The sequence below is a fragment of the Candidatus Streptomyces philanthi genome (assembly GCF_059553635.1).
On record NZ_JCANQV010000003.1, the window covers coordinates 1 to 56611 of the forward strand.

Here is a 56611-nt window from a genome sequence, read left to right on the forward strand (position 1 = left end):
ACCGGCTCCCGGACACCCGCGATCGGGTTGCCCGCCCACCGGGTGCCCGCCGGGACGCTCTCCCCGCGCATCACCAGCGACGACGCCCCGATGGACGCGTGCTCGGCGATATCGGTGCCGGGCAGCGCGATGCCGTGCGGGCCCAGCGAGGAACCCGCTGCCAGCCGGACGGTGTCCAGCCGCATGATGCGGTCGTGGAACAGATGGGTCTGCAGGACGCACCCGCGGTTGACGCTCACGCCGTCCCCGAGGATGACCAGGTCCGTCTCCGGCAGCCAGTACGTCTCGCACCACACCCCGCGCCCGACCCGCGCGCCCAGGCTGCGCAGCCACCAGTTCAGGACCGGCGTGCCCAGGAAGTGCCGGGCCATCCAGGGGACGGCGAGCGATTCGACGAAGGTGTCGTACAGCTCGTTGCGCCACACGAACGAGGACCACAACGGATGCTCGCCCCGCCGGAAGCGGCCCACCAGCAGCCACTTCGCCGCCGTCGCGATCAGCCCCGCGGCCACCGCGGTCAGCAGCACCAGCGGCACCGTCACCAGCACCGCGAACCCCAGCCCGCCCCAGGTCAGCGCCGTCTCCTGACCGACCAGCAGGATCTGGAGCAACGCCGTCGCACACATCAGCGGCAGCACCCGGCACAGCTCCACCGCGCCGCGCGCCGCCACCAGCCGGCGCGGCGGCTCGAACGTACGGGACGGGTCCCCGGACGCCGCCACCCGCGGCAGCGGCATCGCCGGCCGCCCCAGCCACGACGTCCCCGGCGCGCTGTGCTCGGGCGCGTCCGACAGCACCCCGATCAGCCCGCCCTCGGGGACCGCGCGGTCCGGGCCCACGATCCCGGAGTTGCCGACGAAGGACCGCCGGCCGATCCGCGCCGTCCCCAGCCGCATCCAGCCGCCGCGCAGCTCGTACGGGGCGACGAGGGTGTCGTCCGCGAGGAACGCGTAGTCGTCGGCGGCCAGCAGGGACGGCAGCGGCAGCACCGTCGAGATCTCCGCGCGCCGCCCGACGCGGGCGCCCAGCAGCCGCAGCCACCACGGCGTCACCAGGCTCGCGTACAGCGGGAAGAGGCTGCGCCGGGCCCCGTCGGCGAGCCGGGTCACCAGCCAGGCGCGCCAGGCGACCGGGCCCCACTGGGGGTGGAGGCCGGGCCGGACACCGCGCCCCAGCAGCCGGATCAGGCAGGCCGTCAGCGCCGACCAGGACAGCATCGCCACGATCGCGATCAGCGGCGCGGCACCGAACAGCCGCAGCGCGGACCCGGCGAGGCTGGTACTGCCCCGCAGCACCAGCCAGACGACCGCCAGCGCGGGCACCGCCGCGAGCGCCGGGAGCGCCGGGAGACCGGCGAGGGAGAGGCCGTAGACGAGGGTCCTTCGGCGGGTGCGGCGCGGGTGCCGGTCCGGCCAGGCGGTGTCCGCCGCCCGGCGCTCGGCGGGGCGGGCCGGCGAGCCGGTCCACCGTTCCCCGGCGGGCACCGTGCCGTCCAGGCACGCGCCGGGACCCAGTTCGGCGCCCGGGCCCACCTCCGCGCCCGGCATCAGCATGGCGCGGTGCCCGACGCGGGCCCCGGCCCCGACGCGTACGGCACCGACCCGCAGGGTCTCCCCGTCCAGCCACCAGCCGGCCAGATCGGCCTCCGCCTCCACGCTCGCGCCGTCACCGAACTCCGCGAGGCCGGTCACCGGGGGCATGGTGTGCAGGGCCACGTCCTCGCCGACGCGGCAGCCCAGGGCCCGCGCGTACCGGCTCGCCCAGGGGGTCCCCAGCAGGGCGGGGACGCCGAAGACCTGGACGACCCGGCCCGCGGCCCACAGCCGCAGATGGGCCCGGCCGCCCCGCGGGTAGTCGCCGGGCACCAGGCCGCGGGTCAGCAGCCGGGCGGAGCCCGTGCCGACCAGGAACCGGACCGGGGCGCTCATCAGGAGCAGCCACCCCGCCAGCAGCGCCCACCAGGAGGTGTGCGGCTCCCACACCCGGGGGTTCAGCAGGGCCATGACGTTGTCGGCGGCCATCAGGCCGAGCAGGGCGCGCAGCCCCGTCACCCCGGACAGCGCGGCCTGGACGCACAGCTGGACCGCGCCGGTCCGCCGCCGTACCGGGCGCACCGGGCGGGTGGTGCCGCCGGAGGGCTCCAGGGCGTCGAGGACGGCGGCCATGTCCCGCAGCACGGGCCTCCGGTAGAGGTCGGCGACGGAGACGCCCGGGTGGTCCGGGCGGAGGGCGGAGGCCAGGTGCGCGGCGGTCAGGCTGGTGCCGCCCAGGGCGAAGAAGTCGTCGTCGGGGCCGGGCCGGACGCCGAGCAGCCCCTCCCACAGCCGGGCCAGCCGCGCCTCGGTGCCCTGCGGCAGCGCGTCCGCCGTGTCGTCGTCCTCGGCGGAGGGCGGCGGCCAGGGCAGGGCGTCGCGGTCCACCTTGCCGGAGGTGCGGACGGGCAGTGCGGCGATCTCGGTGAGGACGGGGACGAGGGCGGCCGGCAGCCGGTTCGCCAGGGCGCCGCGGGCGTGGTCGGGCCGGAAGGGCGTCCCGTCCCGGGGGACGACGTAGCCGACCAGGACCTCGGTGCCCGCGGGCGTCGTCCGTACGGCGGCGGCCGCGGCGTGGACGCCGTCGAGGGCGCCGAGCGCCGCGTCGATCTCGCCCAGCTCGATCCGCCGGCCGCCGAGTTTGACCTGGTCGTCGGCGCGGCCGAGGTGGACGAGGCCGGAGCGTTCGGCGCGGACGAGGTCGCCGGTGCGGTAGGCGCGGGCCGTGCCCAGGACGGTGCTGGGCCGGAAGCGGTCGGCGTCCTTGGCGGGGTCGAGGTAGCGGGCCACTCCCGCGCCCGCCACGATCAGTTCCCCCTCGCCGCCGTACGGCACCGGCTGCCCGTCGGCGTCGATCACCGCGAGGTCCCAGCCGTCCAGCGGCAGCCCGATACGGACCGGTGCGCCGGGCGTCAGCAGGGCCGCGCACGCCACGACGGTGGTCTCGGTCGGGCCGTAGGTGTTCCACAGTTCCCGGCCGGGGGCGGCGAACCGTTCCACGAGGGCGGACGGGCAGGTCTCCCCGCCGAATATCAGCAGCCGTACCCGGGCCAGTGCCTCGTCCGGCCACAGCGCGGCCAGGGTCGGCACGGTCGACACCACGGTGATCCCGCGCTCGACCAGCCATCCGCCCAGCTCGTGCCCGGCCCGCACCAGGGAGCGCGGCGCCGGGACCAGGCAGGCGCCGTGCCGCCAGGCCAGCCACATCTCCTCGCAGGAGGCGTCGAAGGCCACCGAGAGCCCGGCCAGTACCCGGTCCCCGGGGCCGAGCGGCGGCCCGCCGTCCCGGAGGAACAGCCGGGCCTCGGCGTCGACGAAGGCCGCGGCGGAACGGTGGGTGACGGCGACGCCCTTGGGGGTGCCGGTCGACCCGGAGGTGAAGATGACCCAGGCGTCGTCGTCCGGCGCCGGGGCGCGCCCGTCGGGCCTTCCGCCCCCCTCGCCCCGGCGTTCGGCCCGGCCGTCTGCGCCCACCACGGCGCGGACCCCGGCCTCCGCGAAGACGGTGGCGGCCCGTTCGTCGGGGTCGTCGGCGTCCACGGGGACATAGGCGGCGCCGCTGTGCAGGACGGCCAGGACGGTGAGGTAGAGCTCGGCGGTGCCGGAGGGGACGCGGACGCCGACCCGGTCGCCGGGGCCGATGCCCAGCTCCGTGAGCCGGGCGGCCCGGCGGGCGGCCTCGTCGCGCAGGGTGCGGTAGTCGAGGACGTCCGTGCCGGTGTCGAGGGCGGCGGCCGTGGGATGGGCGGCGGCGGTGGCCTCCAGCACGTCGACGAGGGTGCGGGGCGGGGGAGGGGGCGCTGCGCGGTACACGGCCGCCGCGGGGCCGGGCTCCGGCAGGTCTCGGGGGGCAAGCAGGGAAGACATCGGCAAGCCTCGGTTTTCGACGCCGGTGGTGCGGATGCCCTGCGGACATCCGCCCGGACAGATGGCCCGTCCCGGTCAAGGGTTCGCCATCCGTGACCATGTCTCCGTAAATCGAACATGCCCTGGGGTGCACGCGGGTGCCGCCCGCCCTGGTCCGTCCCGGACCGTGCGACCGGGCCCCTGACCACCCCATGGGGAGGACTTGACGGAGCCCGTGCCTGGTGTTCGTCACGCCGGGTGGAGGGAGCGCGGTGTCCCGGTGAACACTGGGCGTTCCGTGGAGAGGTACGCGTAGGACAAGGGTACGCGTTCGTCCCGTATCGATGCTTTGCCGTGCTTGAGGTGCTTCGCCGTCAGTGTCCCCGCGGGGGCGTCACCGCCCCCGCGCGCCGTACTGGATCAGTTCGTCCGCCGGGTCGTTGACCGGCTGCGGGGTGCCGGTGAGGTCCATGACGAACAGCGGCAGGAACAGCTCGTCGGCGCGGGCACGGGCGTCGCGGGCGTATCCGGCGAGGGAGAAGAAGACCGCGACGGCCGAGGCCTGGAGGCCGTTGAGCCAGACGCACTCGATCTCCCGTACCGCGGTGGACCGCGTCGTCGGGTCGACCTGGGCGACGACCCCGGTGCCGCGCAGGTCCACGCCGGAGGCGGTGCGCTCATGAGTGCGGGCCACGTCCGTGAAACCCAGCCACTTCAGATACTGCGCGGCGGCGGTGACACAGTCACGGGCGGTACGGATGGTGACCGGCCGGAACACCGGCCGTACCACCGCGCCCGGGGCGGGGACCGTCTCCTGCCGCTCCGGCGCGCGGACACCGGGCGGCGGTGCGGGCACCGGGGCGACGGGCACCCGGACGACCGTGCCGCAGGGGCAGCCGCTCTCCGGTGCCGGCCATTCGTCCAGCCGTCCGCAGACCTCGCAGCGCACCTCCACCCAGGAGGACTGCCAGGTGCGGTGCACGATCTCGACGGGGACGCCGCCGCGCAGCACGGGCACCGTGAGCGGGGCGCCGCAGGCGCAGGGGAAGGTGGGCGGGGTGAAGGCGTTCTCGCGGCGGCACGTGGGGCACCGCACCGGCACGCTGTCGGCCATGCTGGCTCCTGGCAGGTCGGTCCGAGCGGGGCTCCTCTGCCGCCGCTGCCCTCCATGGTCCCTCCGAAACCCTCTGCCCGGGGCCCTTTCACGCCGATCTCCGCAGGTCGGTGACGGCCCACCGGCACCGGCCGCCCCCCTGGAAGCGGGGGCCGGGGGCGGTGACCGTCCGGCGGCCGGCCGGTACCCGCCGTCGCGGCGTACCGGCCGTTCACCTGCGGCGTTCCGCCGTCGCGGGAGGCCGAACGCCCCTCAGTCCTCGCGCAGTTCGCGGACCCGGGCCTCGACGCGCGCGCCGTACTCCGGGTCGGCGGCGCGGAAGTGGGCGGTGTTCGCGTCGACCACGTCGTCGCGGGTCACCTGGGACAGGCCCCCGGCGATGGTGTCCACCAGCCGCCCCTTCTCGTCCTCGGACATCAGCCGGAACAGTTCGCCCGCCTGGAAGAAGTCGTCGTCCTTGGTGTGCGCCGGGGCCTCGTGGGTGCCGGTGTGGCCGGAGACGGGTGTCGGGGCGGACAGCGGCGTCCCGGTCTGGACGGGCCCGCCGTACGAGTTCGGTTCGTAGTTCTTGGCGTGCCGGTCGGGGACGGTGGTGGCCATGAGGCCGTCGCGGCCGTAGTTGTCCGCCGTGGTGGCCCGGGGCGCGTTGACCGGGAGCCGGGTGTGGTTGACGCCGAGGCGGTAGCGCTGGGCGTCGGCGTAGGCGAACAGCCGGCCCTGGAGCATCTTGTCCGGGGACGGTCCGATGCCGGGGACGAAGTTGTTCGGGGAGAAGGCGGCCTGCTCGACCTCGGCGAAGACGTTCTCCGGGTTGCGGTTGAGCACCAGACGCCCCACGCGCCGCAGCGGATGGTCCGCGTGCGGCCAGACCTTGGTGAGGTCGAACGGGTTGAAGCGGTAGTGCGCCGCCTCGGCCGCGGGCATGACCTGCACATACAGCGTCCAGGACGGGTGCACACCGCGCTCGATGGCCTGGAGCAGATCGGTCTGGTGGCTGTTGGGGTCCCTGCCCGCGAGTTCGGCGGCCTGCTCGCTGCTCAGACAGCGGATGCCCTGGTTCGTCTTGAAGTGGTACTTGACCCAGAAGACCTCGCCCCCGGCGTTGGTCCACTGGTACGTGTGCGACCCGTAGCCGTTCATGTGGCGGTAGGAGGCGGGGATGCCCCGGTCGCCCATCAGCCAGGTGACCTGGTGGGTCGCCTCGGGGGAGTGGGCCCAGAAGTCCCAGACGTTGTCCGGCTCCTGCCTGCCGGTGAACGGATCGCGCTTCTGGGAGTGGATGAAGTCGGGGAACTTCAGCGGGTCCTTGACGAAGAAGACGGGCGTGTTGTTGCCGACGAGATCGTAGTTGCCCTCTTCGGTGTAGAACTTGACCGCGAAACCCCGGGGGTCGCGTGCCGCGTCCGGTCCGCCGAGGCTGTCGGCCACCGTCGAGAAGCGGACGAACAGCTCGGTGCGCCTGCCGACGGCGCCCAGGAACCCGGCCCGGGTCCAGGCGGTGACGTCGTCGGTCACCTCGAAGTGGCCGTACGCGCCCGAGCCCCGGGCGTGCACGACGCGCTCCGGGACGCGCTCGCGGTTGAAGCGGGCGAGCTTCTCCAGAAGGTGCTGGTCCTGGAGGAGGAGAGGGCCACCGATGCCGGCGGTGGCGGCGTTCTGGTTGTCGGCGACGGGGGCGCCGGATTCGGTGGTCAGAGTGCGTGCCGTGGGCGTGGGCTTCGACATGGTGACCTTCCGTCGAGGGTGCGGAAGCGGGATTCCGCGTGCCGGGAGCGTAGGAACCGCCCCGACCAGTCGTCAACACTTTGTTGAAACAAAGGGGTTCCGGGCGGCGGCCGCGCCGGGGCGCGACCGGACAGGTGCCGTCGCGGCCGCCGACCGGGGCTCAAGGGGCCGCGTCAGGCGTCCGCCGGGTACCCGGAGAGGCGTTCGACGCCGCGCAGCAGGGCGGAGTGGTCCAGCCCGCCGTCGCCCTGGGCGCGCAGCGACGCCACCAGCCCGGCGGTGACGGTGCCCACGGGCAGCGCGGCGCCCACGGCGCGCGCGGCCTCGGTGACGATGCCCATGTCCTTGTGGTGGAGATCGACACGGAAGCCCGGACGGAAGTCACGGTGGCGGAAATTGTCCTTCTTGCGGGTCAGCACGGCGGAGCCCGCGAGCCCGCCGCCCAGGACGTCGAGGGCCGCCGCCAGATCGACCCCGGACTTCTCCAGGAAGACGACGGCCTCGGCGCAGACCTGGAGGGTGGCGGCCACGATCAGCTGGTTGGCGGCCTTGACCGTCTGGCCCGAGCCGTGCGGACCGCACCGTACGACGGTGGTGCCCAGCGTCTCCAGCAGCGGCCGGGCGGCGTCGAAGTCGGCCTGCTCCCCGCCGACCATGACGGACAGTGACGCCTCGACGGCCCCGGCCTCCCCGCCGGAGACCGGCGCGTCCAGGACGCGGATGCCCTTGGGGGCCGCGGCCGCGGCCAGTTCGACGGAGGTCCGCGGGGTGATCGAGGACATGTCGATCAGCAGAGTGCCGGGCCGGGCGTTCTCCAGGATGCCGTCCGGCCCGTGGGCGACGGCCTCCACCTGCGGCGAGGCGGGCACCATCGTGATCACCACATCGGCGTCCCGCACCGCTTCGGCCACTCCCGACGCGGGGGTCCCTCCGGCCGCGGCCAGACGGTCGAGCTTGGTCCGTTCCAGGGTGTAACCGGTCACCGGGTAACCGGCCTTGAGCAGGTTCTCGGACATGGGCGATCCCATGATCCCCAGTCCGATCCACGCGACCTTGGGCAGTTCGCTCATCGCACAGCCTCTCTCACATCGTCTCGGACGGCGGCCGGCGGGCGGGTCGCAGCGGGGCGGGCAGCCAGGAGAACGCCCCGGCGCTCGGCCCGCCGCCCGGCGTGTACTCCAGTCCGACCCAGCCGTCGTATCCGGCACCGCGCAGCCGCTCCAGCAGGGCGGCGAGGTCCAGCGACCCGGTGCCGGGGGCGCCCCGCCCGGGGTTGTCCGCGATCTGGACGTGACCGGTCCGGGCGGCGTACCGGTCGATGACCTCGTCCAGGTCCTCGCCGCCCATGGACAGGTGGTACAGGTCCATCAGGAAACGGGCGTTGCCGAGCCCGGTCGCCGCGTCGACCGCGTCGGCGACCTCCACGGCCCGCGAGGCGCGGGTGATCGGGCAGGCGGGCGACTCGCGGGCGTTGAGCGCCTCGACCAGCACGGTGCCGCCGGCCGTGGCCGCCGTACGGGCCGCGAACGCCAGGTTCTCCAGCGCCAGGGCGTCCTGCGCGGCGGCGGACACGCCCTCGACGCGGTTGCCGTAGAGCGCGTTGAAGGACGTGCAGCCCAGCGACCGGCCGAACTCCACCGCCACCGGCACATTGGCCCGGAAACGCGCGGACTCCTCGCCCGGCACGGACAGCGCGCCCCGGTCAGGTCCCGGCAGCCGCCCGGCGTAGAAGTTGAGCCCGGTCAGCCGGGTTCCCGCATCCGTCAGGGCGGTGCGCAGCGCGTCCAGTTCCGCCTGCTCGGGCACCGGTGCCCCGGGCCACGGCCACCACAGCTCGACCGCCGTGAACCCCGCGGCCCGCGCGGCGGCCGGCCGCTCCAGCAGGGGGAGTTCGGTGAACAGGATCGACAGGTTGACGGTGAAGCGCGTGTCCGCGAAACCCATACACACCTTCCGAATAATGAAACAGAACTTTTGCTTCCCGGAAAAGAGTGAGCGGGTGTCGGAAAGGTGTCAAGAGGCGGCCTGCGCCTTTCCTGGTGACGGCGGCGTCCCCCGCGTAGGTTGAACGGCGTGCGATTGAGAGTGGAGTTCACCACGGAACCGTTCGATCTGGACGAGGCGCCGCCCCATGCGGTGGTGGCGCGGGAGGTCGTCACCGGCGCCGCTCTGGACGCCGTCGACGTCGGCCCGTTCGGCAACACCGCCGAGGGCGAGGCGGACCGTGTCCTCGACGCGGTGGCGGCGCTGCTGCGCGACACCCTGGCGGCGGGCGCCACCCGGGTCTCGCTCCAGGTCAATGTGGTCGACGGTGCCGTGGCCCCCGAGGGGGCCGCCCGGTGAGCGGACCCGCCGACGACCCCTTCGTCCAGGCCGTCAAACCGCTGGTCGACGCGATGGGCGGCACCATGGTCGCGCCCGAACACGCCCGGGGCGACGATGTCGTCCTGGCCTGGGAGGGCGAGGACCGGGTGGCGGTGCGGCTGCCGCATCTGTCGGACTCGCTCGGCCATCTCCTCGCCGAGCTGGAGCGCCGGCACGGCGTGCCCCTCGCCGACCTCGACCGCAGGACCAAGCAGTCGGTGGTACGGGTCCTGGAGGCCCGCGGAGCCTTCTCCGTGCGCCACGGGGTGGAGACGGTGGCGAGGGCCCTCGGGGTCAGCAGATTCACTATCTACAACTACCTGAACAGGGAGAACGCGGCCGGGCGCGAGAGCTGAGGCGCCACGGCCGAGGTGTCGGGGGCCGCCGTCCGGGGAGCATCCGGACGGCGGCTTCCGCGTCCCTCGTACGACGCCGAATTTTCAACAAAGTGTTGACGCGATGTTGCCGGAGGTCTTAGCTGATTCCCGTCAGCAGAGCCGGACCGCACCCTGCCACGGAGGCTCGCGTGTCTTCGAGTTCGCCCCCGGGCCTCGCCCGCCTCAACACCGCCGACGACGCCACGGTCCGGGCCGCACTGCTCACCGTGTGCACCAGCCGGGCCTGGGCCGAGGCCCTGCTCGCCCGGCGCCCGTTCGCCACCACCGACGCCCTGTGCGCGGCGGGCGACGCCGCCACCGCCGCGCTCAGCGCGCGGGACCTGGCACAGGCCATGGCCGGGCACCCGCCCATCGGCCGCCCGGCGCCCGGCGACGCCACCTCCGCCCGCGAACAGCGCGGCATGGCCGGAGCACCGGCCCGGGTCCAGGAGGACATGCTCCGGGGGAACCTCGCCTACCAGGAGAAGTTCGGGCACGTCTTCCTGATCTGCGCCACCGGCCGCACCGGGGAGCAGATGCGCGACGCCCTGCGCGACCGCCTCGGCAACACGCCGGAGGAGGAACGCCGCATCGTCCTGGAGGAGTTGGGAAAGATCAACCGCATCCGTCTGACCCGCCTCGCACAAGGAGAAACGGAATGAGTGAGCGCACCGCCGCAGGACGCGCCCCGCACGGACGGGGCACGGCGGCGTGAGCGCCGGCCGCACCACGGTGTCCACGCACATCCTCGACACCAGCGCCGGCCACCCCGCGCGGGGCGTCGCCCTCACCCTCGCCGTGCGCGCGGGACGCGACGCGGACTGGCGTCCCCACTGTGCCGCCACGACCGACGCGGACGGACGCTGCGCCGGCCTCCCCCCGCTGCCCGACGGCACCACCCATGTACGGCTCGACTTCGCCGTCGAGGACTACTTCGTCCCCCGCCGGCACCGCACCGACCCGCAAGCCGAGGAACAGCAGGACGCCCCCCGCACCAGGGACAGCGGCACGTTCTTCCCGGAAGTGGCCGTCACCTTCGCCGTCACACCGGGCGAGCACCACCACGTACCGCTGCTGCTCAACCCGTTCGGCTACTCCGTATACCGAGGGAGCTAGCACCGACATGACCGCTCATTCCCGCACGGTGACGCTCGGCCAGAACCAGTACGGCAAGTCGGAGAACCGCGTCGTCAAGATCACCCGCGACGGCGGTACCCACCACATCAAGGACCTCAACGTCTCGGTGGCCCTCTCCGGCGACATGGAGGACGTCCACCTCTCCGGCTCCAACGCCAACATCCTGACCACCGACACCACCAAGAACACCGTCTTCGCCTTCGCCAAGGAACACGGCATCGAGTCCGCCGAACAGTTCGGCATCCACCTCGCGCGCTGGTTCGTCACCAGCCAGGAAGCGATCACCACCGCCCGCATCCGTATCGAGGAATACGCCTGGGAGCGCATCGAGACCTCCGACGCGGGCTCCCGCTTCGTCGGCGCCGACGACATCCAGCACTCCTTCGCCCGCAAGGGACAGGAGACCCGGGTCGCCCAGATCACCTACGACGGGCAGCAGTGGCAGATCATCTCCGGCCTGAAGGACCTCGTCGTGATGAACTCCACCCACTCGGAGTTCTGGGGCTTCGCCAAGGACCGGTACACCACCCTCAAGGAGGACCGCGACCGCATCCTCGCCACCGAGGTCTCCGGCCGCTGGCGCCACAACTGGACCGACGACGACACCCCGATGCCCGACTGGGAACGCTCCTACGCCCAGGCCAGGAAGCACCTGCTGCACGCCTTCGCCGAGACCTACAGCCTCTCCCTCCAGCAGACCCTGTACCAGATGGGCTCACGGATCATCAACAACCGCCCCGAGATCGACGAAGTGCGGTTCTCCCTGCCGAACAAGCACCACTTCCTCGTGGACCTCGAACCGTTCGGCCTGACGAACGAGGCCGCCGACGGCGGCGTCTACTACGCGGCGGACCGCCCGTACGGCCTCATCGAGGCCACCGTCCTGCGCGACGGCGCCGAAGCCGAGATCCCCGTGGACCTCACCCACGTCTGACGGCCCGAAGCGGCACCGTGCCACACGCCCTCTCCCCGTCCCGCAGCGGGGGGAGGGCGCCTTCCGAGGGGACCCCCATGGCACAGCACCCCCACCCCCCTGCCCGCCCCGCCCCACCGGTCCACCCGGTGGACGACAGACCGGCGCCGAGACAACTCGTTCCCGCGGCCCTCCAGCACATCGCCGCCATGTACGCCGGCGTCGTCACCCCGCCACTCGTCATCGGCCAGGCCGTCGGCCTCGACCCCGCCGGCCGCACCCGCCTCATCGCCGCCGGACTGCTCATCGCCGGCCTTGCGACCCTGCTCCAGACCCTCGGCATCCGGCGCTTCGCCGGCAACCGCCTGCCGTTCGTCAACGCCGCCAGCTCCGCCGGCATCACCCCGATGCTCGCCATCGCCGAGACCAGCACCAAGGGACACCAACTCCCCGCGATCTACGGCGCGGTGATGGTCGCGGGCGCCTTCTGCCTGCTGGCGGGACCGTTCTTCGGACGGCTGCTGCGCTACTTCCCGCCCCTGGTCACCGGCGTCGTCATCACCCTCATCGGCGTCACCCTGATGCCCGTACCCGTCGGCTGGGCCCAGGGCGGCGACCGCCACGCCCCCGACTTCGGCGCCCCGCACCAGCTCGCGCTGGCCGGCTTCACCCTTGTGGTGATCCTCCTCGTCCAGCGCTTCGGCCGGGGATTCGTCCGCCGGACGGCCCTGCTCATCGGCCTCGCCGCCGGAACCCTCGCGGCCGTCCCGTTCGGCATGGCCAGCCTCGACGAACTGCGCGCCGCGCCACTGGCCGCCCTGCCCGCCCCCTTCGCGTACGGGCCGCCCGAGTTCCACCCCGCAGCCATCCTGTCCCTGTGCATCGTGATGCTCGTCCTGATGACGGAGTCCGCGGCCGGGATGCTCGCCCTCGGCGAGATCTGCGACCGCCCCTGCGACGGACGCACCCTCACCCGCGGGTTGCGCACCGACGGTCTCGCCACCTTCCTCGGCCCCGTCTTCGGCGGCTTCCCGACCAGCGCCTTCGCGCAGAACGTCGGCGTCGTCTCGCTCACCCGCGTCCGCAGCCGCTATGTCGTCGCGCTGGCCGGTGCCGTCCTGATCGTCCTCGGCGCGTTCCCCGTGCTCGGCGCGGTCGTCGCGCTGGTGCCGATGCCGGTGCTCGGCGGCGCCGGGATCGTCCTGTTCGGCTCCATCGCCGTCAGCGGCATCCGTACCCTCGCCGAGGCGGGGCTCGACGAGAGTTCCCACATCGTGCTGGTGGCCGTCTCCCTCGGCGCCGGCATCATCCCGCTCGCCGCACCCGCCTTCTACGCGGAGTTCCCCCAGTGGGCGCAGACCGTGCTCGGCTCCGGCATCAGCGCGGGCGCCCTGGTCGCGGTGGTCCTCAACCTGTTCTTCCACCACCTCGGCAACCGCGGCGCATCCCGCACCACGGCCGTCCCGGCCGCCTCGTCCGGCCCTCCTCTCCCATAGGGCCGGCCGTATCCGAACCGTCCGCCACGAAAGCAGGAAGCACCATGGCCTCCCCCCGCAGCGCGGTCGAACGCCTCGTCATCGAGAACTGCGCGATCGCGACCGTCGACGCCGACGACACCGAGTACGCCACGGGACATCTCGTCGTCGCGGGCGACCTCATCGAGTCGGTGGGGGCGGGCCGGGCCCCCGACGGCCTGACCGGTGTCGTCCGCCGTATCGACGCGACCGGCCACCTCGCCACCCCGGGCCTGGTCAACACCCACCACCACTTCTACCAGTGGCTCACCCGCGGCCTGGCCACCGACCACCACCTCTTCGACTGGCTCGTCGCCCTCTACCCGGTATGGGCCCGTATCGACGCCCCCATGCTCGCCGCCGCCACCCGCGCCTCCCTCGGCATGATGGTCAAGGGCGGCGTCACCACCGCCTGCGACCACCACTACGTCTTCCCCCGCGGCAGCGGTGACCTCGTCGCCGCCGAACTCGCCGCCGCCGCGGACGTCGGCGCCCGGATCACCCTCGCCCGCGGCTCCATGGACCGCGGGGAGAAGGACGGCGGACTGCCCCCGGACTTCGCCGTCGAGACCACCGAGGGCGCCCTGCGCGCGACGGAGGAGGCGGTCGACGCCCATCACGACGCGTCGTTCGGCTCGATGACGCACATCGCCGTCGCCCCCTGCTCCCCGTTCTCCGTCTCCACCGCGCTGCTGCGGGAATCCGCCGCACTCGCCCGCCGCAAGGGCGTACGGCTGCACACCCACGGTTCGGAGACGGCGGAGGAGGAGCGGTTCTGCCACGAACTGTTCGGCACCGGACCGACCGACTACCTCGCGTCGACGGGCTGGCTCGGCGAGGACGTGTGGATGGCGCACTGCGTCCACATGACCGACGCCGACATCGCCGCCTTCGCCCGCACCGGCACCGGCGTCGCGCACTGCCCCTCCTCCAACGCCCGCCTCGCCGCCGGGATCGCCCGCGTCCCCGACATGCTCGCCGCCGGCATCCCGGTCGGCCTCGGCGTGGACGGCACCGCCTCCAACGAGTCCGGCGAACTCCACACCGAACTGCGCAACGCCCTGCTCATCAACCGCCTGGGCCCCCGCAAGGAGTCCGCCCTCACCGCCCGTTCCGCCCTGCGGCTGGGCACCCACGGCGGTGCCCGCGTCCTCGGCCGCGCCGCCGAGACCGGCTCACTGGAGGCCGGGAAGCTCGCCGACCTGGTGCTGTGGAAGCTCGACGGCCTGGGACACTCCACCATCGCCGACCCGGTCGCCGCCCTGGTCCTCGGGCCCGCGGCGCCCGTCACCCTCTCCCTGGCCGGCGGCCGGCCCGTCGTCGAGAACGGCCGGCTGACCCGCGTCGACGAGGACGCCGTCGCCCGCGCCGCACGGGACGAGGCGCGGCGACTGGCCCGGCTCGCGGCCGGGGGCTGACCGGGCATCGGCCATGGTCCGCGAGCGCAACCGGCGCGGCCCGTGCGGGACGGGGAGAACCGTCCGGCACGGGCCGCCGGAGCGGACGGCGGGGCGCGCCGCCCGCCGTGCGCCTCAGCCGATGTGGTACGAGTCGCCGTAGACCTTCCAGTCCAGCGGCGGGTCCAGGTTGAGGTTCTTCTTCTTGAGGAAGACGCGCTGCGCGGTGTCCACGCGGCTGGTGTCCTCGTGCGCCTCCTCCTGCTTCATCGCCCACACCCGGGCGTCGAGGAACGCGTTGAGGTACTTCACCTCGTCGCCGCCCTGGGCCGGCGGCTTCGCCTTGGACAGCGCCCGCTTGCGGATGCCGGAGAAGTCGGTCTTGCTGTCGCCGTCACCGTGCATCACGAGTGCGTCGTAGTACGCGAACTGGCCCAGCGCGCCGAGCCCGTCCTCCTTGCCGCGCTTGACCGCGGGGTTGAAGTAGAGGCGGTCGCGCTCGTCGTTCTGCACCTGCTGGAAGACCGTGTCCTTGGCGGCCTTCTCCCAGTCCTTCTTGTACGTGGGGTCCAGGCCCTTGTGCGAGTCGCTGCCGTTGACCTTGCGCAGCGCCGGGAGGTACTTGGCGAGGATGTTGTCGGGCTTGCGCTTGGTGTAGAGCTCGACGACGTCGAGCATGTCGCCCGTGCCGGACGTGAAGCCGACGATGCCCGCGGTGTAGCCGCGGCCGTCGTCGATGTCGTCGATGTACTTGTACTGGTCCTTCCAGTCCAGCGAGGAGTTCTCCGCGCTGGACACCAGCTTCATCGCGATTTCCTTCTTCGCCGGGTCGTCGAGCCCGACGGCCTTCGCGGACCTGGCCCCGGTGTGGGCCGCGGCCTTCCCGCCGCCCGCGGGGGCGGTGGCGGCGACGGCCGTCGCCGGTACGGCGAGCAGGGCGAGACCGAGGGCGACGCGGACGGCGGCCTTGGGCAGGCGGTTTCCTGCCGATCGGGAGCGCATGGTGTCCTCCGTTCAGGAGTGTGCCGTTGGGGCTACTCCAATCGTTAGGAAGCTTTCCTACCAGAAACCGGAGGGGGCGGATACCCGTCGGACGCGATCATGCGGCACGCGCTTCCCGCGCGGCGGGCGCGAGGGTGGAATCCTCGTCAACGTGCATGGTTTCAGGGCGAGTTGATGTCTCGCGGAGAAGTGTGGGTGTTTCCCTAAAGACGGCCACCCCGGCCCGCTTCTCACGCGGGACGGGGTGGCCGTCGGGGCTGGGTGCGGCCCGTCGCGGGACGCGCTCCGGCCGCTCAGTCGGTCAGCCGCTCGTACGCGGGCAGGGTGAGGAAGTCCGCGTAGTCGGCGTCCAGGGAGACCTGGAGAAGCAGGTCATGGGCCTCCTGCCAGGCGCCGGCGGCGAAGGCGTCCTCCCCGGTCTCGGCCCGGATGGCGGCGAGTTCGTCGGCGGCGATGGTACGGACGAGGTCGGCGGTGACCCGTGTGCCCTCGTGGCCGGGCTCGGAGAAGACCACTCCGGCGTCGACCCACTGCCAGATCTGGGAGCGGGAGATCTCCGCGGTGGCCGCGTCCTCCATCAGTCCGAAGATCGCGACGGCGCCGAGGCCGCGCAGCCATGCCTCGATGTAGCGGATGCCGACCCGGACGGCGTCGACCAGGCCCTGGTACGTGGGCCGGGCGTCCAGCGAGTCGACGGCGATGAGGTCGGCGGCGGAGACCGAGACGTCCTCGCGCAGCCGCTCCTTCTGGTGCGGCCGGTCCCCGAGAACGGCGTCGAAGGAGGCGCGGGCGATCGGGACCAGGTCGGGATGGGCGACCCAGGAACCGTCGAAACCGTCGCCGGCCTCCCGGTCCTTGTCGTTCTTGACCTTGGCGAGGGCCTTCTCGTTGGCCTCCGGGTCGCGGCGGTTGGGAATGAAGGCGGCCATGCCGCCGATGGCGTGCGCACCGCGCTTGTGGCAGGTGCGGACGAGCAGTTCGGTGTAGGCGCGCATGAACGGGGCGGTCATGGTGACCGCGTTGCGGTCCGGGAGGACGAACCGGTCGCCCCCGTCACGGAAGTTCTTGACGAGGGAGAAGAGATAGTCCCAGCGCCCCGCGTTCAGCCCCGAGGCGTGGTCGCGCAGCTCGTAGAGGATCTCCTCCATCTCGTACGCCGCCGTGATCGTCTCGATGAGGACGGTGGCGCGGACCGTGCCCCGCGGGATGCCGAGATGATCCTGCGCGAAGACGAAGACGTCGTTCCAGAGGCGGGCCTCCAGGTGCGACTCGGTCTTCGGGAGGTAGAAGTACGGGCCCTTGCCGAGGGCGATCAGCCGCGCGGCGTTGTGGAAGAAGTACAGGCCGAAGTCGACCAGCGCGCCCGGGACCGCGCGGCCCTCGTACCGCAGATGACGCTCGTCGAGGTGCCAACCGCGCGGCCGCACCACGACGGTGGCCAGCTCCTCCGCCGGACGCAGGGCGTACGACTTGCCCTCCGGGGAGGTGAAGTCGATGCGACGCTCATAGGCGTCGATCAGATTGATCTGACCGCCGATGACGTTTCCCCAGGTGGGCGCGGTGGCGTCCTCGAAGTCGGCGAGCCAGACCTTGGCGCCGGAGTTGAGCGCGTTCACGGTCATCTTGCGGTCGGTGGGGCCGGTGATCTCCACCCGCCGGTCGTCGAGCGCCGCGGGCGCCTCGGCGACCCGCCAGCTGTCGTCGGCCCGGATGTGCGCGGTCTCCGGGAGGAAGTCGAGCGTGGCGGTACGGGCGATCTCCGCCCGGCGCTCGGCGCGCCGCGCGAGCAGCTCGTCACGGCGCGGGGTGAACCGGCGGTGCAACTCGGCGACGAACGCGAGGGCGGCGTCGGTGAGGACCTCGTCCTGCCGCGCGGGGACGTGCTCGGGATCGACGGCGATGGCCAGCGGGGACGGCGCTGGTGCGGACATGAGCGGTCACTCCATTCGGCGGCGGTGCCCGCTGCCGGGGCGCCCACGGCACGGGGTGCCACGAACAGCCGCGGGCGCCGTCTGGGTTCAGGGCGCTTCTGACCAGTGGAGACTAGTTTTCTTATCGCGGAACTTCAATGCTTCGTGGGGGCCGGGATTCCTCGCGTCGGCGGAAAGGCCGAAGAGATGGCCCGGGGTGCCGTCCGGCGGGGCGTCCGGGCGCGCCGCGCGGGCCGTCCGGCGGCGCGGCGCCCTACGGGCTCCCGGGTGAGGGGCCGTCACGGCCCTCCAGTCGGAACAAGTCCCCAGGAGTGTCGATGTCATAGGGCTCGGCGATGTCGTCGCAGGCGACGAGGGTGAGGGTGCTCGCGTGGCGCTCCAGGTAGGCGCGGGCGCCCCGGTCGCCCTCGGCGGTTGCCGCGATGGCGGGCCAGTGGGTGGCGCCGAGCAGGACCGGGTGTCCGCGTCTGCCCCGGTAGGTGGCGGCGGCCAGGGAGGCGGGGCCCGTGCAGGCGTGGCGCAGGCGGGCGACGGCCGCCGCGCCGATGCCCGGCTGGTCGACGAGGGTCACCACCACCGCGTCCGCGCCCGAGCCGGCCAGAGCCGTGAGGCCCGTGCGCAGGGAGGTGCCCATGCCGAGGGGCCAGTCCGGGTTCTCGTGGACCCGCAGGCCCGTGAGGGCGGCGCGGGCGCGTACGGTCGCGGCGGCCGCGCCCAGTACGACATGTACCGGGTCGCAGCCGCCGTCCCGCAGCGCCCGCGCCGCATGGTCGACCAGGGGGTGTCCCCGGTGCTCCAGCAGGGCCTTGGGGCGGCCGCCCAGCCGGCGGCCGCCCCCCGCCGCCAGCAGCAGTCCCGCCACCCGGCCGCCGGACCCGGGTGCCGTCTGCTGCCGGTCGGATGTCTGTGCCATGAGGACTGCTTACCTCATCGCGGCCTTTCGCCGTGCGGCGGCGGCGCGCCGCACGCCCGGAATCAGGCTGCGTCGTCGGCGGTCCGCTGACGGGGGATCAGCGGGTGCGGTGTCTTCCGGGAGCGGTGGTTCCGCTCCTCCGCGAGCCGACGCTCGATGACATAGCGGTATATGTGCGCCATGGTGATCTGGGATACGTCCGAGAGGCCGTACGCGCGGCAGATGAGGTGCACCACGCCGGTGTGCTGGTGGTCCGGGCCGGTGTCGGGGTCGCTGTTGTGCTCCATGGCGCTCTCCGCTCCACTGATATGCCGGATATCTCCCGGAAGTGAGAATGCTCCACCCGGCCCGCTCCTACGCGTCGGTTGTCGTATGGCCATGCCAACGGGTGGTCCGGAGAACGCACGTTCTGACCAGGTGTCATGTGACACCGGAGGGGCCGGGGGCGGAGGTCACCCGGCCCCGGCGCTCCCTCAGCTGTCGCGCGGCCCGAGGCGGTGACGGACCCAGACGTTCGGCTCGGTGTAGACCGCGTGGTCGTGCGCGGTGTCGCAGCGCACCGGAACCAGCGCGCCGGGCACCTCGATGCCGCCGTCGCGGTCGAAGGGCAGACCGGTCCACTCCCGCCACTGCGCGAGCGAGCCGCCGATCGTCATCGAGGCGGGGGCGATCTTCTCGATGGTGCCGCCCGCCCTGACGTGGACGCGCAGCCACGGGTCCGACGGCAGCCCGTCGGCACGCTGCTGACGCGCATATTCGGCCATCGGGACGTGCGGACGCAGATGCTTCGCCGTCGGGCGGACCGGCGCCAGCAGCGTGTCGTGCCCCTGCCGCCCGACGGCGTCCTTCAGGGCGGCCACCATCCGGTGCGAGAGCCCGCGACCGAGGTACGCCGTATCGATCGTGATCTCCAGCGCGCTGGCCACCGTCGGCGCGATCCCGTCGTACTGATCGGCGAACGCCCAGGCCAGGACGCGGTCCCAGCCCTGGTCCGGGGTCTCCTCGCGGCCTTCGAGCGCCGCGTTGAACGGCACCGCGAGGCCGCGCGCCACCACCCGGTCGCCGTCGGTCGCCACCACGCAGTGGTGCGGGAAGTCCTCGGGCACCCGGTACAGCAGGGCGCCGGCCACCGGGTCCTCGGGTATGAACGCCGGCCAGTTCTCGTCGATCTCGTAGAGCCGGGCGGTCAGCGAAGGCCGCTCGGCACACGAGGTGATCTTGATGTCCACGGTGCGGACCCTGCCACAGCTTCCGCGCGCCCGCACGGGAATTGACGCCTGCCCGCACCATCCGTGCGCCCCGCGCCCGATAGCACCCGACCGATTCCGTCCCGCGTATGGCGTCCGCGGCACCCCCTGGCGTTAACTTGCCCGCACCGCAGAACCGGTCAACGGGCTTGGGTGAAGCCATGGTTGGGGAAGACGCGCAGACGGACAAGGGACGGCAGGGCGGCGGAAGGGCGTCCGGTGAGGACGATGGCAGGGTGCGGGCGCTGCGTACGGCGGTGGCCCGCCTGCGCCGCCAGCTGGCCCGCCTCCCCGGCGAGCTGCCCGACAGGGCGGCCGCCGACGAGGAACTGGCCGCCCTGGACGCGATGATGCGCCTCGGGCGGCCCGATGTGCCCCGGCTGCGCCGCTCGCTGCTGCTGATCGCCGGGGCCGTCGGCTCGGTCAGCGCGCTGTGGCCGGCGCTGGCCGAGGTGCGTGAGGGTATCGAGCGGTTCGGGGTGCTGCCCGGCGGCTGACCGCCATGGCGGTCAGCCCTACTGCGCGGGCGCCTGGTTGGCCAGCGCCTCCGACAGCTGTGCCGCCACGTCCTGGAGCACCGGAACGACCTTCCCGGTCGACGCCTCGGTCACCCGGCCCGTCGGGCCCGAGATCGAGATCGCCGCCGAGGTGGGGGAGTTCGGCACCGGCACCGCGAAGCAGCGCACGCCGATCTCCTGCTCGTTGTCGTCCACCGCGTAGCCGAGCCGGCGGACCTCGGTGAGGGCGTCGAGGAAGACGTCCGGGTCGGTGATGGTCTTCTCGGTCGCGGCCGGCATCCCCGTACGGACGAGCAGCGCGCGGACCTCCTCCGGGGGCAGACCGGCCAGCAGCGCCTTGCCCACACCCGTGGTGTGCGGCAGGACGCGGCGGCCGACCTCGGTGAACATCCGCACCGCGTGCCGGGACGGCACCTGGGCGACGTACACGATCTCGTCGCCGTCGAGCAGTGCCATGTTGGCGGTCTCGCCGGTCTCCTCAACCAGGCGGGCCAGGAACGGGCGGGCCCAGGTGCCCAGCAGCCGGGACGCGCTCTCGCCGAGCCGGATCAGCCGGGGCCCGAGGGCGTACCGGCGGTTGGCCTGCTGGCGGACGTAGCCGCAGGCGACCAGGGTGCGCATCAGCCGGTGGATGGTCGGCAGCGGCAGTCCGCTGCTGGTGGAGAGCTCGCTGAGGCCGACCTCGCCGCCGGCGTCGGCCATGCGCTCCAGGAGGTCGAAGGCGCGTTCGAGGGACTGGACCCCGCCGGTCGCGCCCGCGGGCTTGTTCTCGGCGGCGGGGGTGCTGGCGCTGGACGGCGGCACGTCGCGTTTCCTTTCGGACGGGCGGTGACTCTGGTCGGTACGGGCCCGGGTGCCCGGTGGACCTGCTCCGCCCTGCTCCCCGGTCGTGCCCCGGCCCGACCGCAGCAGCCTACCGGTCCTTGCCCCGGCGGCACGCGGGGTGCCGCGGACTCGTTCCCGCCGGTCAGGCCCCTCGTGTCCGGGCGCCGCCGGGGAGGGCGGGGTGTTTCCCGGGGGAGCCCTCCTTCTGGCGGGCGGAATCCTCCGATCGCTTCGCGGAAGGAGTCGAACAGGGAGTGGCGGTGCGGACGCGCCTCCCGGTGCCTCGTCAGGATGCCTTGACGGGGTGCCGTCGGCGGTGAAGACTCCGCTCAACAGTCTGTTGAATCCCCCCGTCGGGGCCGCCCGTCCGCCCGTCCGGCACACGCGCCGCGGCCCGCCCGGCGGCGCACACGGCGACCCCGCGGAACGCGTACGACGGAACGAGAAGGGGACCAGGTGTCCGAGGCCGAGCTGATGCTGCGCTCCACCCGTGTCGTCACCCCGCGCGGGACCCGCCCCGCGTCCGTCGCCGTGAGCGGCGGCACCATCACCGCGGTACTCCCGTACGACACACCCGCCCCGGCGGGCACGGACGTCGAGGACCTCGGCGACCAGGTGCTGCTCCCCGGCCTGGTGGACACCCATGTGCACATCAACGACCCCGGGCGCACCACCTGGGAGGGCTTCGAGAGCGCCACCCGCGCGGCCGCGGCGGGCGGCATCACCACCCTCGTCGACATGCCCCTCAACAGCCTGCCGCCCACCACCACCGCCGCCCACCTCGCCACCAAACGCGGCGTGGCGCACGGCTCCGTACACGTCGACGTCGGCTTCTGGGGCGGCGCCGTACCGGACAACACCGCCGAGCTGCGCCCCCTCCACGACGCCGGGGTCCTCGGCTTCAAGTGCTTCCTCTCGCCCTCCGGCGTCGACGAGTTCCCCCCGCTCGACGAGGAACGGCTGACCACGGCCCTGGAGGAGATCGCCGGCTTCGACGGCCTGCTGATCGTCCACGCCGAGGATCCCGGCCACCTGGAGGCGGCACCCGAGCCGCACGGCCCCCGCTACGCCGACTTCCTCGCCTCCCGCCCCCCGGCCTGCGAGCGCGACGCCGTCGCCCGGCTGATCGCGCTCGCCCGGCGGCTCGACGCGCGGGTGCACGTCCTGCACCTGTCCTCCGCCGCCGCGCTGCCGCTCATCGCCGCCGCCAGGGCCGACGGCGTCCGGATCACCGCCGAGACCTGCCCCCACTTCCTGACCCTGACGGCCGAGGAGATCCCCGACGGCGCCACGGAGTTCAAGTGCTGCCCGCCGATCCGCGAGGCCGCCAACCAGGACGCCCTGTGGCAGGGCCTCGCCGACGGCACCATCGACTGCGTCGTCTCCGACCACTCGCCCTCCACCGCCGACCTCAAGACCGCCGACTTCGGTACGGCCTGGGGAGGCATCTCCTCCCTCCAGATCGGCCTGTCCGCCGTCTGGACCGCCGCCCGCCGCCGGGGCCGCACCCTGGACGACGTGGCCCGCTGGATGTCCACCGCCCCCGCGGCCCTGGCCGGCCTCGGTGCCAAGGGCGCCATCGCCCCCGGCCGCGACGCCGACCTCACGGTCTTCGACCCCGACGCCACCTTCACCGTCGACCCGGAGGCCCTCCACCACCGCAACAGGATCACCGCCTATGCCGGCCGGACCCTGCACGGCGTGGTCCGCTCGACCTGGCTGCGCGGCCGCAGGATTCACGACCACGGCACCCTCACCGGGCCCACGGGGCGCCTTCTCGCCCGCCCGCACCAGGGATGACGCGGGTACGGGGTGCACCCGCCGGGTCCGCTCCGTAGGCTCGTGGCGGGCCGTCCGGCCCGTACGCCGTCCCCGACGCGGAGGCGTCCATGACCACAGCCCGGGACCTGATGATCACCGCCCTCGACGCGGAGCCCGCGCACCCCGTGGAGCGGGGCGTGCTGTCGCTCGCGCTGGCCGGGGCCGAACTGATCGATCTGCTGGCCGCCGAGGTCGTCACGCTGGACGGGGATCTGATCGTCCCCGGCCTGCGGATCACCCTGGACGACCGCCTGCTGGACCAGGCCGCCGGGGCGCTCGTCCAGGAGGCCCCGTACGAGCCGGCCGAGGACTGGCTGTGGCGCCGGGGCCGCGATCTGGCCGCCGCCCATCTCGCGGACCTGGAGGCGGACGGGCTGGTCACCCGGCGGTTCCGCGGCGGGGTGCCGCTCGGCGCGGGGCGGATCGTCCTCGCCGACTCGCCCGCTCTGCGCCGGGCGCGGGACCGCCGGGCGGCACGCGAACCCGTCCTCGACGCCCTCGCGACGGCCGTCGGCCTCCCCGCCGCGGACACCGGCGAAGCACCGGGCGCCACCGGCGAGGCGGTGGAGACCGTCCTCGGCACGGTGCAGGACGCCCTGACGGAACTGGAGGCCGTACGCCAGCGGCGGAACATCGAGAAGGCGGCCTTCGACAACGTGTGGCGGGGGTACTGACGGGGGGCTCGGGCTCGCCATGACACGGACCCGCGGCTTCCTCGCACCAGGGCCGTGGGACCGGCGTCCGCGCCGGAGCGGGCGGACGGCCCGGGGAGAGGGCGCGGACGGACTCCGTGTGCCGGGCCCGCGCCCGGGGTCAGCGGGACTTGGCGATGATCACCAGCAGGCTCATGAAGGCCAGCAGCACATGGGTGGCGACGACATAGATGAAGACCCGGACGTAGACCCCGCGGGGTGCCTTGTTCTCGACGTAGACGCGGGCGGGCGCCGGTTCGGGGGCGGGGTCGGGTGCGGCGGGCGGGGGAGTGGTCTGGTCGGTCACGGCGTACGGTCCTTCCCTTGCGGTACGGGGTGTGTCCGCGGGGTCACAGGCCGCGGCGCGGGGCGTTGTCGCCCAGGCACAGCTCGGTGGCGCCGCTCTGCAGCAGAGTGTGGACGAACAGGAGTTCGGTGCCGCCCGGTGAGGCGGCGGCGATCCGGTGCGGCGTCAACGAGTCGAAGTGCGCCGCGTCCCCCGGATCGAGGAGATGCACGGTCTCCCCGAGCGTCAGCCGCAGCCGCCCGTCGAGGACGTACAGCCACTCCTCGCCCGGGTGCACCCGCACCAGGTCGCCCTGGGCGCGGTGCGGCACCCGTACCCGCAGCGCCTGCATCGCGCGCCCGGCGCCGCCGACCGTCCAGTACGTCCAGCCGCCGGCCTCGGACGGCTCGCCGCGGCCGGCCCGCAGGACCGGGTCCCGCTCCGGCGCGGTCTCGCCGAGCAGGTCGGATACCGTGGTGCCGTACGTACGGGCCAGGGCCAGCAGCATCGGCAGGGACGGTTGGCGGCGGTTGGTCTCCAGCCGCGACAGGTGGGCGGGCGAGAGCCCCACCCGCCGGGCGGCGGACTCCAGTGTCAGCCCGCTGCGGCGCCGCAGCTCGCGCAGGCGGGGGGCGACGGTCGGCAGCTCGGCCACCGGGCCGGCGCCGGACTCGTCCGGGTACTCGGTCATGTCTCCGGTATAACGACCCTTTGACCTCAGAGGCAAAAGTTTTGCCTGTTGGGCAAAAGCCCGCGGTGATCGCGGGCGGGCGGGCCGGTGTGCCGCGGTGGCGGGGCGGGGCGTCCGGGGCGGCCGTGACGCGGTCGGCGGTGGCGGCGGAAGGGGCCGGCGCGGCCTTCCCGGTGGTCGCGAGGTGAACGAACGTCAAGCATTCTGCGGACGCGGTGAAGAGACTTCTCCTCAATGTCCGCGAACGGTGAACTCCCGGGAAACTTCGGACCGTTGCCGTTGACACGCTTCTGTCTACGCGCGTCATCCTGGGGGCATGAGCATCCCCCCACGGATCACCCGGATCGGCGCCGCGGGCGCCCTCGTATCGGCCCTTCTCCTCGGCGGGACCGCCGTCGCCGCCACCCCGGCCACGGCGCACACCGCGCCCACCGTCGCGGCGCACTCCGCGACGACCGACCTCCGTTCCGTCGGCAAGATCTGCAACTCCAAGCTGCCGTCGCAGGCCCACGACACCCTGAAGCTCATCGGCAAGGGCGGCCCCTACCCGTACCCGCAGGACGGCACCGTCTTCCAGAACCGTGAGGGCGTGCTGCCGAAGCAGAGCAGCGGCTACTACCACGAGTTCACGGTCGTCACCCCCGGCTCGTCCAACCGCGGTGCGCGCCGCATCGTGACGGGCAAGCAGAACCAGGAGGACTACTACACCTCCGACCACTACAAGACCTTCAACCGCATCGACTTCGGCTGCTGAGCCGGAGCGTCCCGCGCGAAGCGCGACGACGGCGGCCGGGGTGCGCCCGCACCCCGGCCGCCGTCGCGTCGTGCGCCCGTGAATCCTCGTCCGGACCCGTCGGCAGGGGCGCGGTGGACGCACCCCTGGGGGAGGATTGTCAGTGGCTGCCGGTAGCGTTTCGGGAGAAACGCGGAACGGCGGGCATCGGCGGCAAAGAGGCCGACATCCGGCCGGCCGCCGTGGCACACCCCAGGAAAGTGCCGTACCGCCGCGGCCGCGGCGGGCGGTCCTAGGCGTCGGAGACGAGGAAGGACGGCGAACTGCCGTGTACCGCTGGGAGATCACCCGGGCCGCGCTCGCGCAGCGGGTGTGCGCCATCGTCCGCAGCACCACGTACGACGAGGCGAGCGCCACCGCCGACACCCTGCTGTCGGCCGGCATCACCAGCCTGGAGATATCCCTGACCACCCCGTTCGCACTGGAGGCCGTCACCACCCTCACCCGCGAACTGGGCGACGACGCGGTCATCGGCGCGGGCACCGTCCTTGACGCCGCGTCGGCCCGTACGGCCGTCGACGCCGGGGCCCGCTTCCTGGTCTCGCCCGGCCTGGACGCGGAGATCATCCGCACCGGCCACCGCTACGGCGTCCCCGTCTTCACCGGCGTGGCCACCCCGACCGAGATGGTCCGCGCGCTGGAGCTGGGCGCCGACGCGCTCGCCCTGTTCCCGGCGTCGTCGTACGACCCGTCCTGGGTCAGCGACGTCCGCGCCGCCCTGCCGCAGGCGCCACTGCTGCCCTCCGGCGGCGTCTCCGTCGAGAACGCCCCGGAGTGGATCGCGGCCGGCGCCGTCGCGGTCGGCATGGGCCCCGCCCTGTCCGAGGGTGACCGCGACACCGTCGCCAAACGCGCCGCCGACCTGCTCGCCCGGCTCGCCGACGCGACCCCGGAGCGGACCGGCCCCGGCGCCACCGCCGGCCTCTACGAGGGCTGAGGGGACGGCGGGACGGTCCCGGCCGCGGCGCCCGGACCGTCCCGCCCACCGGTCAGGGGCTTCACCACCGCCGCGCGCTCTGCGAGCCTGAGCGCTTCGCCCGCGGATGAGGAGAAGCCCCATGAAGCGCGCCACCGTGCTCACCGCCCTGGCCTGTCTGCTCACGGCCACCGTCGCCGCCCCCTCGGCCCCGGCCCGCAGCGCCCACGACACCGCCGCGAAGGCCGTGACGACCACCGCGTCCCCGGACGCCACCCTCCTGGACACCGTCCCCCGCCGCGGCGTGCTGCGCGTCTGCACCACCGGCGACTACCCGCCGTTCACCCAGCGCGACCCGGCGACCGGCCGCCACCGCGGCATCGACATCTCCATGGCCCGCGACCTGGCCGCGAGCCTGGACGCCAGGCCCCGCTATGTCGCCACCACCTGGGCGAAGATCGTCGGCGACCTCGCCGCCGGCCGCTGCGACATCGCGATGGGCGGCGTCTCGATCACCCTCCCGCGCGCCCGCGCCGTCGCCTTCAGCGAGCCGACCCGCACGGACGGCAAGGCACCCCTGGTCCGCTGCGCCGACAAGGACGCCTACGGAACCCTCGACCGCATCGACCGGCCCGGCACCAGGGTCGTCGTCAATCCCGGCGGGACCAACGAGGAATTCGCCCGCGCCCGCCTCAAGAAGGCCACCCTCACCGTCCACCCGGACAACACCACCGTCTTCGGCGAGATCATCGCCGGCCGGGCGGACGTCATGATCACCGACGCCAGCGAGACCCGCTACCAGGCCACGATCCACCCCGAGCTGTGCGCGGTCCGCCCCGACAAGCCCCTCACCTTCTCCGAGAAGGCGTACGCCCTGCCGCGCGGCGACACCGCCTTCCGGCAGTACGTCGACCAGTGGGTGCACCTCGCCACCCACGACGGCACCTACGCCGCGTACGAGGACGCCTGGATGTCCTGACCCCGGGGCACCGCCACCCCGACTTCGCCTCATGTCCGGACAATGTGACCTCTGGACTTCCCGTCATCACCCCCGGCCGATACGCTCGCGAGCGTGGGGAAACGCGATGCAGCAGCCGTGAGCGCCGACAGGGCCGTTCAGTTCAGCGTGGACCGGAGCAGCCCGGTTCCGCTGTACTTCCAGCTTGCCCAGCAGTTGGAGTCCGCGATCGAGAACGGCGGACTGGCACCCGGCAGCCTGCTCGGCAACGAGATCGAGCTGGCCGGCCGCCTCGGGCTGTCCCGGCCCACCGTCCGGCAGGCCATCCAGTCGCTGGTCGACAAGGGTCTGCTGGTGCGGCGCCGCGGCATCGGCACCCAGGTCGTGCACAGCCAGGTCAAGCGCCCCCTGGAGCTGAGCAGCCTCTACGACGACCTGGAGGCCGCCGGGCAGAAGCCCGCCACCCGGGTCCTGCGGCTCACCACCACCACCGCCGACGCGGAGGTCGCCGCCGCCCTGGGGATCGCCGAGGGCACGGAGGTGATGCTCGTCGAGCGGCTGCGCTTCACGCACGGTGAGCCCGTCGCCCACCTCCGCAACCACCTGCCCCTCGGACTGCTGGACGTCGGCCCCGCCGAACTGGAGGAGACCGGCCTCTACCGCCTGCTGCGCTCGGCCGGGATCACTCTGCACAGCGCCCGGCAGGCCGTCGGCGCCAAGGCCGCCACCGCCGAGGAGGGCGAGCGGCTCGACGAGCCCGAGGGTGCCCCGCTGCTGACCATGCAGCGCACCGCTTTCGACGACACCGGCCGGCCGGTCGAGTTCGGCTCCCATGTCTACCGGGCGTCGCGCTACGCGTTCGAGTTCCAGCTGCTGGTCCGCTCCTGACCCGATCTGCCCGGATTCGTCCCCCGCACGCCCCGCCCGCCCGTACGGACCGCCCTTCCCCGTACCGTTGACGTGGCCGGCCGCGCGCCGCTGGAATGCCTTCCGGGCCCGTACGGCGCGGCCCGGTCGTACAGGGACCGGACCCCATCAACCGGCACAGATCGCCGGTAACGGATACTTGGGCGTTTGGGGCCGGGCAACCGGTACCGGTACGCGACACCGCGTATCCGGGTCCCACAGAGCGTGACGATCAGCGGGAAGGGCAGTCCGTGGCAAGGGTTCGAAGAGGCGTACGCGTCATGAGTGCCGTGCTGGTGGCGGTGCTCGGCGCCTCGCTCGCGGGGTGCAGCAGTACCGGGGGCAAACGCGCCGAGGAAGCGCGCGCGGCGCAGGCCGCCGGCGGAAAGGCCGCCGTGAACACCCCCCGGTGGACCTTCGCGATGGTCAGCCACTCCGGCGACGGCGACACCTTCTGGGACATCGTGCAGAACGGCGCCCAGCAGGCCGCCGCCAAGGACAACGTCAAGTTCGTCTACGGGCACGACAAGGAGGCCCAGCGGCAGAGCCAGCTGGTGCAGTCCTACATCGACCAGAAGGTCGACGGCCTGATCGTGACCCTCGCCAAGCCCGACGCCATGAAGGACGTCGTCGCCAGGGCCGAGAAGGCCGGCATCCCCGTGATCACGGTGAACTCCGGGGCCGAGGAGTCCACCGCGTTCGGCGCGCTGACCCATGTCGGGCAGGACGAGACGATGGCCGGCGAGGCGGTCGGCGAGGAGCTGAACCGGCGCGGGAAGAAGAAGGCCCTGTGCGTCCTGCACGAGCAGGGCAACGTCGGCCACGAGCAGCGCTGCGACGGCACGCGGAAGACGTTCGACGGCGAGCTGCAGAAGCTCTACGTCGAGGGCACCAACATGCCCGACGTGCAGTCCTCCATCGAGTCCAAGCTCCAGGCGGACAGCTCCATCGACGCCGTGGTCACCCTCGGCGCGCCCTTCGCGCCCACCGCCGTCAAGGCCAAGGAGCGGGCCGGAAGCAAGGCCGAGATCGACACCTTCGACCTGAACGCGCAGGTCGCCGCAGGACTCAAGGACGGCTCGCTCGGCTTCGCCGTCGACCAGCAGCCCTACCTCCAGGGCTACCAGGCCGTCGACCTGCTGTGGCTGTACAAGTACAACCGCGATGTCCTCGGCGGTGGCCGGCCGGTGTTCACCGGCCCCCAGGTGATCACCAAGAAGGACGCCGGGGTGCTCCTGGAGTACACGAAGCGGGGGACCCGATGAGCACCACCGAGGCATCCCCCGTGAGCCCCTCGGGCCCGCCGGCCGGGTCCGACGAACGGCTGCTGCACCGGTCCCTGGTGCGGCGCCTGCTGGGCCGTCCCGAGCTGGGGTCGGTGGTCGGCGCGGTCGCCGTGTTCGTGTTCTTCGCACTCGCCGCCGAACCGTTCCTGCGCGCCGCCAGCCTCTCCACCGTCCTCTACGCGTCCTCCACGATCGGCATCATGGCCGTCCCCGTGGCGCTGCTGATGATCGGCGGCGAGTTCGACCTCTCGGCCGGTGTCATGGTCGTCAGCTCCGCGCTGGTCTCGTCCATGGTCAGCTACCAGATGACCGCCAACACCTGGGTCGGCGTCGGGGTGTCCCTGCTGGTCACCCTCGCCATCGGGTTCTTCAACGGTTTCCTGCTGACCCGTACGAAACTCCCCAGCTTCATCATCACGCTGGGCACCTTCTTCATGCTGACCGGCCTCAACCTCGGCTTCACCAAGCTGATCGGCGGCACCGTCTCCACCAAGTCCATCGCCGACATGGAGGGCTTCGCCTCCGCCCGCGCGGTCTTCGCCTCCCATCTGACCCTGGGCGGCGTGGACATCCAGATCACCATCGTGTGGTGGCTGGCGCTGGTCGCCCTCGCCACCTGGATCCTGCTGCGCACCCGCGTCGGCAACTGGATCTTCGCGGTGGGCGGCGGCGCCGACGCCTCCCGCGCCGTCGGCGTCCCGGTCACCCGGACCAGGATCGGCCTCTACATGGGCGTCGCCCTCGCCGCCTGGATCTCCGGCCAGCACCTGCTGTTCTCGTACGACGCGATCCAGTCCGGCGACGGCGTCGGCAACGAGTTCCTCTACATCATCGCGGCCGTCGTCGGCGGCTGTCTGATGACCGGCGGCTACGGCTCGGCGATCGGCTCCGCCGTCGGCGCCCTGATCTTCGGCATGACCAGCAAGGGCATCGTCTACGCCCAGTGGAACCCGGACTGGTTCAAGTTCTTCCTCGGGGCGATGCTGCTGCTCGCCACCCTCCTCAACGCCTGGGTCCGCCGACGCGCGGAGGCGACAGCATGACGGCCCTCGTCGAACTCGCCGACGTCAGCAAGTACTACGGCAACGTCAAGGCCCTGGAAGGGGTCTCCTTGGAGGTGCACGCGGGGGAGATCACCTGCGTCCTCGGGGACAACGGCGCCGGCAAGTCCACCCTCATCAAGATCATCGCGGGGCTGCACCAGCACGACGCCGGCACCTTCGCCCTGGAGGGCGAGGACATCCGCCTGGCCTCCCCGCGCGACGCCCTCGACCGCGGGATCGCCACCGTCTACCAGGACCTCGCCGTGGTCCCGCTGATGCCGGTGTGGCGCAACTTCTTCCTCGGCTCCGAACCCACCAAAGGCCGCGGCCCCTTCCGCCGCCTCGACGTCCGCACCATGCGCGAGACCACCCGCGGCGAGCTGCTGCGCATGGGCATCGACCTGCGCGACGTCGACCAGCCCATCGGCACCCTCTCCGGCGGCGAACGCCAGTGCGTCGCCATCGCCCGTGCCGTCTACTTCGGCGCCAAGGTCCTCGTCCTCGACGAACCGACCGCCGCGCTCGGCGTCAAGCAGTCCGGCGTCGTCCTCAAGTACGTCGCGGCCGCCCGGGACGCCGGACTCGGCGTGGTGTTGATCACCCACAACCCGCACCACGCCTACCTCGTCGGCGACCGCTTCGTCCTCCTCAAGCGCGGCACGATGGCCGGGAACCACACCAAAGCGGAGATCACCCTGGAGGAACTCACCCGCCAAATGGCGGGCGGCAGCGAGCTGGAGCAGCTCAGCCACGAGCTGGCACGCACCGCGCCACCCGAGTTCCCCGGCGGACACCGGCCGCACTGAGCCGCCGCCGCGCCCGCGTCCGGCGCCCGCCCACCGCGGTGCGCCGGACACCGCGGGTGATGCACAATCGCAACGGACACGCACGCCGAGGCCCCGGCCTCCCGACCCGCAGGGACGAGACGACTCTTGCGAGCACGCAGCCGCCCCGACCGTACCGGCAGCCGCACAGTCGCAGCGGCGGGTCGAGGGGAGAAGGACCGATGAGCTCCTACCGGGAACGCGTCCACCGGGGCTCCGCCCGCGCCACCGTGCTGCGCACCGTCGGCACCCGCGAGCGCCGTTCGCACCTGACCGCGCCGCGGGTGCCCACCGTCGGTATCGACATCGGCGGCACCAAGGTCATGGCCGGCGTCGTCGACGCGGACGGCACCATCCTGGAGCAGGTCCGCACCGAGACCCCGGACAAGTCCAAGAGCCCCAAGGTCGTCGAGGACACCATCGTCGACCTGGTGCTCGACCTCTCCGACCGGCACGACGTCCACGCCGTCGGCATCGGCGCGGCGGGCTGGGTCGACGCCGACCGCAGCACCGTCCTGTTCGCCCCCCATCTGAACTGGCGCAACGAGCCCCTGCGCGAACGCCTCTCCGGCCGCCTCGCGGTGCCGGTCATGGTCGACAACGACGCCAACACCGCCGCCTGGGCGGAGTGGCGGTTCGGCGCCGGCCGCGGCGAGGACCACCTCGTCATGATCACGCTCGGTACGGGCATCGGCGGCGCGATCCTGGAGGAGGGCCGGGTCAAGCGCGGCCGGTACGGCGTGGCCGGCGAGTTCGGCCATATGCAGGTCGTGCCCGGCGGCCACCGCTGCCCCTGCGGCAACCGCGGCTGCTGGGAGCAGTACAGCTCGGGAAACGCCCTCGTCCGCGAGGCCCGCGAGCTGGCCGCGGCGGACTCCCCGGTCGCCTACAACATCATCGAGCGGGTCGGCGGGCGCGTCGGCGACATCACCGGGCCGCTGATCACGGAACTGGCCCGCGAGGGCGACGCCATGTGCGTCGAACTCCTCCAGGACATCGGACAGTGGCTCGGCGTCGGCATCGCCAACCTCGCCGCCGCCCTCGACCCGTCCTGCTTCGTCATCGGCGGCGGCGTCAGCGCCGCGGACGACCTGCTGATCTGCCCGGCCCGGGACGCCTTCCGGCGCACCCTGACCGGCCGCGGCTACCGCCCCGAGGCCCGCATCGCCAAGGCCCAGCTCGGCCCCGAGGCCGGCATGGTCGGCGCCGCGGACCTCGCCCGCCTCGTCGCCCGCCGCTTCCGCCGGGCCAACCGGCGCCGCGTCGAACGGTACGAACGCTACGAACGGACGGGCCGCCGATGACCGAGACCGATACCCGGGCCTCCCACGACCCCCGGACCCCGGCCGCACCACGCCGCGGCGAACGGCGCCGCCCCTGGCTGAAGGCGCTGATCGTCTTCCTGCTGATCACCGTCCCGGCCGGCTACATCGTCATCTCCGCCGAACAGAGCCGCGACAGCGGAGTGGAGAAGGAGGCCGAGGCCGCGGCCACCGGCCTCACCAACGACTTCCCCTCCCGCGTCCAGCAGCGCGTCTACAACGTCCCCGTGCCGGACGGCTCCACCCCGGTCTACTACTACGAGGCCAACTCCTGGGAGACCAGCTCGCTGTACGTGCAGTTCCGCACCGACGAGGCCGGTCTCGGCCGCTATCTCGCCGACGTCGGAACGAGCCCGTCCGCCCTGAAGAAGGGCAAGGTCACCATCAGCCCCGAACAGGCCGCCCGGGTCGGCTGGGACTTCAGCGGCGACGGCCGCTGGGCCGGACTCAGCGAGGACAAGCCGTCGCCCCATCCCTCACAGCAGATCACCGTCAGTTTCGACGAGCCGGGCCACCCGGTCGTCCACACGGTGTCGACTGTGCGGTTCTGAGGGGGCGTCGCGGCCTGACCGCCCGTGGTGGCGATGTCGGCCGCGCGTACGTCGCGGACATTGACGTCCTTGACCGCCGGCTCTCCCCGCGGTCGTAAAACCGTCGTGGGGCCAAGAATTGCCATGACCATGGGTCGACCCCGCGGAAAATTTTGCTGTCAGTATTCCGAAGGGGTGGCGCGGCGTATCTCTGGTAGCCCCCGCCGAAATCGCACTCCGCCACCCCGTACTTCACTTGACCGTGCGGCGCCTCCTCGGGGCTTTTCCTGCTGCCGCCGCCTCCACCGTCCCCACCGTGGTCATGGTTCGCTGGGATTTATAGGTGGCGCAGCGCTTTACGGTTATGCGGTGCATCGGCGGATCATTCGTCAAGCCGACTCTGGGCCTACCGCTCGAACGGGTGGATCAGTTGTGAGGCCGCACGGGAAGAATTGGTGGACCAATGAGAAATTGTCTGGGCCTCGTCGCAGGGGGCCGCTTCACGGCGTCGACATCATCGCCTCCGCGGTGACGCCGTGTCCGACCAGAGATCGCCGGAAATCCGGCAGTCCGGGGTGAACTCGTCCTTGACAGAGCCGCCCTGTGGTGCCGGATCGTGCGAAGTTTGACGCTGGCATGACAATTTCGCGCCTCTTCGGAGAGAAAAGAGAATGATGCAGAAAGCCTCATCTGAGATCGCGTTACCTCGGAGCGATCGACGGATGGGAGTGTGTCAAGCGGTGCCAGAGGGTCTGTCCGGCGGGTCGTCACCGCGGCCGGACGAGAGGTTCCGTTGACGCGTTCTTTTTCGGATTACCGAAGCGATGTTTCCGCAGTAGGGAATTTCGGCAGCATCCGAAAGGAAACCATGCGATGGCCGCAAAATCCTGCCCGACAACGATCGAAATCGACTGGAATCCCCAACCCCGCCCGTGGATCGAAGCGAGCGTCCGTGTCGCCGGTATCGACGGCGAGTGCGTCAAGGCGGAAATCTCCTCCCCCGCGTTCGCCCAGGGGCCGTATCCGCTGACCCGCTCGGACAGCGTGTGGACCGGCAAGGTCGAATTCGGGGGGAAGTCCGGGACGTTCGAGGTCTGCGTGACGTCCACCGATCCCAAGGGGAACACGAAGGTCTACAAGACGCACATCTCCCTCCCGGCCGCCGACCCTGACGACGAGCTCCAGTTCATCCTCCGCCATGGCGGCAAGGGCGAACCGGGCCCCCAGGGGCCGAAGGGTGAGCCGGGGCCTCCGGGGCCTCAGGGCCCGAAGGGGGATAAGGGTGACCCAGGCCCTCAGGGGCCGAAGGGGGAGAAGGGCGAGAAGGGAGACCCAGGTCCTCAGGGCCCGAAGGGCGACCGGGGGAGTCGTGGGCCGAAGGGTGACCAAGGCCCCCAGGGCGCCGAAGGCGACAAGGGCGATACCGGCCCGCAGGGCCCGAAGGGCGACCCCGGCACGCAAGGACCGAAGGGTGACAGGGGAGACCGCGGTCTCCAGGGGCCGAAGGGGGACACAGGTCCCGCGGGCCCCAAGGGCGACAAGGGTGACCCGGGCGTCCAGGGAACGAAGGGTGATCCGGGGCCGCAGGGGCTGAAGGGCGACACCGGTGAACGGGGTCCGCGGGGCCCGAAGGGTGATCAAGGCCCACAGGGGCCCAAAGGTGAGCGGGGAGACAAGGGGGACCAAGGCCCTCAGGGCATTCAAGGGCAGCAAGGGGACAAGGGAGAACAAGGAGTCCCCGGCCCGCAGGGCCTGAGGGGCGACCGCGGGGACACGGGAGACCCGGGGGCGCCCGGCATGAAGGGTGACAAGGGCGACAAGGGTGATCCAGGGAGTCCCGGCCCGCAAGGACCCAAGGGGGACAAGGGGGAACAGGGGAACGAGGGGCCGCAGGGCATCCAGGGCCCCAGGGGAGAGCAAGGGCAGCAGGGGTCGCAGGGCATCCAGGGCCTCAAGGGAGACCAGGGGGAGCAAGGACCTCAGGGGCCCCAAGGCCCCAAGGGGGACCAAGGCTCCCAAGGCCCCCAAGGGCCGCGAGGCGCCGAGGGCCCGAGGGGACCGGAAGGACCGGAAGGGCCGGAGGGACCCGAGGGGCCCGAAGGACCGGAAGGGCCGCAAGGACCGCCCGGATCGGGAACCGATTTCCAGGCGGCCCAGGCGGAAGTGCTTCGCGACGGCACCACAAGGGTGGCCTCGGGAATGTCCGTACGGCACGAAAAAGAGGGCGTCTATTCCCTCACGTTCTCCCCCGCATTCCGGGATACGCCGACAGTCGTCGCCACCCCGACCTCTGACCGGAAGTCATTTGGTCGCGGGGCCGTCGTCACAGTCGCCGCCGACGAGACGACCGCCACCTGTTCCCGTATCGTCGCCAAACTCGGTGACATTCTTCAGGATTCCGGTTTCACCGTGATCGCGATCGGCAGGAGTCAGTGTCAGTAGGCATCTGGCCCCAGAAACGCTGGGCGTGCCGGCCGTTTCCGCCGGCGCACCTTCAGTGAGCGAGGACTGATGCGGTCCCCGGGCACAACCGGGGACCGCACCCCTTTGCGGCATCGCCCACATCGGCGCTCGGTCCTCCAGGGGTGACGCCCACATTCGGCATCGACCAGCTCACCGAATGACCGGGAAGTCTTCGGTCGGGCACTGTCCTTGACGGAAACGGACGCCATCGGGCGGCGCGTCCGAAGGCGCCCGTCCTGCGGACGGCGGCACTTTCGGGTTGGACCGTCATCACGCTCTTGCTGCCTCCCCACGACCTTTTCCGCCCCTTCCCACGGTTCTCACGACCGCTCCACGGCGATGTGACCAGAGGAAAAGGCTCCGGTCGCACCGGCGTCCGTCATTCTCGGCATCGAAACCGGGCACCCCGCGCTCCGGAGTGCGGACGGAAAGACGCGTACGCCCCCTGAGCGGGAATCACATGGACGTTTTCGACGGGCCGAAGCAAGGCCGGTGCGGCAACGAGCCGGCCCCGGCCGTCTCCTCGCCCTCCGCGACACCGCTGTCCGTCACCCGCCGAGGACCGCCCACCCCGCCGAGTAACAGCACACCCGGCAGCCACCGCACACCACTCCCGTCACCTTCGCCGAAGGAGCGACCCGGCTCCCGCCCATCGGCTCTCCTCCGCCCTGCCGAAACCATGCGGACCGTTACCGCACGTGACCAGGTCCGTCACCCGATCGCCACGCCACGATGGCCCGGGACGTCACTCATTGGTGTGATGCCTTGGGGGCCGCTCCGGTCCGAGTGCGGAGGTCCACATGATCCGTTTCCCGATGCGTGCGCTGGCGATGGGTGCCCTGGTCATGGCGGTCGGCGGGCCCGCGGGCACCGCCACGGCGGCTCCAGCGGCGGTTCCCGCCCTGCGCGCGCAGACCCGCACAGATCTCGACGCGTCGATACGGCGTGAGGCGTATGCCTACGCCCTCTACTCCTTGTTCGCCGACCAGGCCCAGGCCGAGAGACAGTCGTCGGTACACCGCCTCTTCCAGCGCACGGCCACGGTGAAGCAGCGTGACCCCCTCGCCCAAGCGGCCAAGCTGCGCGGTCTGGTGGGCAACAACGAGGCCAATCTGCGGGCCGCCGTCAAGGACGAGGACCACGAGGCGCACACGACGTACCCCGCCTTCGCCCGGCAGGCCCGGCAGGACGGTGACACCGCCGCCGCCCGTTTCTTCGAGGAGGCCGCCAAGGACGAGGCCGGCCACCACGCCGCGTTCACCAAGGCACTGGAGGCCGTCCGCACCGGCAAGGGCACCGTCCCGGCGCCTCCCGCCGTCACCCCCGTGACCGTCCGGTCGGGGCCGCCCAAGGTCCGCGCGGCGCGGACGAAACGCAATCTCGACACCGCGCTGCACGATCAGGCGGTGGCGTCGGCCACGTACCGGCAGTTCGCCAAGGTCGCCACCACGTACGGCAACCAGGCACTGTCCCGCCTGTTCACCGGCACCGCCGACGTCGAACGGCGCGAACACTTCGCCGGCGCGGCGCAACTCGCCGGCATCGTCGGCCCCACCCGCGACAACCTCACCACCGCCTTCAAGAACGAGCGGAACGAGTCCGACACCCTGTACCCCACCTACGCCCGCCGTGCCAGGCGGGCCGGCGACGCCCAGGCCGCCGCACTGTTCGCCCGCAACGCCCGGGACGCGGCAGGCAACGCCCGTGCCTTCGAGAACGCCTTCAACCGGCAGCGCTGACCGGCGGGCCGGCCCGGCGAGGAGACCCGGTCACAGGTCACCGGCCCTCCACCGGGCCTCCTCCTCGTCCAGGGCCCGGCCGTCCGGTGCGCGGTGGCGCACGACGTCGAGCCAGTCGTGGACGAGCGTGCCGAACGCGGGGAGCCGTGCGGCGTCCCGGTGGCCGTTCCCGGCGAGAAACGCCAGCAGTTCGCCGGCCGCCGGGTCGTCCGCGTCGCAGGAGCCGCACAGCAGCGTCTCCTTGAGGCCGCCGACCGGCTGCCCGGACCGGTTGCGCCAGGTGTGCGGGTAGCGCGCCACCAGCAGCGCCGGGGCCGCGCAGCGCGGGCAGGGCGGGGTCGCGCAGGTCCTCAGCGCAAAGGTCCCGGTCCGGGCGGCGGCGGTCGTCATACGAGGCCGATCCAGGCGTCGGCGCCGAACGTTCCCTTCACGTCGGAGGCGACGGAGGCGGCGTTCACCCTGGTGCGCAGGGAGTAGACGGTGGTGGTGCGGGTGCCGCGGACGCTGAGGTGGACGGGGCTGTCGCCCGGGTGCTCGGCGAGGATGCTCCGCAGTGCGCGCACGGACCGCTCGGTGATCCGGTGAAGCGCCAGCGCGAGCCGGACCGACGGACGTTCCCCGTGCTCGGCGAAGGACACGTCCAGTACGGCGAGTTCCCGGCCGAAGACGCTCCGGGTACCGTCACGGTCCTCGACGCGGCCGGTGACGGAGACGGCCTCGTCCTCGGTCAGCGCGTGCCCCACCAGCTGGTAGGCGGCCGGGAAGAACAGGACGTCGATCCCGGCGTCCCGGTCCGCGAGGCGGACGACGGCCCAGGGGGACGACCGCGTCGACGGCCTCCTCGTGGACGGCGGTCAGTCCCTTGCGGGAGTGCCCCAGGGAGTCGAACGCGCCCGCCTTGACCAGGGACTCCACGGCCCTCTTGTTCATCGCGGGCAGGCCGGCCCGGTGCAGGAAGTCGGCGAACGAGGTGAACGGCCCCCCGCCGCGGCGGGCTTCGGTGACCGCCTCGATGACGCCGTCGCCGACGTTGCGCACCGACCGCAGCCCGAACCGCACGTCGTCGCCGATCGCGGTGAACTGCGCCACCGACTCGTTCACATCGGGCTGAAGGACCCGCACGCCGTTCTCGCGGGCGTCGGCGAGATAGACGGCGGCCTTGTCCTTGTCGTCACCGACGGAGGTGAGCAGCGCGGCCATGTACTCGGCGGGATAGTTGGCCTTGAGGTAGGCGGTCCAGTACGAGACGAGGCCGTAGCCGGCGGTGTGGGACTTGTTGAAGGCGTAGCCGGAGAAGGGCAGCATCACGTCCCACAGGGCCTTGATCGCCTCGTCGGAGTAGCCGTTGGCCCGCATGCCGCCGTGGAACTTCTCCCACTCCGCGGCCAGCACCTCCGGTTTCTTCTTACCCATCGCGCGGCGCAGCATGTCCGCGCCGCCCAGGGTGTAGCCGGCCAGCTGCCGGGCGATGGCCATGATCTGCTCCTGGTAGACCAGAAGGTGGTGGGTGGAGCCGAGGATGGGCGGGGTCGAACAGGGCGTCCAGCGGGGCGGGCCTGCCGTTCTGGTCCGGCGGGAGCGCCTTGGTGATGCGCTCGCCGTGGGAGTAGGGGAAGCCCAGGAGGCGCGCGGAGTCCTTGACGGCGTTCTTGGCCTTGATCCGGCCGAAGGTGTTCACCAGGGCGGTGTACTCGTCGCCGTACTTCTCGGTGACGTAACGGACCATCCGGTCGCGCTGGCGGTCGTCGAAGTCGAGGTCGACGTCAGCGCGCGCATCTGCGCGGCGCTCTTGAGGTAGTAGCCGGAGCCGCTGAAGCGGAAGCGGTTCGGGTCGTCCTTGTTCTTGCCGACGCCGATGCACAGCAGATTGTCGTGGGCGTCGGCCTGCTCCTCGGTGACGTAGTGGGCGTCGTTGGTGGCCAGGAGCGGGAGGTCCAGCTCCTTCGCCAGACGGAGCAGGCCGTCGCGGACGGAGCGTTCGATGTCCAGGCCGTGGTCCATCAGTTCCAGGAAGTAGTTCTCCCGGCCGAAGATGTCCTGGTAGGCCGCGGCGGCGGCTCTCGCCTCGGCGTACTGGCCCAGCCGCAGACGGGTCTGGACCTCGCCGGACGGGCAGCCGGTGGTGGCGATGATGCCCTCCGGCATCTCGGCGATCAGCTCGCGGTCCATGCGCGGCTTGCCCGCCGGGAACTGGCCCTCGTAACTGGCCCGGGTGCTGAGCCGGAACAGGTTGCGCAACCCCCGGGCGTCGTACGCCCACATGGTCATATGGGTGAAGCGGCCGCCGCCGGAGACGTCCTTGGCGCCCTCGCCGTCGTCACTCACGGCCCGGCGGCCACCCGGCCCCCACCACTCCCGCTTCCGGGAGAACCGGGACGAGGGCGCCAGGTACGCCTCGATGCCGATGACGGGCTTCACCCCGTCGAAGTCCTTCGCCACGTGAGCGAATTCATGGGCGCCAAACATGTTGCCGTGGTCGCTCATGGCGATCGCGGGCATGCCCTGCCCGGCCACCTCGGCGAACATCGGCCGCAGCTTCTGCGCGCCGTCGAGCATCGAGTACTCGGTGTGGTTGTGCAGGTGGACGAAGGAATCCGGCACGGGCACCTCACTCCCAGGAGGGCAACCAGGCGTTGAGCGGAGCAGGGCCCCGCGCTGACCGCCCCTATGAAAGAGCTGGTGGAGCCGGTGGATCAAACAACCGCCGCACCGGCAGCACACAACGGAACGTTGTACCGATACCGTGGGCCGGGTGGACCTCAACGCCGTACGGACCTTCGCCGCCGTCGCGGACACCGGCCAGTTCCAGAAGGCCGCCGCCGACCTTTCCCTCACCCAGCAGGCCGTCTCCAAGCGCGTCGCCGCCCTGGAGAGGGAACTCGGTGTGCGGCTGCTGACCCGTACACCGCGCGGCGCGCGGCTCACCATCGACGGGCAGGTGTTCCTGCCCCACGCCCGGACCCTGCTCCAGGCCGAGGAACGGGCGAAGGACTCGGTACGCCCCGGCAGCCGCGCCCTGCGCGTCGACGTGGTCGGCCGGCGCGTCTCGGTGGCCGGTCTGCTGCGCGGCTTCCACCGCGCCCACCCCGGGACCGCCCTCGACGTCGTGACCCTCCCCGGCGCCGAAGCGGCCGTCGCCGCCCTCCAGGACGGCACCATCGACGCCACCTTCCGCGCCGTCACCATGCCCGGGCAGCGCATCCCCGACGGCATCGAGATCGCCCCGGTCCACGACGAGCCGCTCCACCTGTTCACCGGCCCCGCCCACGAGTTCGCCGGCGCCGCGGCGGTCACCCTCGACCGGCTGGCCGGCCACCGCATCTGGATGCCCGGCAACGTCCCCGGCGCCGAATGGACCGCCTACTACGAGGCGCTGGCCGACGCCTTCGGGCTGACCATCGAGTCCACCGGCCCCAACTTCGGCGTCGAGGACCTCGTCGACACGATCGCGGCGTCCTCGACCCTGGCGACCTTCCTCGGCACGCAGACCCCTCTGGTCTGGCCCGCCGGCTACGACATGCGCCTCATCCCGCTCCGCGACCCGGCCCCGGTCTACCCGCACTCCCTCCTGTGGCGCGCCGACAACCCGCACCCGGCCCTCCCGACGCTCCGCCGGTACCTCACCTCCGTACGCCGGGATACGGACGGCGAGACCTGGGTGCCGGCGTGGGCGCACAGCCGTACACGGCCGGGCGGGGACCGGGGGCGGTGATCCACGCCGCCCCCGGGAGCATCCGGACCAACCGTTGCGAGATCGCGGCCCGGGGCGGGGGGACCGGGGTGGTCCGGTCGCGTTGAGCGCGGGTCCTTGGACGGACGTGGTTCCGCCGGGGACCGGAATTCTGGCGTGGTGTCACAAGGGGTGCGGCGGCGCCAGGCCCGGTACGGCGGCCGCGGGCACCGCGCCGTCGTACCGCACGCACCTCGCCCACGACGGGGCATTCCGGACCGCCTACGGCCCCCGGAGCCCGTACGTCAACCCCGTTGCAGAGGATCTTCGCCAAGCCGCCGCAACGGGGGAAGGCCTGTACCGGCTTGTGCCCCGGGCACGTGGGACGCCCTCAGATATGAGAGCGTGCAGGGCGTGAGTGAGATACCGACGCGTACCCTCCAGTACTGCTCCGACGGGCCGGAGGGCGCGCCCGTCCTGGTCCTGGGTGCCGCACTGGGCGCGACCTGGCACATGTGGGACAGGCAGATCCCCGAGCTGGTCCGCCACTGGCGGGTCGTCCGCTTCGACCTGCCCGGTCACGGCGGGTCGCCCGCGTACCCCGCCTCCTCCGTCGCCGAGCTGGCCGACCGGCTCGTCGCCACCCTCGACGCCCTCGGCGTGGACCGCTTCGGCTACGCGGGCTGCGCCCTCGGCGGGGCGGTCGGTACCCAGCTCGCCCTGACCCGCCCGCAGCGCGTCACCTCGCTCGCGCTGATCTCCTCGTCGCCGCGGCACGGCACCGCCGACGCCTGGCGGCAGCGCGGTGTCGTCATCCGGACGAACGGCCTCGAACCGATCGCCCGCACCACGCCGGAGCGCTGGTTCACCCCGGGTTTCGCCGGGGCCCAGCCCGCCATCGTCGAGTGGGGCGTCCAGATGGTGCGGACCACCGACCCCGGCTGCTACATCGCCGCCTGTGAGGCGCTCGCCGCGTACGACGTGCGGTCCTCGCTGGGCCGGGTGCAGGTGCCCACCCTGGTCGTGGTCGGTTCCGAGGACCAGGACACCCCGACGGCGGACGCCCGGTCCCTGGTCGCCGGAATCCCCGACGCGAGCCTGGCCCTGGTGCCCGGTACCTCCCACCTCGTCCCCGTCGAGCAGCCCGCCGCCGTCACCGAACTCCTCGTCCGGCACTTCACCACCACCTGGCAGGACCGGCCGGGCGCGGCGCCCGCGGCCGTCGGCCAGGCCGCGCCGAAGCCCGTGCTCAGCCGGCCGCAGCCGGCGCCGGCCGCCATCGAGTCCGGTCTCGCCCGGCCCGGAACGGTCCACGACGGTGACCACGACCGGGGCGTCAAGACCCGCCGGGAGGTGCTGGGGGACGCCCATGTCGACCGGGTCGAGGCGGCCACCGACGACTTCACCGGTGACTTCCAGGACCTCGTCACCCGCCATGTCTGGGGCGGGATCTGGAACCGTCCCGGGCTCGACCGCCGCACCCGCAGCATCGTCACCCTCACCGCCCTCGTCGCCCGCGGTCACCACGAGGAACTCGCCCCGCACACCCGCGCCGCGCTGCGCAACGGCCTCACCCCGGCCGAGATCAAGGAGATCCTGCTGCACACCGCGGTCTACTGCGGCGTCCCGGCCGCCGAGGCCGCCTTCGCGGTCGCCCAGCGGGTGATCCAGGAGGAGACCACCCCGCGGGCATGACCCCGGGCACGGCCGGTCCCCGCGGTACCCCGTCCGGGCGGCCCGGAGACGGCAGGATGACGGTCATGGAACTCACCAAGAAGACCCATGCCTGCGTCCGCCTGGAGAAGGACGGGCGGGTGCTCGTCATCGACCCGGGCGGCTTCAGCGAGACCGACGCGGCCGTCGGCGCCGACGCGCTGCTCGTCACCCATGAGCACGCGGACCACTTCGACGAGGGCCGGCTGCGCGCGGGCCTGGAGGCCAACCCGGCCGCCGAGGTCTGGACCCTCGCCTCCGTCGCCGACCGGCTCGCGGCCGCCTTCCCCGGCCGGGTGCACACCGTCGGCGAGGGCGACACCTTCACCGCCGCCGGATTCGACGTCGAGGTGCACGGCCAGCTGCACGCCGTCATCCACCCGGACATCCCCCGCATCACCAACATCGGCTTTCTCGTCGACGGCAGTGTCTTTCACCCCGGTGACGCGCTCACCGTCCCGGAGAACCGCACCGTCGACACCCTGCTGCTGCCGGTCCACGCCCCCTGGAACAAGGTCTCCGAGATCATCGACTACCTCCGCGAGGTCGCCCCGCGCCGGGCCGTCGACATCCACGACAGCCTGCTGCGCGACCACGCCCGGCCGATCTACGACGGCATGATCGACGCCCTCACCGGCACGGACCACAGCCGCCTCGCCCCCGGCGGCGGTACCGTCCTCGGCTGACTGTCGGTGCCGGGCGGTAGGTTTACCGGCATGCGCATCGCGACCTGGAACGTCAACTCGATCACCGCCCGTCTCCCGAGGCTGCTGGCCTGGCTGGAGAGCACCGGCACCGACGTGCTGTGCGTCCAGGAGACCAAGTGCGCCCTGGAGCAGTTCCCCGTGGAACCGCTGCGCGAGCTCGGCTACGAGGCGGCCGTCAACGCCACCGGCCGCTGGAACGGCGTGGCCCTGCTCTCCCGCGTCGGCCTCGCGGACATCGTCACGGGCCTGCCCGGCGGCCCGGACTACGAGGGCGTCCAGGAGCCCCGCGCGATCTCCGCGACCTGCGGCCCGGCCCGCGTCTGGTCGGTGTACGTCCCCAACGGCCGCGAGGTCGCCCACGACCACTACGCCTACAAGCTGCGCTGGTTCGACGCGCTGCGCACGGCCGTCGCCGAGGACGCGGCGGGCACCCGCCCGTTCGCCGTCCTCGGCGACTTCAACGTCGCCCCCACGGACGACGACGTCTGGGACCCGGCAGCCTTCGACGGCCTGACCCATGTCACCCCCGCCGAACGCGAGGCGCTGGCCGCCCTGCGCGGCACGGGCCTGAACGACGTCCTGCCCCGCGCCCTGAAGTACGACCGTCCCTTCACCTTCTGGGACTACCGCGCCCTCGGCTTCCCCAAGAACCGCGGTATGCGCATCGACCTCGTCTACGGCAACGCCCCGTTCGCCACGGCCGTCACCGACGCCTATGTCGACCGCGAGGAGCGCAAGGGCAAGGGCGCCTCCGACCACGCCCCGGTGGTCGTGGACCTGGACCTCACGGTCGGATAACGCCCTCCCGCGCAGGGCCGCCCGGAGCTGTGGCGCCGTGCCACCGGTACGGGGCGTGCCGGTGGCCAGGGGCGGGTTTGGGATGCGACCCTGCACTCCATGAACCTGTCTTTCCTGGACAAGTGGCGCAAGCGTCCCGTCGCGGACCCGGCCGGGCCGGTGCGCGACGACGCGGGCAGCGTCGCCGAGCTGCTGTCCGAGTGCGAGCTGCTGCGCGTCCAGGCGGCCGGCTCCGGCGTACGACTCGACGACTCCGTGACCTCGTTGGAGGCGCTGGACCAGTTGCAGCCGGTGTGGCGGGACGACCCGGAGGTCCTGCCGTGGCTCGGCAACGACGCGGGCCTCTACCTCGGGACCGTCCTGGTGCGCACGGTACGCGGCGCGGTGTGGCAGGTGTGGCCGGACGGGCGGCCGGTGGTGCGGCTGGCGTCGGGCCGGGTCGTCGACGCGGTGGCCGCCGGACGGGCCTGGGCCGACGACGGGGCGCCCGAGCTGTCCCAGGTCTACGCCGAGGCCGCGGAGAGCTGACCGGCTCCGGCGGAGCGGTGCTGCCCCCGCCGGGCGGACGAGAGAGCGAGGGCCCACGGATGACCGGTGAACCACTGATCGAACTGCGCCGGGTCAACAAGTCCTACGGCGGGCAGCAGGTGCTGCGGGACATCGACCTCACCGTCGGCCGCGGCGAGGTCGTGGTGGTCATCGGGCCGTCCGGAGCGGGCAAGTCCACCCTCTGCCGGGCCATCAACCGCCTGGAGACGATCGACTCCGGCACCATCACCGTGGCCGGCACGCCCCTGCCCGCCGGGGGACACGCGCTCGCCGCGCTCCGTGCCGAGGTCGGCATGGTCTTCCAGTCCTTCCACCTCTTCGCCCACCGGACGGTGCTCGCCAACGTCATGCTGGCGCCCGTCAAGGTGAAGAAGCGCGGGAGGGACGAGGCCGAGCGGCGGGCCCGGGAACTCCTGGACCGGGTCGGGCTCGCCGACCAGGCCGGCAAGTACCCCGCCCAGCTCTCCGGCGGCCAGCAGCAGCGCGTCGCCATCGCCCGCGCCCTGGCGATGGACCCCCTCGCCCTCCTCTTCGACGAGCCGACCTCCGCCCTCGACCCGGAGATGATCAACGAGGTGCTGGAGGTGATGCGGCAACTGGCCCGGGAGGGCATGACGATGCTCGTCGTCACCCATGAGATGGGCTTCGCCCGCTCCGCCGCCGACCGCGTCGTCTTCATGGCCGACGGCCGGATCGTCGAGGTCCGCGCCCCCGACGACTTCTTCCGCGCCCCGGAGAGCGCACGGGCCAGGGACTTCCTCTCCAAGATCCTCCCGCGCTGAACGGCCGGCCCGGGTCAGCGCACGGACCGCGCCAGCCACGGGGTGAGCATCCGGGGCGTCACCAGCTCCTTGTAGGTCTCGTCGCCCGGCAGCGGGACGATCAGCCAGGCCGCCGGAGGGAAGAACCGCTCCTTGACGCGGGCCAGACCCCCGTACACCGCCCGCAGGAAGTCCGGTACGGCGTCCCGGGGCACGTCGGCGAACTCCACGCCCTCCACGACGATCCTCGCGTCGCCCTCGGCGAACAGCTGCACATCGACGTCCGGTACGCCGCCCAGCTCGATGAACGCCTCGTGCGGGAGCGACCCGTCCGGGTCGAGCACCGCGAAGGCGCCCGAGGCGGTCCGCCGGGACGAACGGTCCGCCCCGATGTCGTCGGTGACGGTGATCTCCCGCCCGTACGCGTCGGCGACGGCGCGGACGGCGGTGACGGCGGCTTCCGTGGTGGGCAGATGCGGACGGCTCATGACCACGATCATGCCGGACGGGCGCGCGGGGGAGCGCCCGCGGTGGGGGAGGCGGGCGCAGAGGCGCGCGAGAGGGCATCCGCGCCGGTGGGGGCCGGTGTGCGCCCGTTGATCTTGTTGACCGGAAAAAGCCGCGTCATCCGCTGGTCCGCAGGGGAGGTACGGACGGCAATGAGGACGCGTGGCCAGGGGGTTGCACGGTGTGGGGCAAGCGGAAGCGGCAGCGGAACGGCATGGAGCGCCCGGAGTTCGGCGAGATCTGCCGGCGTCTGGACGACCGCCTCACGGGACTGTGCGCCCTCCACGGCGGCCTGGACCGGTTGCGCCACACGGTCGCCGAGACCGCCTCGGCCGCGGCGAACGGGCTGCGGGAGCAGACGGGCCTGCTGAACGACCGGCAGGAGCGGATGTCCGGCGAACTGGCCGAGGTCCGCGCCGGTGTCGAGGCCCTGCGCGAGGAGGTGCGCGCCCTGGCGGCCCGTACCGCCCCCGCCGCGCCAAAGGCGCCGGAGGCGGGCCGTGCGGCACCCGCCGCCCCGGAGCCGGAGCCGGAGCCGGACGAGGCCCCGCACCCCCCGGCCGCCGACGGCACCCGCGTGAACGACACCGATCAGGAGGAAGAAGTGGAACAGGCCGGCAACGGGTTCGGGCAGGACGACGACACCCGGGAGCCGTCCCCGGCGCGGGACGGCAGAACGGCGGCGGACGGCACGGCACGGCACGACGCACGGGCGGCCGACTGGAAGCGCCTGAAGGAGGCCGCGGAACGCGCCTGCCGGCAGCTGACCACCGCGGCCCGCGCCGCCCAGGGCGACCCGGCGCGCCACGGCACGCCCCGTCCGGCGGCCGAGATGCCCCCCGAGGCGGACGACCAGGAGGCGGACGGCCCGCTGGTGGCCCACGGGGCGCTGCTGCTGACCGCGGCGGGCGTCTCGTCGGCCGAGCTGGTGTGCCACCGCGACACCTGGGAGTTCCTCGCCGGGCTCGCCGGGGCGCACCCGCACTTCCGTACCCCGCCCGCGGTGCTGGAGGTGGAGGGCGGCCTGGTGGAGGCGTCCCTGTCCGGCCGCTCCCTCATCGCCATACTGCTGACGCTGTGGAAGAAGCGGCAGGAGAACGGCGACATGGACGCGGACTGGGCGCTGGCGGCCACCCTCTACCTCCGTATCGAGCGGGCGCTGCGCGAGGTCGGGGCCGGTGAGGAGCGGCACACCGCGCGCATCGTCCTGGACGACGGTGTCGGCCAGGACGATGCCGAGGCAGCGGACGGTGCGTGAGCCGGGCTACAGGCGCACCGGCAGGGACGTCAGCCGCCAGTTGCCGGGGAGCTGGGCGCGTTCCAGCCGCTCCGGGGGCACGCCCAGGGCCAGGTCCGGGTAGCGGGTGAGGAGTTTGCCGAGGGCGACCTCGCCTTCCTGGCGGGCGAGGGTGGCGCCCAGGCAGTAGTGCATGCCGTGGCCGAAGCCGACGTGGTTCTCGGCGTGGCCCGCGGGGTGGCGGGTCAGGTCGAGACGGTCGGGGTCGTCGTAGTGGCGGGGGTCGTGGTTGGCGGCGACCAGGCTGAGCTGGACCTGATCGCCCTTGCGGATCAGGGTGCCGCCGATCTCGACGTCCTCGGAGGCGAAGCGCAGCTGGGTCGCCTGCACGGGCCCGCACCAGCGCATCAGCTCGTGCACGGCGCGCGGCATCAGGCCCATGTCCTGCCGCAGCAGGGCGAGTTGGTCGGGGTGGGTGAGCAGGGCGGCGGTGCCGTTGGTGATGAGGTGGGCGGTGGTCTCGTGGCCGGCCAGGACCAGGGTGAGGACCATGGTGACCATCTCGGTGTCGCTCAGCCGCCCGCCGTCGTCGTCATGGGCGCGGATCAGCTCGCTCAGCAGGTCGTCCGTGAGCGCCGAGCGGCGGGTGCGTATCAGCTCGTGGATGTGCTCGATCATCGGGACGAACGCGCGGGCGAGCCGGGCCGGGTCCAGCGTGACCAGCTCGCGGCCCCAGGCCCGCCACTGCGGGCGGTCCTCCTCCGCGATGCCGACCAGTTCGCAGATGACGGTGATGGGCAGCGGGTAGGCGAAGTGCTCGATGAGGTCGACGACCCCGTCCTCGGCGTGGTCGGGCAGCCGGTCGAGCAGCGCGTCGGTGATCTCCTCCACCCGGGGCCGCAGGTCGGTGATCTTGCGGGCGGTGAAGGCCCGGGACACCAGGCGGCGCAGCCGGGTGTGGTCGGGGGCGTCGCTGTTGAGGATGGAGCCGGAGAAGTAGACGCGCAGTTCCTCGGGCACGCCCATCGCGTCCAGCATCCGGGCGGCCCGGTCGATCCCGTCGGCGCCGACGGCGGCCGTGCCGTTGTTGACGAACCGCTGGTCGCGCAGGATCTGGCGGACCTCGTCGAAGCGGGTGACGAACCACACCGGTGAGTCGTCGAGGAAGCGGCCGCGGACGACGGCGCCCTGTTCGCGCAGCGCGCCGTAGCCGGCGAAGGGGTCGGTGAGCAGGGCCGGGTCCAGGACATGCGGTTCACCCGGGTGTTTCCCGATGTGCTCGGTGAAGGGAGTGGCTGGTGTTGACATCGTGCGATCTCCTCCGGATCGGGAGTCAAGGACGCAGTTGCCGGCGTATTTCCCGCGCGCAGAGCGCTTCGAGGTGCTCGTAGAGCGCGATGACGCGCGGGGCGGCCGCGGTGGCCGCGGCGCGTACGCGGCAGGCGTCGTCATCGGCGGCGGCCGGGGTCCCCAGCACGCCGTCGACCGTGTGGGCGAGGAGCCGGGCCCGGACCTCGGGGGGGCCGGGCGTGTGGGTGTCGAGCAGGGACTCGGTCACGAAGAAGCCGGTGGCCACCGCCCGTACGGCGTACTGCTGGTGCTCCACGGGGACATCGGCGCGCGCCAGTCCGTGCTCGCGCAGCAGGACGAAGTGGTCGCGCAGCGTCCGCTCGCCGTGTCCGATCAGCTCGGCCAGCTCCTGCTGGGCGGTGTCGTTGAGGCGGCCGAGGACGCCGGTGTCGGCGGTGTGCAGGGCGCGCAGGACGGGGCTCGCCAGGAAGTCGTGGTAGTGCCCGGCCAGCAGCCGGCCGGGCAGGACCTCCAGCGGCTCGCCGCGCATCCGCTCCAACTGCCGCCGCAGGGACCAGGACTTGTTGTCGAGCAGGACGGCGAGCAGCAGGGCGTCCTTGGTCTTCCAGTGCAGATAGACCGTGCCCTTGCCGACCTTGGCGCGGCGGGCGATCTCGTCGATCGTCACCCGCCGGTACCCCCAAGCGACCAGCAGGTCCCCCGCCGCCTGCAGGATGCGCTCCCCGCGCTTCGTCCGGTCCACGGACCCCCCTCGGTGACCTCGTGACCGGATTCGACATCTGGTCACGAGGCCGACAGTACGAGGGCGTCAAGTCGCGCAAGAAGGCGCTTTCCGGCCAACCTCCCCCGGCCGGGGGAGCGTCGGATACCGGCCACCCCGGTGTCCCGGGCGGCGCGGGGGAGTGGCCGGATACCGCCGCTCAGTCGCGGACCGGTACCGAGACGTACGAGGGGTCGCCGGCCGGGGAGGAGAACGTCAGCGAGGAGCCGCGCGGGTTGTGGGTGATGTAGAGCGGGTCGGCGGTGTCCACGACGACCGCGAGCCGGTGCCCGGCCGGGACGTCGTACGCCGTGGAGAACAGGTCCCAGTCCGCGGTGAACGGGCGGCCCGGGGTCTTGTCGTGGAAGGTGAACGGGGCGTGCGAGACCAGCTTGCCCAGGCCGAGCGGGCCGACGTCGTAGAGGTAGGCGACGGCGGTGCCGCTCTTGGCGGTCCCGGTCACGGTGGTGTGGACGCGTACCGTGCCGCGCACCCGCTGGGGGCTGTCGTAGCGCTCCGACTCCCAGACGGCGGCCACCGAGCGCGGCAGCAGCGGGATCGAGGCGAGCGGGGGAATCCGGAGGAACTGGTCCAGGACGCTGGAGAGGAGGGCAACTCCGCCGTTGGCGCCCGAGTCGGCCCAGGTGCCGATCTTCCGGGTGCCGTCCAGCGCGATCCGGCGCTGCGCCGACGGCACGTCCCGCCAGCTCTTGTAGCCCTCGTACGTCCCGGTGGAGCGGGAGGTGAGGAGCACGGGGGCCTCGCGGTCGACGCCGTTGTCCGTGCCCTTGAGGTAGCGGTCGAACCAGCGGCGGGCGTGCGTCCAGGTGTCGTTGGGCAGCCCGAACAGGCCGGTGCCCTCCGCCGTGGCGTGGTCGCCGGGACGGAACTCCAGCCGCTTGGGGCCCTTGAGCTTCTCGAAGAAGTCGGCGTACTGGTTGGGCGGGAAGATCGAGTCACCCCAGGCGTTGCCCAGCATGATGGCCGCGCCATTGTCGTTGATCTTGTCGAGGTAGGTCGCGGGGGAGCGCTTCGCGCCCCACGCGACCATGTCCTTCTCCGCGGCGAGGTTCGAGCCGAGGAAGTCCTTGAGGACCGCGCGGAGTTCGGGCCCGGGGCGGCCGGTCAGCTCGCCGGACCCGCCGAGCAGGACCGCCGCCTGGCGGTGCTGGGTGCGTTCGCCGTAGATCGAACCGACCAGGTCGGCCCAGCCGCTGAGCGCCGTCACCGCCTTGATCCGCTTGTCGTGCGCCGAGGCCAGCAGGCTGATCCCGGCGCCGTACGAGACGCCGCCCATCCCGACCTTGTGCGGGTCGGCGGGGGTGTGCGCCAGCGCCCAGTCGATGACCTTGGACGCGTCGGCGATGTCGCGTGGTCCGGCCGTCTCGATCTCGCCGCCCGACTGCCAGAAGCCGCGCACGTTGTAGGAGACGACGACATAGCCGTCGGCGGCCAGCCGGGTCGCCTGTGCCAGGTACTCGACCTGTGGCACGGCCCAGCTGGTGGGCAGGACGATCAGCGGGAAGCGGCGGCCTTCGCCGTCGCCGGCCGGGGCGACGACATTCGCCTTGAGCGTGACACCGCCGTCGCCGGTGATGTCGGTGAAGCGTACGGAGGGGCCGGACGCCGCGGTGCGGGACGTCGTGGCCTGGGCGGCGGTGGCGGCGGGGGCGCCACAGAGGGTGCCGGCGAGGACCGTGGCCAGGGCGGCGCCGAGGACGGCGCGCGGCGTCGTGCGGGAGGACGTCATCTTCTGCTCCAGACCGTGTGCGGTCCGGCCGGGCGCTGCCTGTGGCAGGGCAGGAGGGGCACCGGGCCGGTCCGAGGTGCCTGGAGCGTAAGGTCCGTCTTTTACCAGCGGTAACCCTTGGGTGGGTTACGGCTGGGTAACGTCGTGGAAACGTGGCGGGATTGACCGAGGGTGTGCGGGTGGCGGTCCGGGCGGGGTTGACGCGGACGTGTCACCCAATCATGCGCGGACCGGCCGCCGGCGGTCCCGGTGCGGGGCCGCCGGCGGCCGGTCCGGACGGGTGCCGCGGGTCCCGGCCCGCGGTGACGCGCCCTCAGATGCCGAGGTCGGGGCCGAACATCTCGTAGTGGATGTCGGCCGGACGCACCCCGCGCTCCAGGAGCTGCGCGCGGACCGCCTTCATGAACGGCACCGGGCCGCACAGGTAGGCGGTGGTGCCCTCGGGCACGTCGATCCGCGCGAGGTCCATCAGGCCGGTGTGTGCGGAGGTCTCCTCGCCCGGGTTCTCGTACCAGACCTCGGCGGTGGCGTTCGGCAGCTTGCCCGTCAGGCGCCGCAGGTCGGCGCGGAACGCGTGGGTGTGCGGGGCCCGGTCGGCATGTGCGGCGATCACGCGGCGCGGGGAGTCGGTGACGGCGAGATGCGTGAGCATCCCGATGACCGGGGTGCAGCCGATGCCGGCCGAGGCGAACAGCACCGGTCCGTCGCCCTCGTCGAGCACCACATCGCCGAACGGGGCGCTCACCCGCAGCGTCTCCCCGCCGTGGACGTGGTCGTGCAGATGGTTCGAGACCTCGCCCGCCGGGTCGCCCGCCACCCGCTTGACGGAGAACTGGAGCCCGCCGTCCGGCTCGCCCGACAGGCTGTACTGGCGTATCTGCCGCGCCCCGTCGGCCAGTTCGACCCGCACCGAGACGTACTGGCCGGGGCGGGCCGGCGGCAGGGGCGCGTCGTCGAGCGGACGCAGGAAGAACGTGGCGACGTCATCGGTCTCCTGGAAGCGGCCGGCCACCCGGTACTCGCGCCACACCGCGCCCTCGGGGGTGCCGGACGCGGTGTACAGGCCGCGCTCGATCGCGATCAGCGCGTTCGCCATCAGCCAGTACACCTCGTCCCAGGCCGCCGCGACCTCCTCGGTCACCGCGTCCCCGAGGATCTCGGCGATGGCCGCGAACAGGTGCTCGTGCACGATCGGGTACTGATCGGGGCGCACCCCGAGGGAGGCGTGCTTGTGGGCGATCCGGGCGAGCATCGCGTCCGGGCGGCTGTCGGGGTGCTCGACGAGGTACGTGGCGAAGGTGGCGATCGAACCAGCGAGGGCCTGCCGCTGGGTGCCGTTGGCCTGGTTGGCGCGGTTGAACAGGTCCCGCAGCAGCTCCGGGTGGGCCGCGAACATCTTCTCGTAGAAGAGCGGAGTGATGTCGCCGATGGCGGCTCCGACGGCGGGGAGGGTGGCGCGGACGGTCTCGGCGGACTTCGGCGACAACATGGACGGTCTCCAGATTCTCGGTCGGCGCAGGTCAGAGCAGAACTTGCATCTGAGATGCATATTTTTGGGCGAGGTGAGGGCGGGTGGTGGGGTCGGGGGAAAGTCAGTCCGGTGGCCGGGAGGTGAGGGTCAGCAGCAGGGGGCCGGTGGGCGCGCCGACGAGTTCGCCGATCGACAGCGGGTCGAGCGCCGCGTAGAACGCCTCCTGCGCCTCGCGCAGCGCCCCGCGCAGACGGCAGGCGCCGCGCAACGGGCAGGGGGGCTGGTCCTCGCAGCCCACGACGTCGCCGGTCCCCTCCAGTTCGCGGAGCAGGCGGCCCAGTGATCCCGTGCGGCCGGCCGTGGTCAGCGTCAGGCCGCCGCCCCGTCCGCGCCGTGCCTCGACGACGCCGAGGTGCTGGAGCCTGCTGACGACCTTGGCGGCGTGCGTGTAGGGCACCTCGACCGCGCTCGCCACCTCGCGGGTGGTGGGCGCCGGTTCGTCGTCACCGACGACGGCCAGGCGCATGGCGATGCGCAACGCGATGTCGGTGCTCTTGGTCAATCGCACACCCTTACGGTACAGAACTGGTATCCGAGATACCGATTTGGGGTCGCGTTTCCGCCCCTGCCGCTGATGACCTGCGGCGACGACCGGATCGCGCCGTCCTCACGATGGCGCGCGCCCCCGCGGTGCGCCCTCCCGTACGGCCCGTACGCGTCACCCGTCCGGGGGTGGGTACCCGGGGCCTGGCTCAATCGCATCCATGTTCCCTTGAAACGCGTTGACGTGATCTTCGCGCGATTCCTACGGTGACGCAGATCAGAGCGTCACTCAGCAGCCGTGCCACCCGCAGACCGGCGCAGCACGCCGCCGTCCGGTGAGCCCGGCGATCTTCCGGGAAGAGGAATCATGCGCGTCCTGTGCACCGCGACCGGCTCGCCGTCCCACGGCCGGGCACTGCTCCCGCTGGCCCGCGCGCTGGCCGCGGCCGGACACACGGTCACGGTGGCGACGACGGAGGCCGTGGCGCCCGTCTTCGCCGAGGACGACGTCACCACCGTCGTCTCCCTGCCGACACTCAGCTTCTCGGGCGGCCCCTCCGTCCCGCCCGAGCCGCAGGACACCGACGAAGAGGGCGCCGACCCGCATCTGCGGGCCCTGGCGGAGGCGCTGACCGGCTCCTTCGCCAGGGACTCCCACCGGGCGCTGTCGGAGCTGGCCCGCGAGGCCGCGCCGCAGCTCGTCATCCGTGACGGGATGGACCTCGGCGCCGTTCTGCTCGCCGAACAGCTCGGCATACCGCACCTGCCCATACCGTCGGGCATGGTGAACCTCTCCGACCCGGCCGACCTGCTGGAGCCGCTGAACCGGCTGCGGGAGGAGATGGGCCTGCCCGCGCAGGACACGCCGGACTCCCTCTACCCGCACGGCCGGTTCGACTACCTGCCCGCCTCCTTGTCCTTCGCCCGCCACCCCGCCAAGGTCTTCGCCTACCGGCAGACCACCGTGGACCGCACCGCGGGGCTCCCGGAGTGGGTCGCGGACCTCCCCACGGACAAGCCCCTGGTCTTCGCCGCCGTCGGTACGGCGATGCCCATGCTCCAGTCCATGGTCCCCGAGGGCGGCGAGCTGCCGCCGGGCATGACCGACCCGTCCGAGCTGCTGCGGGCGACCCTCGCCGGCCTGTCCGAAGTGGACTGCACCGCCGTCGTCGCGACCTCCGGCATCTCCTACGAGGGCGTGACCCCGGCCCCCCATCTCCGCCTCACCGAACGGCTCGCCCAGCCGCTGCTGCTGGAGTGCGTCGACCTGTTCGTCACCCACGGCGGCTACAACAGCATCCGCGAGTCGGTGCGCGCCGGGGCGCCGATGGCCGTCGCACCGAACTTCGGCGACCAGCCGCACAACGCCGAACGCGTCCAGGAACTGGGCCTGGGCCGGCACATCACCGACACGAGCCCGGACGCCTTCGCCACCGTCTGCCGGGAGGTCCTGGCGGATCGGGACATCGCCGCGGGCATCCGGCGCGCCCAGCTCGCCGCCCTCGCCCTCCCGGACATCGCCCAGGTCGCGGCGGACATGGAGGAGCTCGTCGGCTGACCGCCGCCCTCACCCCGGCTTCCGGTACACCAGCAGGAAACGCCAGAACAGCAGTCGGCGTATCCGGCAGCCGGGGAGCAGCGCCGCCGCCTCCTCCCGTACGCGGGACAGCGGCATCTCCGGCGGGCGGACGGGGGCCGCCACGCGTCCGGCGGCGGAGGCGCGGCGCAGCCGTTCCGCGGCGGCCACCGCGAGCCGGAACACGGCGTTCACGGGGACGGCGGCCAGGCTCCAGGCCCAGTCGGCCGGGGTGTGCTCCCGGTAGCAGCCGAGGACCACCAGGGTGCCGCCGGGGGCCAGCGCGTCGCGCAGGGCGCGGACGGTGGCGAACGGCATGTGGTGCAGGCTCGCCAGGCAGAACACGGCGTCGTACGGGGCGGACGGCGGCGCCTGCGCGGTGATGTCCGCGACGGTGAAGCGGGGGAGGGGGCCGTCACCGGTGTTCCGGGGCGTGGTGGTGGCGCGGGCCTCGGCGATCACCTCGGCGCAGGGGTCGATGCCGTCGGCGCGGATGCCGCGCCGGGCGAGCGCGCGGGCGAAGCGGCCGGTCCCGCAGCCGACGTCGAGCGCCGTGCGGCAGTCCGGCGGAATCCGGCGGAGCAGCAGGCGGTGGTAGTGGTCGTTGTGGTCGAAGGGCACGGAGTGACGGTGCCAGACGGACGACCGGCCCGTGGCCGGGTGGCCGGAACCCGGCGGGAAAAAGGAGAGCCCCGGCCGAACGGGGGAACTCGGCCGGGGCGGTCTGCGGAGGGAGGCGGTCTCCCGGATACCTCCCTGCTTGAACGGTAAACCACTGGCGGGACGGATGGGTAATGGGGGCATCCGTGACAACTGTCACGTTTTCGGTGGTGGGCGTCACGGTCGCAGTCGTACGGGGGTGTACCCCTGGTCCAGGACGTGGGGCAGGTAGCGGTCCAGGGCCGCGACGGTCTGCGAACGGTCGCCGCCGCCGTCGTGGGAGAGCACGATCGCGCCCGGCCGCATCTGGCGCAGCACGGCCCGCTCGATGTGCCGGGAGCCGGGGCGGGCCCAGTCCTCCGGGTCGATGGACCAGTTGACCGGTGACATGCCCAGGCCGTTGCAGATCTCCAGCGCCCGGGGGTTCCAGGCCCCGTACGGGGCGCGGGCCAGCGTCGGGGGTGTGCCGAGGGTGCGTTCGATCACCTCGCTGGTGCGGCCCAGTTCGGCGCGCACCCGGGCCGGGGTGAGTCGGGTGAGCGGGGGATGCGACCACGAGTGGTTGGCGACGACATGGCCGTCGCCGGCGATCTCGTGCAGCAGCCGGGGGAACGCCGAGGCGCACTGCCCGACGACGAAGAACGTGGCCTGCACATCGTGGCGGCGCAGGACGTGCAGGATCTGCGGGGTGTAGGTCGGGTCGGGGCCGTCGTCGAAGGTCAGGGCGATGTCGCGGGTGTGGGTGGGCACCGTGAACGCGACCTCGGGGCGGCCCGGGGCGCCGCGCGGGCCCGGTGGGGAGCCCTCGCCGGTCATCGGGCGCAGCCGGTAGGCGTCGGGTGTGACGGCGGGAGGGGTGTCGGGGGCCGGCGTCGGTGTCGGGCGGGGCGGGGCCTGGTGGCCGGTGACCGGGCGGCCGGGGCCGGAGGCGGAGTCGCCGATCAGGTGGCAGGCGGAGAGCACGCCCACCATGACGGCGCCCCGCAGGACCGTCCGCCGGGTGGGGCGTGCACCGGAAGGGAGATTTGTGTGTTTATCGGAGTGCACGGTTCCGTGCTCTCACACGGCGCCCGCGCGGCACGGCATTGACGCCGCGGGAGGGAGGTGGCGTACCCGATCGGCCGCACGGGCCCCGCCCCGGGGAGCGGGGCCCGCACCGCTCAGGGGCTCACGGCGAGCACGATGTAGCCGCCCAGCAGGGCCAGGTGGACACCGCCCTGGAGCGGGGTGGCGCGGCCCGGGACGACGGTCAGGGTGCCGACGATGATCGTCAGCGCCAGCAGCACCATGTGCGTCGCGCTCAACCCCAGCACCAGCGGCCCCGGCAGCCAGACCGAGGCCGCGGCCACGGCCGGGATGGTCAGGCCGATGCTCGCCATGGCCGAACCGAGACCGAGGTTGAGGCTGGTCTGGATGCGGTCGCGGCGCGCGGCCCGCATCGCCGCGATGGTCTCCGGCAGCAGCACCAGCATC

Annotated in this window: 52 protein-coding genes and 1 pseudogene (1 of these 53 cut by a window edge); 29 read left to right on the forward strand and 24 right to left on the reverse strand. The window is 72.7% G+C overall.

The window, feature by feature from the left end; genetic code table 11:
* The 5 genes from AC51EU_RS00990 to AC51EU_RS01010 form a co-directional block, all read right to left on the reverse strand.
* The coding region (locus tag AC51EU_RS00990) for a Pls/PosA family non-ribosomal peptide synthetase (protein WP_496264647.1) at window positions 1–3899 on the reverse strand (3899 nt) is incomplete at its 3' end.
* Window positions 3900–4272: 373 nt separating this feature from the next.
* Entirely contained in the window at window positions 4273–4992 is a 720-nt protein-coding gene (locus AC51EU_RS00995) for a hypothetical protein (protein ID WP_496264648.1), read from the reverse strand.
* A gap of 252 nt (window positions 4993–5244) precedes the next feature.
* Window positions 5245–6717, reverse strand: coding sequence for a catalase (locus AC51EU_RS01000; RefSeq protein WP_496264649.1), 1473 nt, complete (start codon window positions 6715–6717; stop codon window positions 5245–5247).
* 173 nt (window positions 6718–6890) lie between these two features.
* Window positions 6891–7787, reverse strand: coding sequence for a 2-hydroxy-3-oxopropionate reductase (locus AC51EU_RS01005; protein WP_496264650.1), 897 nt, complete (start codon window positions 7785–7787; stop codon window positions 6891–6893).
* A 13-nt stretch (window positions 7788–7800) separates the two neighbouring features.
* Entirely contained in the window at window positions 7801–8661 is an 861-nt protein-coding gene (locus AC51EU_RS01010; RefSeq protein WP_496264651.1) for a TIM barrel protein, read from the reverse strand.
* A gap of 129 nt (window positions 8662–8790) precedes the next feature.
* On the opposite strand from AC51EU_RS01010, the gene AC51EU_RS01015 reads away from it, so the two are divergent.
* From AC51EU_RS01015 to AC51EU_RS01045, 7 genes are all read left to right on the forward strand, one after another.
* Window positions 8791–9060, forward strand: coding sequence for a YkoF family thiamine-binding protein (locus AC51EU_RS01015; protein WP_496264652.1), 270 nt, complete (start codon window positions 8791–8793; stop codon window positions 9058–9060).
* Window positions 9057–9437 carry a helix-turn-helix domain-containing protein gene (locus AC51EU_RS01020; protein ID WP_496264653.1) on the forward strand — a complete coding sequence of 127 codons (381 nt, stop codon included), beginning with the start codon at window positions 9057–9059 and terminating at the stop codon, window positions 9435–9437. Before AC51EU_RS01015 ends, AC51EU_RS01020 begins: the two co-directional genes overlap by 4 nt.
* 170 nt (window positions 9438–9607) lie before the next feature.
* Window positions 9608–10120, forward strand: coding sequence for a 2-oxo-4-hydroxy-4-carboxy-5-ureidoimidazoline decarboxylase (uraD, locus tag AC51EU_RS01025; protein WP_496264654.1), 513 nt, complete (start codon window positions 9608–9610; stop codon window positions 10118–10120).
* 49 nt (window positions 10121–10169) lie between these two features.
* Window positions 10170–10574, forward strand: coding sequence for a hydroxyisourate hydrolase (uraH, locus tag AC51EU_RS01030; protein WP_496264655.1), 405 nt, complete (start codon window positions 10170–10172; stop codon window positions 10572–10574).
* 7 nt (window positions 10575–10581) lie between these two features.
* On the forward strand, window positions 10582–11529 hold the full coding sequence (gene pucL, locus AC51EU_RS01035) for a factor-independent urate hydroxylase (RefSeq protein WP_496264656.1): 948 nt from the start codon (window positions 10582–10584) through the stop codon (window positions 11527–11529).
* Window positions 11530–11606: 77 nt separating this feature from the next.
* Window positions 11607–13004: a nucleobase:cation symporter-2 family protein gene (locus AC51EU_RS01040; RefSeq protein ID WP_496264657.1), complete on the forward strand. Its 1398-nt coding sequence runs from the start codon at window positions 11607–11609 to the stop codon at window positions 13002–13004.
* 44 nt (window positions 13005–13048) lie between these two features.
* Window positions 13049–14440, forward strand: coding sequence for an 8-oxoguanine deaminase (locus AC51EU_RS01045; protein ID WP_496264658.1), 1392 nt, complete (start codon window positions 13049–13051; stop codon window positions 14438–14440).
* Between the two features lie 114 nt (window positions 14441–14554).
* On the opposite strand, the gene AC51EU_RS01050 is transcribed toward AC51EU_RS01045, so the two are convergent.
* From AC51EU_RS01050 to AC51EU_RS01070, 5 genes are all read right to left on the reverse strand, one after another.
* The gene (locus AC51EU_RS01050) at window positions 14555–15421 is read right to left on the reverse strand and encodes a chitosanase (RefSeq protein WP_496264659.1); all 867 of its coding nucleotides are present in this window, start codon (window positions 15419–15421) and stop codon (window positions 14555–14557) included.
* Between the two features lie 293 nt (window positions 15422–15714).
* Window positions 15715–17352, reverse strand: coding sequence for a malate synthase A (gene aceB, locus AC51EU_RS01055; protein ID WP_496264660.1), 1638 nt, complete (start codon window positions 17350–17352; stop codon window positions 15715–15717).
* A gap of 253 nt (window positions 17353–17605) precedes the next feature.
* Complete coding sequence (locus AC51EU_RS01060; RefSeq protein WP_496264661.1) at window positions 17606–18265, reverse strand: nucleotidyltransferase family protein; 660 nt, start codon at window positions 18263–18265, stop codon at window positions 17606–17608.
* A gap of 62 nt (window positions 18266–18327) precedes the next feature.
* A complete protein-coding gene (locus AC51EU_RS01065) occupies window positions 18328–18552 on the reverse strand; it encodes a hypothetical protein (RefSeq protein WP_496264662.1) in 225 nt (74 codons plus the stop codon).
* Between the two features lie 186 nt (window positions 18553–18738).
* Window positions 18739–19494, reverse strand: coding sequence for an N-acetyltransferase (locus tag AC51EU_RS01070; RefSeq protein WP_496264663.1), 756 nt, complete (start codon window positions 19492–19494; stop codon window positions 18739–18741).
* 179 nt (window positions 19495–19673) lie between these two features.
* Here AC51EU_RS01070 and AC51EU_RS01075 point away from each other — a divergent pair, with 179 nt between their 5' ends.
* Window positions 19674–20009 carry a DUF5955 family protein gene (locus AC51EU_RS01075; protein ID WP_496264664.1) on the forward strand — a complete coding sequence of 112 codons (336 nt, stop codon included), beginning with the start codon at window positions 19674–19676 and terminating at the stop codon, window positions 20007–20009.
* Between the two features lie 18 nt (window positions 20010–20027).
* On the opposite strand, the gene AC51EU_RS01080 is transcribed toward AC51EU_RS01075, so the two are convergent.
* The gene (locus tag AC51EU_RS01080; protein ID WP_496264665.1) at window positions 20028–20834 is read right to left on the reverse strand and encodes an IclR family transcriptional regulator; all 807 of its coding nucleotides are present in this window, start codon (window positions 20832–20834) and stop codon (window positions 20028–20030) included.
* A gap of 477 nt (window positions 20835–21311) precedes the next feature.
* Between AC51EU_RS01080 and allB the strand changes: the two genes are divergently transcribed.
* On the forward strand, window positions 21312–22655 hold the full coding sequence (allB, locus tag AC51EU_RS01085; protein ID WP_496264666.1) for an allantoinase AllB: 1344 nt from the start codon (window positions 21312–21314) through the stop codon (window positions 22653–22655).
* A gap of 89 nt (window positions 22656–22744) precedes the next feature.
* Window positions 22745–23350: a GPP34 family phosphoprotein gene (locus AC51EU_RS01090; RefSeq protein ID WP_496264667.1), complete on the forward strand. Its 606-nt coding sequence runs from the start codon at window positions 22745–22747 to the stop codon at window positions 23348–23350.
* A 139-nt stretch (window positions 23351–23489) separates the two neighbouring features.
* On the opposite strand, the gene AC51EU_RS01095 is transcribed toward AC51EU_RS01090, so the two are convergent.
* Window positions 23490–23675, reverse strand: coding sequence for a DUF6126 family protein (locus tag AC51EU_RS01095; RefSeq protein ID WP_496264668.1), 186 nt, complete (start codon window positions 23673–23675; stop codon window positions 23490–23492).
* 43 nt (window positions 23676–23718) lie between these two features.
* Window positions 23719–24345, reverse strand: coding sequence for a helix-turn-helix domain-containing protein (locus tag AC51EU_RS01100; RefSeq protein WP_496264669.1), 627 nt, complete (start codon window positions 24343–24345; stop codon window positions 23719–23721).
* Between the two features lie 316 nt (window positions 24346–24661).
* Here AC51EU_RS01100 and AC51EU_RS01105 point away from each other — a divergent pair, with 316 nt between their 5' ends.
* From AC51EU_RS01105 to AC51EU_RS01155, 11 genes are all read left to right on the forward strand, one after another.
* Window positions 24662–25099 carry a ribonuclease gene (locus AC51EU_RS01105; RefSeq protein WP_496264670.1) on the forward strand — a complete coding sequence of 146 codons (438 nt, stop codon included), beginning with the start codon at window positions 24662–24664 and terminating at the stop codon, window positions 25097–25099.
* 307 nt (window positions 25100–25406) lie between these two features.
* Window positions 25407–26075 (forward strand): bifunctional 4-hydroxy-2-oxoglutarate aldolase/2-dehydro-3-deoxy-phosphogluconate aldolase, encoded by a 669-nt coding sequence (locus AC51EU_RS01110; RefSeq protein ID WP_496264671.1) that lies wholly within the window; start codon window positions 25407–25409, stop codon window positions 26073–26075.
* Window positions 26076–26196: 121 nt separating this feature from the next.
* On the forward strand, window positions 26197–27033 hold the full coding sequence (locus tag AC51EU_RS01115; RefSeq protein ID WP_496264672.1) for a transporter substrate-binding domain-containing protein: 837 nt from the start codon (window positions 26197–26199) through the stop codon (window positions 27031–27033).
* A 117-nt stretch (window positions 27034–27150) separates the two neighbouring features.
* Window positions 27151–27900, forward strand: coding sequence for a GntR family transcriptional regulator (locus AC51EU_RS01120; RefSeq protein ID WP_496264673.1), 750 nt, complete (start codon window positions 27151–27153; stop codon window positions 27898–27900).
* 299 nt (window positions 27901–28199) lie between these two features.
* Window positions 28200–29183 carry a sugar ABC transporter substrate-binding protein gene (locus AC51EU_RS01125; protein WP_496264674.1) on the forward strand — a complete coding sequence of 328 codons (984 nt, stop codon included), beginning with the start codon at window positions 28200–28202 and terminating at the stop codon, window positions 29181–29183.
* On the forward strand, window positions 29180–30247 hold the full coding sequence (locus tag AC51EU_RS01130; protein ID WP_496264675.1) for an ABC transporter permease: 1068 nt from the start codon (window positions 29180–29182) through the stop codon (window positions 30245–30247). The genes AC51EU_RS01125 and AC51EU_RS01130 overlap by 4 nt, the downstream gene beginning before the upstream one ends.
* Entirely contained in the window at window positions 30244–31053 is an 810-nt protein-coding gene (locus AC51EU_RS01135; protein WP_496264676.1) for an ATP-binding cassette domain-containing protein, read from the forward strand. The genes AC51EU_RS01130 and AC51EU_RS01135 overlap by 4 nt, the downstream gene beginning before the upstream one ends.
* 200 nt (window positions 31054–31253) lie before the next feature.
* On the forward strand, window positions 31254–32375 hold the full coding sequence (locus tag AC51EU_RS01140) for an ROK family glucokinase (RefSeq protein WP_496264677.1): 1122 nt from the start codon (window positions 31254–31256) through the stop codon (window positions 32373–32375).
* Window positions 32372–32944 (forward strand): hypothetical protein, encoded by a 573-nt coding sequence (locus AC51EU_RS01145; RefSeq protein ID WP_496264678.1) that lies wholly within the window; start codon window positions 32372–32374, stop codon window positions 32942–32944. Before AC51EU_RS01140 ends, AC51EU_RS01145 begins: the two co-directional genes overlap by 4 nt.
* Window positions 32945–35122: 2178 nt before the next feature.
* Window positions 35123–35365 (forward strand): hypothetical protein, encoded by a 243-nt coding sequence (locus tag AC51EU_RS01150; RefSeq protein WP_496264679.1) that lies wholly within the window; start codon window positions 35123–35125, stop codon window positions 35363–35365.
* Between the two features lie 821 nt (window positions 35366–36186).
* Entirely contained in the window at window positions 36187–37125 is a 939-nt protein-coding gene (locus AC51EU_RS01155) for a ferritin family protein (protein ID WP_496264680.1), read from the forward strand.
* A 30-nt stretch (window positions 37126–37155) separates the two neighbouring features.
* Here the strand turns inward: AC51EU_RS01155 and AC51EU_RS01160 are convergent, their stop codons facing one another.
* Together AC51EU_RS01160 and AC51EU_RS01165 are read right to left on the reverse strand one after the other, a co-directional pair.
* Window positions 37156–37515, reverse strand: coding sequence for a DUF6300 family protein (locus AC51EU_RS01160; protein WP_496264681.1), 360 nt, complete (start codon window positions 37513–37515; stop codon window positions 37156–37158).
* Window positions 37512–39681 (reverse strand): annotated as a pseudogene (locus AC51EU_RS01165) (PHP domain-containing protein). The gene AC51EU_RS01160 and the pseudogene AC51EU_RS01165 overlap by 4 nt, the downstream one beginning before the upstream one ends.
* A gap of 196 nt (window positions 39682–39877) precedes the next feature.
* Here AC51EU_RS01165 and AC51EU_RS01170 point away from each other — a divergent pair.
* The 6 genes from AC51EU_RS01170 to AC51EU_RS01195 all read left to right on the forward strand — a co-directional run bounded on the left by AC51EU_RS01170 (window position 39878) and on the right by AC51EU_RS01195 (window position 45344).
* Complete coding sequence (locus AC51EU_RS01170) at window positions 39878–40837, forward strand: LysR family transcriptional regulator (RefSeq protein ID WP_496264682.1); 960 nt, start codon at window positions 39878–39880, stop codon at window positions 40835–40837.
* 381 nt (window positions 40838–41218) lie between these two features.
* Window positions 41219–42490, forward strand: coding sequence for a bifunctional 3-oxoadipate enol-lactonase/4-carboxymuconolactone decarboxylase PcaDC (gene pcaDC / locus AC51EU_RS01175; protein WP_496264714.1), 1272 nt, complete (start codon window positions 41219–41221; stop codon window positions 42488–42490).
* A 65-nt stretch (window positions 42491–42555) separates the two neighbouring features.
* Window positions 42556–43194, forward strand: coding sequence for an MBL fold metallo-hydrolase (locus tag AC51EU_RS01180; protein ID WP_496264683.1), 639 nt, complete (start codon window positions 42556–42558; stop codon window positions 43192–43194).
* A 30-nt stretch (window positions 43195–43224) separates the two neighbouring features.
* Window positions 43225–44013, forward strand: a complete 789-nt coding sequence (locus AC51EU_RS01185) for an exodeoxyribonuclease III (protein ID WP_496264684.1) — start codon at window positions 43225–43227, stop codon at window positions 44011–44013.
* A gap of 99 nt (window positions 44014–44112) precedes the next feature.
* Window positions 44113–44541 (forward strand): DUF6278 family protein, encoded by a 429-nt coding sequence (locus tag AC51EU_RS01190; protein ID WP_496264685.1) that lies wholly within the window; start codon window positions 44113–44115, stop codon window positions 44539–44541.
* A 59-nt stretch (window positions 44542–44600) separates the two neighbouring features.
* Window positions 44601–45344 carry an amino acid ABC transporter ATP-binding protein gene (locus tag AC51EU_RS01195; protein WP_496264686.1) on the forward strand — a complete coding sequence of 248 codons (744 nt, stop codon included), beginning with the start codon at window positions 44601–44603 and terminating at the stop codon, window positions 45342–45344.
* A 14-nt stretch (window positions 45345–45358) separates the two neighbouring features.
* On the opposite strand, the gene AC51EU_RS01200 is transcribed toward AC51EU_RS01195, so the two are convergent.
* Window positions 45359–45811, reverse strand: a complete 453-nt coding sequence (locus AC51EU_RS01200; protein ID WP_496264687.1) for a hypothetical protein — start codon at window positions 45809–45811, stop codon at window positions 45359–45361.
* A 233-nt stretch (window positions 45812–46044) separates the two neighbouring features.
* Here AC51EU_RS01200 and AC51EU_RS01205 point away from each other — a divergent pair, with 233 nt between their 5' ends.
* Window positions 46045–47088 carry a hypothetical protein gene (locus AC51EU_RS01205; RefSeq protein ID WP_496264688.1) on the forward strand — a complete coding sequence of 348 codons (1044 nt, stop codon included), beginning with the start codon at window positions 46045–46047 and terminating at the stop codon, window positions 47086–47088.
* Between the two features lie 6 nt (window positions 47089–47094).
* Here the strand turns inward: AC51EU_RS01205 and AC51EU_RS01210 are convergent, their stop codons facing one another.
* The 5 genes from AC51EU_RS01210 to AC51EU_RS01230 all read right to left on the reverse strand — a co-directional run bounded on the left by AC51EU_RS01210 (window position 47095) and on the right by AC51EU_RS01230 (window position 52927).
* Window positions 47095–48375: a cytochrome P450 family protein gene (locus tag AC51EU_RS01210; RefSeq protein ID WP_496264689.1), complete on the reverse strand. Its 1281-nt coding sequence runs from the start codon at window positions 48373–48375 to the stop codon at window positions 47095–47097.
* Between the two features lie 25 nt (window positions 48376–48400).
* On the reverse strand, window positions 48401–49120 hold the full coding sequence (locus AC51EU_RS01215; protein ID WP_496264690.1) for a TetR/AcrR family transcriptional regulator: 720 nt from the start codon (window positions 49118–49120) through the stop codon (window positions 48401–48403).
* A gap of 178 nt (window positions 49121–49298) precedes the next feature.
* Complete coding sequence (locus tag AC51EU_RS01220; protein WP_496264691.1) at window positions 49299–50888, reverse strand: alpha/beta fold hydrolase; 1590 nt, start codon at window positions 50886–50888, stop codon at window positions 49299–49301.
* A gap of 313 nt (window positions 50889–51201) precedes the next feature.
* Window positions 51202–52377: a globin domain-containing protein gene (locus AC51EU_RS01225; RefSeq protein WP_496264692.1), complete on the reverse strand. Its 1176-nt coding sequence runs from the start codon at window positions 52375–52377 to the stop codon at window positions 51202–51204.
* A gap of 103 nt (window positions 52378–52480) precedes the next feature.
* Window positions 52481–52927 carry an RrF2 family transcriptional regulator gene (locus tag AC51EU_RS01230; protein WP_496264693.1) on the reverse strand — a complete coding sequence of 149 codons (447 nt, stop codon included), beginning with the start codon at window positions 52925–52927 and terminating at the stop codon, window positions 52481–52483.
* A gap of 342 nt (window positions 52928–53269) precedes the next feature.
* Between AC51EU_RS01230 and AC51EU_RS01235 the strand changes: the two genes are divergently transcribed.
* Window positions 53270–54460 carry a glycosyltransferase gene (locus AC51EU_RS01235; RefSeq protein ID WP_496264694.1) on the forward strand — a complete coding sequence of 397 codons (1191 nt, stop codon included), beginning with the start codon at window positions 53270–53272 and terminating at the stop codon, window positions 54458–54460.
* Between the two features lie 9 nt (window positions 54461–54469).
* On the opposite strand, the gene AC51EU_RS01240 is transcribed toward AC51EU_RS01235, so the two are convergent.
* The 3 genes from AC51EU_RS01240 to AC51EU_RS01250 form a co-directional block, all read right to left on the reverse strand.
* Window positions 54470–55099, reverse strand: a complete 630-nt coding sequence (locus AC51EU_RS01240) for a class I SAM-dependent methyltransferase (RefSeq protein ID WP_496264695.1) — start codon at window positions 55097–55099, stop codon at window positions 54470–54472.
* A 216-nt stretch (window positions 55100–55315) separates the two neighbouring features.
* On the reverse strand, window positions 55316–56110 hold the full coding sequence (locus tag AC51EU_RS01245; RefSeq protein WP_496264696.1) for a polysaccharide deacetylase family protein: 795 nt from the start codon (window positions 56108–56110) through the stop codon (window positions 55316–55318).
* A gap of 188 nt (window positions 56111–56298) precedes the next feature.
* Window positions 56299–56611: the 3' portion of a calcium:cation antiporter gene (locus AC51EU_RS01250; RefSeq protein WP_496264715.1), read on the reverse strand. The gene runs 761 nt beyond the window's last position; 313 of the gene's 1074 nt are visible here — the last part of the coding sequence; the start codon falls outside the window, past its right edge — the gene reads right to left on this strand; its stop codon occupies window positions 56299–56301.

Bases quoted from the DNA above. Each gene is read 5' to 3' on its own strand.
- AC51EU_RS01200 (WP_496264687.1), bottom strand. From the start codon at position 45,811: ATGAGCCGTCCGCATCTGCCCACCACGGAAGCCGCCGTCACCGCCGTC.
- AC51EU_RS01245 (WP_496264696.1), bottom strand. From the start codon at position 56,110: ATGGTGGGCGTGCTCTCCGCCTGCCACCTGATCGGCGACTCCGCCTCC.
- AC51EU_RS01090 (WP_496264667.1), top strand. From the start codon at position 22,745: ATGACCACAGCCCGGGACCTGATGATCACCGCCCTCGACGCGGAGCCC.
- AC51EU_RS01065 (WP_496264662.1), bottom strand. From the start codon at position 18,552: ATGGAGCACAACAGCGACCCCGACACCGGCCCGGACCACCAGCACACC.
- AC51EU_RS00995 (WP_496264648.1), bottom strand. From the start codon at position 4,992: ATGGCCGACAGCGTGCCGGTGCGGTGCCCCACGTGCCGCCGCGAGAAC.
- AC51EU_RS01145 (WP_496264678.1), top strand. From the start codon at position 32,372: ATGACCGAGACCGATACCCGGGCCTCCCACGACCCCCGGACCCCGGCC.
- AC51EU_RS01100 (WP_496264669.1), bottom strand. From the start codon at position 24,345: ATGACCGAGTACCCGGACGAGTCCGGCGCCGGCCCGGTGGCCGAGCTG.
- AC51EU_RS01000 (WP_496264649.1), bottom strand. From the start codon at position 6,717: ATGTCGAAGCCCACGCCCACGGCACGCACTCTGACCACCGAATCCGGC.
- AC51EU_RS01105 (WP_496264670.1), top strand. From the start codon at position 24,662: ATGAGCATCCCCCCACGGATCACCCGGATCGGCGCCGCGGGCGCCCTC.
- AC51EU_RS01005 (WP_496264650.1), bottom strand. From the start codon at position 7,787: ATGAGCGAACTGCCCAAGGTCGCGTGGATCGGACTGGGGATCATGGGA.
- AC51EU_RS01040 (WP_496264657.1), top strand. From the start codon at position 11,607: ATGGCACAGCACCCCCACCCCCCTGCCCGCCCCGCCCCACCGGTCCAC.
- AC51EU_RS01150 (WP_496264679.1), top strand. From the start codon at position 35,123: ATGTCCGTACGGCACGAAAAAGAGGGCGTCTATTCCCTCACGTTCTCC.
- AC51EU_RS01125 (WP_496264674.1), top strand. From the start codon at position 28,200: ATGAGTGCCGTGCTGGTGGCGGTGCTCGGCGCCTCGCTCGCGGGGTGC.
- AC51EU_RS01220 (WP_496264691.1), bottom strand. From the start codon at position 50,888: ATGACGTCCTCCCGCACGACGCCGCGCGCCGTCCTCGGCGCCGCCCTG.
- AC51EU_RS01010 (WP_496264651.1), bottom strand. From the start codon at position 8,661: ATGGGTTTCGCGGACACGCGCTTCACCGTCAACCTGTCGATCCTGTTC.
- AC51EU_RS01115 (WP_496264672.1), top strand. From the start codon at position 26,197: ATGAAGCGCGCCACCGTGCTCACCGCCCTGGCCTGTCTGCTCACGGCC.
- AC51EU_RS01205 (WP_496264688.1), top strand. From the start codon at position 46,045: ATGGAGCGCCCGGAGTTCGGCGAGATCTGCCGGCGTCTGGACGACCGC.
- AC51EU_RS01225 (WP_496264692.1), bottom strand. From the start codon at position 52,377: ATGTTGTCGCCGAAGTCCGCCGAGACCGTCCGCGCCACCCTCCCCGCC.
- AC51EU_RS01050 (WP_496264659.1), bottom strand. From the start codon at position 15,421: ATGCGCTCCCGATCGGCAGGAAACCGCCTGCCCAAGGCCGCCGTCCGC.
- AC51EU_RS01135 (WP_496264676.1), top strand. From the start codon at position 30,244: ATGACGGCCCTCGTCGAACTCGCCGACGTCAGCAAGTACTACGGCAAC.
- pucL (WP_496264656.1), top strand. From the start codon at position 10,582: ATGACCGCTCATTCCCGCACGGTGACGCTCGGCCAGAACCAGTACGGC.
- AC51EU_RS01060 (WP_496264661.1), bottom strand. From the start codon at position 18,265: ATGGCACAGACATCCGACCGGCAGCAGACGGCACCCGGGTCCGGCGGC.
- aceB (WP_496264660.1), bottom strand. From the start codon at position 17,352: ATGTCCGCACCAGCGCCGTCCCCGCTGGCCATCGCCGTCGATCCCGAG.
- AC51EU_RS01155 (WP_496264680.1), top strand. From the start codon at position 36,187: ATGATCCGTTTCCCGATGCGTGCGCTGGCGATGGGTGCCCTGGTCATG.
- AC51EU_RS01160 (WP_496264681.1), bottom strand. From the start codon at position 37,515: ATGACGACCGCCGCCGCCCGGACCGGGACCTTTGCGCTGAGGACCTGC.
- AC51EU_RS01190 (WP_496264685.1), top strand. From the start codon at position 44,113: ATGAACCTGTCTTTCCTGGACAAGTGGCGCAAGCGTCCCGTCGCGGAC.
- AC51EU_RS01185 (WP_496264684.1), top strand. From the start codon at position 43,225: ATGCGCATCGCGACCTGGAACGTCAACTCGATCACCGCCCGTCTCCCG.
- AC51EU_RS01140 (WP_496264677.1), top strand. From the start codon at position 31,254: ATGAGCTCCTACCGGGAACGCGTCCACCGGGGCTCCGCCCGCGCCACC.
- AC51EU_RS01045 (WP_496264658.1), top strand. From the start codon at position 13,049: ATGGCCTCCCCCCGCAGCGCGGTCGAACGCCTCGTCATCGAGAACTGC.
- AC51EU_RS01195 (WP_496264686.1), top strand. From the start codon at position 44,601: ATGACCGGTGAACCACTGATCGAACTGCGCCGGGTCAACAAGTCCTAC.
- AC51EU_RS01235 (WP_496264694.1), top strand. From the start codon at position 53,270: ATGCGCGTCCTGTGCACCGCGACCGGCTCGCCGTCCCACGGCCGGGCA.
- AC51EU_RS01210 (WP_496264689.1), bottom strand. From the start codon at position 48,375: ATGTCAACACCAGCCACTCCCTTCACCGAGCACATCGGGAAACACCCG.
- AC51EU_RS01130 (WP_496264675.1), top strand. From the start codon at position 29,180: ATGAGCACCACCGAGGCATCCCCCGTGAGCCCCTCGGGCCCGCCGGCC.
- AC51EU_RS01180 (WP_496264683.1), top strand. From the start codon at position 42,556: ATGGAACTCACCAAGAAGACCCATGCCTGCGTCCGCCTGGAGAAGGAC.
- AC51EU_RS01075 (WP_496264664.1), top strand. From the start codon at position 19,674: ATGGTTGGGGAAGACGCGCAGACGGACAAGGGACGGCAGGGCGGCGGA.